40 protein-coding genes and 1 pseudogene are annotated in these 43909 nt (G+C 71.8%); 20 read left to right on the top strand and 21 right to left on the bottom strand.

Translation table 11 applies throughout. The features are described from left to right. Positions 1 to 114: 114 nt before the first annotated feature. Positions 115 to 627, bottom strand: a complete 513-nt coding sequence (locus tag ACW62_RS30645; RefSeq protein WP_053207924.1) for an acyl-CoA thioesterase — start codon at positions 625 to 627, stop codon at positions 115 to 117. Positions 628 to 826: 199 nt separating this feature from the next. Here ACW62_RS30645 and ACW62_RS30640 point away from each other — a divergent pair, with 199 nt between their 5' ends. After that, on the top strand, positions 827 to 1633 hold the full coding sequence (locus tag ACW62_RS30640; RefSeq protein ID WP_053207923.1) for an SAM hydroxide adenosyltransferase: 807 nt from the start codon (positions 827 to 829) through the stop codon (positions 1631 to 1633). 77 nt (positions 1634 to 1710) lie between these two features. Then, a complete protein-coding gene (locus ACW62_RS30635) occupies positions 1711 to 2955 on the top strand; it encodes an LCP family protein (protein WP_169792162.1) in 1245 nt (414 codons plus the stop codon). A 15-nt stretch (positions 2956 to 2970) separates the two neighbouring features. Here the strand turns inward: ACW62_RS30635 and ACW62_RS30630 are convergent, their stop codons facing one another. Further along, positions 2971 to 4287, bottom strand: coding sequence for a UDP-glucose dehydrogenase family protein (locus ACW62_RS30630; protein ID WP_053207930.1), 1317 nt, complete (start codon positions 4285 to 4287; stop codon positions 2971 to 2973). Positions 4288 to 4398: 111 nt separating this feature from the next. Here ACW62_RS30630 and ACW62_RS30625 point away from each other — a divergent pair, with 111 nt between their 5' ends. Next, entirely contained in the window at positions 4399 to 5568 is a 1170-nt protein-coding gene (locus ACW62_RS30625) for an acyl-CoA dehydrogenase family protein (RefSeq protein WP_053207922.1), read from the top strand. A gap of 26 nt (positions 5569 to 5594) precedes the next feature. On the opposite strand, the gene ACW62_RS30620 is transcribed toward ACW62_RS30625, so the two are convergent. The 3 genes from ACW62_RS30620 to ACW62_RS34490 form a co-directional block, all read right to left on the bottom strand. Further along, positions 5595 to 6131: a tyrosine-type recombinase/integrase gene (locus ACW62_RS30620; RefSeq protein WP_420843630.1), complete on the bottom strand. Its 537-nt coding sequence runs from the start codon at positions 6129 to 6131 to the stop codon at positions 5595 to 5597. 60 nt (positions 6132 to 6191) lie between these two features. Further along, positions 6192 to 7292 carry an MBL fold metallo-hydrolase gene (locus ACW62_RS36690; RefSeq protein ID WP_157575091.1) on the bottom strand — a complete coding sequence of 367 codons (1101 nt, stop codon included), beginning with the start codon at positions 7290 to 7292 and terminating at the stop codon, positions 6192 to 6194. 582 nt (positions 7293 to 7874) lie between these two features. After that, the gene (locus tag ACW62_RS34490; protein ID WP_157575090.1) at positions 7875 to 8603 is read right to left on the bottom strand and encodes a hypothetical protein; all 729 of its coding nucleotides are present in this window, start codon (positions 8601 to 8603) and stop codon (positions 7875 to 7877) included. A 542-nt stretch (positions 8604 to 9145) separates the two neighbouring features. Between ACW62_RS34490 and ACW62_RS36685 the strand changes: the two genes are divergently transcribed. Together ACW62_RS36685 and ACW62_RS34485 are read left to right on the top strand one after the other, a co-directional pair. After that, positions 9146 to 9388 (top strand): DUF2188 domain-containing protein, encoded by a 243-nt coding sequence (locus ACW62_RS36685; RefSeq protein WP_083460363.1) that lies wholly within the window; start codon positions 9146 to 9148, stop codon positions 9386 to 9388. 15 nt (positions 9389 to 9403) lie between these two features. Further along, positions 9404 to 9868, top strand: coding sequence for a hypothetical protein (locus ACW62_RS34485; protein ID WP_157575089.1), 465 nt, complete (start codon positions 9404 to 9406; stop codon positions 9866 to 9868). A gap of 403 nt (positions 9869 to 10271) precedes the next feature. Here the strand turns inward: ACW62_RS34485 and ACW62_RS30615 are convergent, their stop codons facing one another. The 4 genes from ACW62_RS30615 to ACW62_RS30600 all read right to left on the bottom strand — a co-directional run bounded on the left by ACW62_RS30615 (position 10272) and on the right by ACW62_RS30600 (position 11995). Then, complete coding sequence (locus ACW62_RS30615; protein ID WP_053207921.1) at positions 10272 to 10529, bottom strand: type II toxin-antitoxin system VapC family toxin; 258 nt, start codon at positions 10527 to 10529, stop codon at positions 10272 to 10274. 142 nt (positions 10530 to 10671) lie between these two features. Beyond that, positions 10672 to 10836, bottom strand: a complete 165-nt coding sequence (locus ACW62_RS34480) for a hypothetical protein (RefSeq protein WP_157575088.1) — start codon at positions 10834 to 10836, stop codon at positions 10672 to 10674. 168 nt (positions 10837 to 11004) lie between these two features. Further along, positions 11005 to 11283: a hypothetical protein gene (locus ACW62_RS30605; RefSeq protein WP_053207919.1), complete on the bottom strand. Its 279-nt coding sequence runs from the start codon at positions 11281 to 11283 to the stop codon at positions 11005 to 11007. Positions 11284 to 11413: 130 nt separating this feature from the next. Continuing rightward, positions 11414 to 11995, bottom strand: a complete 582-nt coding sequence (locus ACW62_RS30600) for a hypothetical protein (protein WP_053207918.1) — start codon at positions 11993 to 11995, stop codon at positions 11414 to 11416. Between the two features lie 133 nt (positions 11996 to 12128). Here ACW62_RS30600 and ACW62_RS30595 point away from each other — a divergent pair, with 133 nt between their 5' ends. Continuing rightward, positions 12129 to 12626 (top strand): flavodoxin family protein, encoded by a 498-nt coding sequence (locus ACW62_RS30595; RefSeq protein WP_053207917.1) that lies wholly within the window; start codon positions 12129 to 12131, stop codon positions 12624 to 12626. Positions 12627 to 12646: 20 nt separating this feature from the next. Here ACW62_RS30595 and ACW62_RS30590 read toward each other — a convergent pair whose 3' ends face one another. The 3 genes from ACW62_RS30590 to ACW62_RS30580 all read right to left on the bottom strand — a co-directional run bounded on the left by ACW62_RS30590 (position 12647) and on the right by ACW62_RS30580 (position 17663). After that, positions 12647 to 13906, bottom strand: a complete 1260-nt coding sequence (locus tag ACW62_RS30590; protein ID WP_053207916.1) for an NAD(P)/FAD-dependent oxidoreductase — start codon at positions 13904 to 13906, stop codon at positions 12647 to 12649. A 220-nt stretch (positions 13907 to 14126) separates the two neighbouring features. Next, a complete protein-coding gene (locus ACW62_RS30585; RefSeq protein WP_053207915.1) occupies positions 14127 to 15287 on the bottom strand; it encodes a PucR family transcriptional regulator in 1161 nt (386 codons plus the stop codon). 72 nt (positions 15288 to 15359) lie between these two features. Then, positions 15360 to 17663, bottom strand: coding sequence for a transketolase-like TK C-terminal-containing protein (locus ACW62_RS30580; protein ID WP_053207929.1), 2304 nt, complete (start codon positions 17661 to 17663; stop codon positions 15360 to 15362). 132 nt (positions 17664 to 17795) lie between these two features. Between ACW62_RS30580 and ACW62_RS30575 the strand changes: the two genes are divergently transcribed. Next, positions 17796 to 18278: an Lrp/AsnC family transcriptional regulator gene (locus ACW62_RS30575; protein ID WP_053207914.1), complete on the top strand. Its 483-nt coding sequence runs from the start codon at positions 17796 to 17798 to the stop codon at positions 18276 to 18278. A 5-nt stretch (positions 18279 to 18283) separates the two neighbouring features. Next, complete coding sequence (locus ACW62_RS36680; RefSeq protein WP_053207913.1) at positions 18284 to 18850, top strand: TetR family transcriptional regulator; 567 nt, start codon at positions 18284 to 18286, stop codon at positions 18848 to 18850. A gap of 177 nt (positions 18851 to 19027) precedes the next feature. Here the strand turns inward: ACW62_RS36680 and ACW62_RS36675 are convergent. Further along, positions 19028 to 19846 (bottom strand): annotated as a pseudogene (locus tag ACW62_RS36675) (fatty acid desaturase family protein); the annotation flags it as partial. Positions 19847 to 20130: 284 nt separating this feature from the next. Between ACW62_RS36675 and ACW62_RS30560 the strand changes: the two are divergent. Beyond that, positions 20131 to 20544, top strand: a complete 414-nt coding sequence (locus ACW62_RS30560) for an NUDIX domain-containing protein (RefSeq protein WP_053207911.1) — start codon at positions 20131 to 20133, stop codon at positions 20542 to 20544. Between the two features lie 164 nt (positions 20545 to 20708). Here ACW62_RS30560 and ACW62_RS30555 read toward each other — a convergent pair whose 3' ends face one another. Next, positions 20709 to 21134, bottom strand: a complete 426-nt coding sequence (locus ACW62_RS30555) for a MarR family winged helix-turn-helix transcriptional regulator (RefSeq protein WP_053207910.1) — start codon at positions 21132 to 21134, stop codon at positions 20709 to 20711. Between the two features lie 80 nt (positions 21135 to 21214). On the opposite strand from ACW62_RS30555, the gene ACW62_RS30550 reads away from it, so the two are divergent. After that, positions 21215 to 23101: an ABC transporter ATP-binding protein gene (locus tag ACW62_RS30550; protein WP_053207909.1), complete on the top strand. Its 1887-nt coding sequence runs from the start codon at positions 21215 to 21217 to the stop codon at positions 23099 to 23101. Here the strand turns inward: ACW62_RS30550 and ACW62_RS30545 are convergent. Continuing rightward, complete coding sequence (locus ACW62_RS30545; RefSeq protein WP_053207908.1) at positions 23050 to 24717, bottom strand: hypothetical protein; 1668 nt, start codon at positions 24715 to 24717, stop codon at positions 23050 to 23052. The genes ACW62_RS30550 and ACW62_RS30545 overlap by 52 nt on opposite strands. Before the next feature lie 129 nt (positions 24718 to 24846). Between ACW62_RS30545 and ACW62_RS30540 the strand changes: the two genes are divergently transcribed. From ACW62_RS30540 to ACW62_RS30530, 3 genes are all read left to right on the top strand, one after another. Beyond that, entirely contained in the window at positions 24847 to 25635 is a 789-nt protein-coding gene (locus tag ACW62_RS30540; protein WP_053207928.1) for a hydroxypyruvate isomerase family protein, read from the top strand. Then, positions 25632 to 26507 carry a 2-hydroxy-3-oxopropionate reductase gene (locus ACW62_RS30535; RefSeq protein WP_053207907.1) on the top strand — a complete coding sequence of 292 codons (876 nt, stop codon included), beginning with the start codon at positions 25632 to 25634 and terminating at the stop codon, positions 26505 to 26507. The genes ACW62_RS30540 and ACW62_RS30535 overlap by 4 nt, the downstream gene beginning before the upstream one ends. 111 nt (positions 26508 to 26618) lie before the next feature. Beyond that, on the top strand, positions 26619 to 27554 hold the full coding sequence (locus tag ACW62_RS30530) for a type IV toxin-antitoxin system AbiEi family antitoxin domain-containing protein (protein ID WP_083460360.1): 936 nt from the start codon (positions 26619 to 26621) through the stop codon (positions 27552 to 27554). A gap of 44 nt (positions 27555 to 27598) precedes the next feature. On the opposite strand, the gene ACW62_RS30525 is transcribed toward ACW62_RS30530, so the two are convergent. The 6 genes from ACW62_RS30525 to ACW62_RS30500 form a co-directional block, all read right to left on the bottom strand. Next, positions 27599 to 28516 carry a UbiA family prenyltransferase gene (locus ACW62_RS30525; RefSeq protein ID WP_083460359.1) on the bottom strand — a complete coding sequence of 306 codons (918 nt, stop codon included), beginning with the start codon at positions 28514 to 28516 and terminating at the stop codon, positions 27599 to 27601. Positions 28517 to 28588: 72 nt separating this feature from the next. Continuing rightward, the gene (locus ACW62_RS30520) at positions 28589 to 30064 is read right to left on the bottom strand and encodes a glycoside hydrolase family 3 protein (protein WP_053207905.1); all 1476 of its coding nucleotides are present in this window, start codon (positions 30062 to 30064) and stop codon (positions 28589 to 28591) included. A 1-nt stretch (position 30065) separates the two neighbouring features. Then, the gene (locus ACW62_RS30515) at positions 30066 to 30899 is read right to left on the bottom strand and encodes a carbohydrate ABC transporter permease (RefSeq protein ID WP_053207904.1); all 834 of its coding nucleotides are present in this window, start codon (positions 30897 to 30899) and stop codon (positions 30066 to 30068) included. Continuing rightward, entirely contained in the window at positions 30896 to 31759 is an 864-nt protein-coding gene (locus ACW62_RS30510) for a carbohydrate ABC transporter permease (RefSeq protein ID WP_205629708.1), read from the bottom strand. The genes ACW62_RS30515 and ACW62_RS30510 overlap by 4 nt, the downstream gene beginning before the upstream one ends. 145 nt (positions 31760 to 31904) lie before the next feature. Next, entirely contained in the window at positions 31905 to 33203 is a 1299-nt protein-coding gene (locus ACW62_RS30505; RefSeq protein ID WP_053207902.1) for an extracellular solute-binding protein, read from the bottom strand. 937 nt (positions 33204 to 34140) lie between these two features. Then, positions 34141 to 35343, bottom strand: coding sequence for an ROK family transcriptional regulator (locus ACW62_RS30500; RefSeq protein WP_053207901.1), 1203 nt, complete (start codon positions 35341 to 35343; stop codon positions 34141 to 34143). 77 nt (positions 35344 to 35420) lie between these two features. Here ACW62_RS30500 and ACW62_RS30495 point away from each other — a divergent pair, with 77 nt between their 5' ends. The 7 genes from ACW62_RS30495 to ACW62_RS30465 all read left to right on the top strand — a co-directional run bounded on the left by ACW62_RS30495 (position 35421) and on the right by ACW62_RS30465 (position 43101). Further along, positions 35421 to 36122, top strand: a complete 702-nt coding sequence (locus tag ACW62_RS30495) for an SDR family oxidoreductase (protein WP_053207900.1) — start codon at positions 35421 to 35423, stop codon at positions 36120 to 36122. 88 nt (positions 36123 to 36210) lie between these two features. Beyond that, a complete protein-coding gene (locus ACW62_RS30490) occupies positions 36211 to 37419 on the top strand; it encodes a hypothetical protein (RefSeq protein ID WP_053207899.1) in 1209 nt (402 codons plus the stop codon). Beyond that, entirely contained in the window at positions 37419 to 37952 is a 534-nt protein-coding gene (locus ACW62_RS30485) for a hypothetical protein (protein WP_053207926.1), read from the top strand. The genes ACW62_RS30490 and ACW62_RS30485 overlap by 1 nt, the downstream gene beginning before the upstream one ends. After that, entirely contained in the window at positions 37949 to 38608 is a 660-nt protein-coding gene (locus ACW62_RS30480; RefSeq protein ID WP_053207925.1) for a hypothetical protein, read from the top strand. The genes ACW62_RS30485 and ACW62_RS30480 overlap by 4 nt, the downstream gene beginning before the upstream one ends. Further along, positions 38605 to 41622 carry a coiled-coil domain-containing protein gene (locus ACW62_RS30475; RefSeq protein WP_053207898.1) on the top strand — a complete coding sequence of 1006 codons (3018 nt, stop codon included), beginning with the start codon at positions 38605 to 38607 and terminating at the stop codon, positions 41620 to 41622. The genes ACW62_RS30480 and ACW62_RS30475 overlap by 4 nt, the downstream gene beginning before the upstream one ends. Further along, positions 41619 to 42557, top strand: coding sequence for a prolyl aminopeptidase (gene pip / locus ACW62_RS30470; protein WP_053207897.1), 939 nt, complete (start codon positions 41619 to 41621; stop codon positions 42555 to 42557). Before ACW62_RS30475 ends, pip begins: the two co-directional genes overlap by 4 nt. 112 nt (positions 42558 to 42669) lie before the next feature. After that, positions 42670 to 43101: a CoA-binding protein gene (locus ACW62_RS30465; RefSeq protein WP_053207896.1), complete on the top strand. Its 432-nt coding sequence runs from the start codon at positions 42670 to 42672 to the stop codon at positions 43099 to 43101. The last annotated feature ends 808 nt before the right edge of the window (positions 43102 to 43909 follow it).

Here is a 43909-nt window from a genome sequence, read left to right as displayed (position 1 = left end):
GGACACCACCCCGTCGAGCAGCACCCCGGCACCCACGATCTTGACAGAGAGATCATCAACCTTCTGGGCTGCTATCGCGACATAGAAGGTTGATGATCATGGAACGGGGGCGGGTCAAGGCGTCGGCATGCGCTCCTCGCGGGAGCGCAGGATCGCCGCGCGCCGGGCCAGCCGATGGGTGCGGCGGATCTCGGCCTCGGCGAACCGGCGGCGGTCCTCGTCGGTCTCCGGCAGCACCGGCGGCACCTCACGCGGCGCGCCGTCCGGGTCGAGCGCGACGAACACGAGGTAGGCCGTGGCGACCGCGGTGGCCGGGCGGACCTCGTTCCACGGCTCCGCGACCACCCGCACGCCGACCTCCATCGACGTCCGGCCGGTCCAGTTCACCTTCGCGTGCGCGTGCACGAGGTTGCCGACGTGCACCGGCTCGAGGAACGTCATCTCGTCCATCGACGCCGTGACGGCCGGGCCACCGGCGTGCCGCTGCGCCACCGCGCCGGCGACGTCGTCGACGAGCTTCATGATGACGCCGCCGTGCACGGTGCCGAGCAGGTTGGCGTCGAGCGCGGTCATGATGCGCGACAGGCTGGTCTGCGCGGCCGAGGCGGGCCGGCCCTCTGGACTCATGCGGTCAGCGTAGGCGGCCGCCGTCGGGTACGGTCGTCGATGTGACGCACGTCCAGGCCACGATGCGAATGCTGCACCCCCGGTGCGGCCGTTCGATGCTGGCCTGACGCTCACTCCGTCAGCTCAATGGGCTCCCGCACCGCGCGGGGGCCCATTTTCTTTTCAGTGACTTGTTCATGCCCACCTCCCGAGGGGAACCATGTATCCGCCGATCACCTACCTCACCGACTGTTCCGACGCCAACGCGCAGGCCCGGCTGACCACGCGCATGGCGGCGTTGTTCGGGCGGTCGCCGGTGCTGCTGCCGCTGGACGGGCCGGCGCCGCTGGAGTCGGCCGGGCTGACCCTGCTGGACGTGCTGCTGTCGACGCGGCTGCTCGGCGAGGACGGTTTCCCGACGGTGACGCTGGTCAACGTGGCGCCACGGGACGGCGAATGGCCCAACGGGGCGCCGTTCGGCTGGTTCCGGCACGGCCGGCACACCGTGTTCACAACGTACGACCCGGTGCTGCTGGACCCGGTGCGCCGGCACCTCGGCGTGAGCTCCGTCTCGGTGACGGACGCGGCGACGGTGCTGGCGGCGGCCGAGTGGGCCTCCATCGGCGCGGCCGACGCCGCCGGGCTGGCGACGACGCAGTTCCGCAGCCTCTGGTACCTGCCGCTGCTGGCCAAGTGGGTGCTCGACGACCGGCCGGTGCCGTCCTCGTCCGTGGACCTGCCGGTGCCGGACCGGCCGGACGGCGTCCGCGTCGCGCTCGTCGACAACTTCGGCAACTGCAAACTGACCTGCACCGCCGCCGACCTCGGGGTCGTCGCGGGCGACCGGGTCGCCGTCGGCGCCACGAAGGTGCGTCATCACGAGCGGCTCTCCGACGTGCCCGTCGGCGCCGCCGCGCTGGTCACCGGCAGCTCCGGGCCGGGCTTCCTGGAGCTGGTCGTGAACGGCGGCTCGGCGGCCGCCGAGTTCGGGCTGCGCGCCGGCGACGCCGTCTCCGTCCAGGTATGACACGCGAGATCGGCAGGTTACAGAGCTGTCCGGCGACGGTATGGTCGAGCGTGATGCGACCAGACGGCGAGGCAGGCATGGCGGCATACGGGGCTGACGGCGGTGCCCGGGGGACCGAGGTCAAGGTCACCGAGTACCAAGCCGGCCACGTCCCCGGCGTCTCCTATCGCGGCGGCGTGGCCCACAGCCCGCAGGACGAGCCCGGGCCCGGCCCGGCGCCGGCCGCAGCGGTGCCGAGCGGCACCAGCGTCATGCCGGCCGACGCGTACGGCCCGGCCGACACCGACGGCGCCGGCGCGCCCCCCGCGGCGCCGCCGCCCACCCGTCGTCGCCGCGAAGGCGCCGAACCGCCCGGCCGGCCGAAGAAGAAGCGCTCCGGCTTCGTCCGCTTCCTCCGCTGGTTCCTGTCGTTCTGGCTGGTCGTCCTGATCGCGCTCGGCGCGCTGCTCTGGTACGTGTGGGGCCGCATCGAGAAGGTCGACGCCATTCCGTCCGACCACGGCTCGGCCACCTCCGAGGGCCGGGTGTTCCTGCTGGTCGGCTCGGACAGCCGCGAGGACCTCTCCGACGAGGAGCAGAGCGAGCTGGGCACCGGCAGCACCGAGGGCCAGCGCACCGACACCATCATGCTGCTGAGCGTCCCCGGCGGCGGCGAGCGCAACGCGCTGATCAGCCTCCCGCGCGACTCCGTCGTCGACATCCCCGGCCACGGCGAGAACCGCATCAACGCCGCGTTCGCATTCGGCGGCGCGCCACTGCTGGTCGAGACGATCGAGGCGGCCACCGGCGTCGCCATCGACGACTACGTGCAGATCGGCTTCGGCGGCTTCGCCGGCATCGTCGACGCGCTCGGCGGCGTCGAGATCTGTCTCGACGATCCCGTGCAGGACGAGCAGGCGCACATCGACCTCCCGGCCGGCTGCCAGACGCTGCAGGGCCCCGACGCGCTCGGCTACGCCCGCGCCCGGCACTTCGACCCGACGTCCGACATCGGCCGGGTGCAGCGGCAGCGCGAGCTGATCTCGGCCATCTCCGACAAGGCGCTCTCCCCCGGCACGCTGGTCAACCCGATCGAGCTGACGCGGACCATGCTGGCCGGCGGGGACGCCCTGGTGCTCGACGAGGACACCGGCCCGATGGACATGTTCGCGTTCGCCCGCGGCATCGGTTCGGTCTCCGGCGGCTCCGGCGACACCATCACCGTCCCGCTGGGCGAGATCGGCAACACCGTCACCTGGGACGCCGAGCTCTCCGGCGAGCTGTGGACCGCACTGCAGAACGGCGACGCCGTCCCCCAGTCCGTCCTCGACGCCCAGCCGTAACCCCGCGGGGCTGGGTCAGGGGCGGCCGAGGCCCCGGTAGGTCCAGCCGGCCGCCCGCCAGGCGTCGGCGTCGAGGCAGTTGCGGCCGTCGATGACGACCGGGGTCTCGACGATGCCGGCCAGCTCCGCGGGGTCGAGCTCGCGGAACTCCTGCCACTCGGTGAGGTGCAGGACGACGCTGGCGTCGCGGCAGGCCTCGACGGCGGAGTCGGCGTAGGGCAGCGTCGGGAAGACCTTGCGGGCGTTGGCGGTGGCCTTCGGGTCGTAGACGGACACCCGGGCACCCTGCAGGTGCAGCTGGCCGGCGATGTTCAGCGCGGGCGAGTCGCGGACGTCGTCGGAGTGCGGCTTGAACGCGGCGCCCAGCACCGCGATGCGGCGGTTGGCGACGCTGCCGCCGACGAGGTCGCGGGTGAGGTCGACGACGTACTGGCGGCGGCGCAGGTTGATGGCGTCGACCTCGGCGAGGAAGGCCAGCGAGTGCGACGCGCCCAGCTCGCCGGCCCGGGCCATGAACGCGCGGATGTCCTTCGGCAGGCAACCGCCGCCGAAGCCGATGCCGGCGTTCAGGAACTTCCGGCCGATGCGGGCGTCGTGCCCGATGGCGTCGGCCAGCTTGGTGACATCGGCGCCGGCCACCTCGGCGATCTCGGCCATGGCGTTGATGAACGAGATCTTGGTGGCCAGGAAGGCGTTCGCGGACACCTTCACCAGCTCGGCCGTGGGCAGGTCGGTGACGATGACCGGCGTGCCGTCGGCGATGGTGCGGGCGTAGACCTCGCGCAGCTTCCGCTCGGACTCGGCGGACGTGACACCGAAGACCAGGCGGTCGGGGTGCAGGGTGTCCTCGACGGCGAACCCCTCGCGCAGGAACTCCGGGTTCCACGCCAGCTCGGCGCCGGCGCCGACCGGCGCCGTCTTGGCCAGCCGGTCGGCGAGCGCCGCGGCGGTGCCCACCGGCACCGTCGACTTCCCCACCACCAGGCAGGCGCTGTCGAGGTACGGCGCGAGGGTGTCGACGGCCGCCTCGACGTAGCGCATGTCGGCGGCCAGGCCGTCGCGACGCTGCGGGGTGCCGACGCAGACGAAGTGGACTTCGGCGCCGGCGGCCGCGGCGAAGTCGGTGGTGAACGTCAGGCGTCCGGTGCCGGAGTGCTTGGCCAGCAGCTCGTCCAGCCCGGGCTCGTAGAACGGGGCCTCGCCCCGGCCCAGCGCCGCGACCTTCTCCGCGTCGACGTCGATGCCGACGACGGTGTAGCCCAGCTCGGCCATGCCGACGGCGTGGACGGCGCCCAGGTAGCCGGTGCCGATGACGGAGATGCGCATGGTCACGATCAATCCCACCCGTTCTGGCCGATTCGTCGTGTCGAATCTACAAGCCGCTGCCGGGCGTCGCCATGCCGCACTTGCGGTACCGACCCTACTGGCGAGTAGCATCGGAGGATGGATGCCGACTTCGACCTGTACCGGCTCAGCGACGAGCACGAGGCGATCCGGTCCGCGGTGCGCGAGCTGTGCACCGACAAGGTGGCGCCGCACGCCGCGGAGGCCGACGAGACCGCCACGTTCCCGCAGGCCTCGTACGACGCGCTCCGCTCGGCCGACTTCCACGCGCCGCACATCCCCGAGCAGTACGGCGGCGCCGGCGCCGATGCGCTGGCCACCTGCATCGTCATCGAGGAGATCGCCCGCGCCTGCGCGTCGTCGTCGCTCATCCCGGCGGTCAACAAGCTGGGCACCATGCCGCTGCTGCTGGCCGCGTCGCCCGCCGTCAAGGAGAAGTACCTGCCGCCCGTCGCCGCGGGCGAGGCGATGTTCTCCTACGGGCTGTCCGAGCGCGAGGCCGGCTCCGACACCGCGTCCATGACGACCCGCGCGGTCCCCGATGGAGACGGTTTCCGGCTGTCGGGCCAGAAGTCGTGGATCACCAACGCCGGGGTGTCGCAATACTACACGGTCATGGCCGTCACCGACCCCGACGCCGGGTCCCGCGGCATCACCGCCTTTGTCGTCGAGTCCACCGACGACGGCTTCTCCTACGGCGCGCCCGAGCGCAAGCTCGGCATCAAGGGCTCGCCGACCCGCGAACTGCTCTTCGACAACTGCTGGATCCCCGCCGACCGCGTCGTCGGCGACCTCGGCCAGGGCCTGAAGATCGCCCTGCGCACGCTCGACCACACCCGCGTCACCATCGGCGCCCAAGCGGTCGGCATCGCCGCCGGCGCCGTCGCGGCCGCTACGGCCTACGTCCAGGAGCGCCAGCAGTTCGGCCGTCCCATCGCCGACTTCCAGGGCGTCCAGTTCATGCTCGCCGACATGGCCATGAAGACCGAGGCCGCCCGCCAGATGGTCTACCGCGCGGCGGCGGCGTCAGAGCGCGACGAGCCCATGCTGAGCTTCCTCGGCGCCGCCGCCAAATGCTTCGCCTCCGACGTCGCCATGGCCGTGACGACCGACGCCGTCCAGCTCTTCGGCGGCTACGGCTACACCCGCGACTACCCGGTCGAGCGGATGATGCGCGACGCCAAGATCACCCAGATCTACGAAGGCACCAACCAGATCCAGCGCATGGTCATGGCAAGACAGCTGCTCAAAGGGGTTGTGAGCTTCTAGCCCAGGAGCGCGTCGAAGGCCGGTTTTCATGATCGGGCCGTCTCTGGGCCGTCACTTTCGGGCCCGAACACGGCATCGACGGCCTGTCGTGCCCGCTCGTGGCTGGACGGAACCAGGTGGGTGTAGGTCCGCAACGTGAAACCGGCGTCGGCGTGCCCCAGGTACTCGGCCAGCTCCTTGATCGACACTCCGCGGGCGAGCAACGTCGAGGCGTAGAAGTGCCTGAGTTCGTGCATGCCGTCGGTCCGAGGGCGGTACGTCAGCGCCGCCGCCTTGAACGCGTTCTGCCACACCACCTTCGTGAACAGGTCCCCGGAGTACAGACGACCGTTCTCGCCGGTCACCATCAGCCGGGCCACCACCTGCTCCCCGTCGGGGATGCGCCAGGGCAGCTTCACCTCGACCGGCGGGAACATCTCGCCGTACTCGTCCAGAACCTCCAACAGCCCACCCGACACCGGGACCGTGCGCGTCTTGCCGCCCTTCGGGAGCGCGAACATCTGGACCCCGTTGACCGTCTTGAGCTGCCGCTGGATCAGCGCCACCTGCGCCGCACGGTCGATGTCGTCGGGCGAGATGGCCAGGATCGCCGCGCCGAGGCTGACCGAACCTTGTAGGCGCGACTACGTCCCACACAGAGGGCGGGCGATGTCCGACAACTCCACACGCCAGCGAGCATCGCGCGCACCGAACCGAGCGCGCACGTGACCAGAACGACCCCAAGGCTCATGAATACGCGCGGGAAGCGTCCCAAGGGCAGCCGCCATTGTCTTAACCGCCCGCCTCGGCTTGGGCATCTCCGGCGACGCCGTGATAAATGCTCGCTCAGTTAGCCCGCAGATTCGCTGCCGATCAGCATCCGAAGGCCGGGGAGTCCGGCCAGCTCGATAAGGGGCCAGCAATGCGACCGGTGCACCATCCAGTAATGTAGCCCAAACATCATCGTGATGAGCGTTAGGCGAGCCGTGGTGCGGCACCTTGAATAGCGAAGCCGGAAAGTCTGGAACGAACTCCGCAAGCACGGCGCCCCAGCCGCAGCCAGCGGGGCCGGTTAGTAGGTCCGCCCCCAGGAGCGCGGCGCATTCTCCGACCTCAACCCAAATCGCGATAGCCAACTCATTCGGGTCGCGGGTCGGCAGCCGACGGAGATCGCCACTCGACGCAGCACCGCGTGCAAGAGTCCGCAACGCCCGCGTTACCGCCTCATCGGAGGGCGACAGAGCCGTCACCTTCGCCGCTAGCTCCGATGACGTCCGGCTGAGAAGTACTCTTTGATTGGACGCACGTATCATTGGCCTCAGCCCATTCGAGGAGCGACCCCGATCCTCGACATAACGAATGACTTTACGATATTCAGCCAAGGCACTTGCGCGCATCACCTTCTCAAGCTCTACGTCAATCTCCGTTAGAGCAAAGAACTCTTCCGATGTCACTGCCGAGGAGCACACGAATCTGGCGGCGGAACAAGCGCGGAACAATTCGGCTATTCCAGCGAAATGATCATCGTGCGCATGGGTTGCAACAACTAAGCGAACTTGCGTAGCCAGGTCCACACCAATTTGGCCCAGATAAGTTGCGACCGGATTCGAACCGTCCGCCTGATCAATGCAAGAATCAACTATGATCCACTCGTTCCTTCCGAGATGGACCGCGATTGATTCACCCTTCCCGGGACCAAAAATCGAAACCTCGAACTCGTCTTCAGCAGGCGGATCAGTCAACATACTGGCTGAACCGCGCTAGCTTGCGGCGTGCTCGCGCCCTAACCTGCTCGATATCACTCTCGGTCCAGCGTCCAAGCCGCCTCAGCCGGAGACTTGAGGTCGTAGTTCTGCGCCCCGCGCCCTCTTCGACCGTTCGAACAGTCAAATAGAAGGTGTCGCCCGATCGGACCTCAGCCTCGTCAGGCGATAACAGCTGAAGCTCAAAATCAGCGCATACAGCCGGTCCGTCGACAGGGTCGAGCGGTACCAGTTCCGCAGTAAAGATTGGCCCATCGATTTCTAGCACCCGACCCAGCCACTTCTTTAGCCCCAGGACAGGCGTAAGTTCGAAGCGCCGCGCCGGTTGCGCAGGCGCAACAGTCGCCGCTTCTCCGAGTTCTCCAGGACTGGTCAGGTCCACAGCAGTAGGCGATCTTGCAGGGTCCACACTGGAGATCGGTGTCGTATCGCTCTCGCTGGTCGCCTGCACATAGCGCCGTATTAGCTCTGCTACATCAGGGCTCCAGGCCGGCCGAGCAGCCCCGCCGACGCTCGTACTGGTTGTTCCCGCCAACTGCTGGGCACCAAGCGTGCCGGTCCGACTCATGCCGCCCCCTCCTTTTGCGCAGCAACGCGTTCCACAACCTGCCCTGCGCGCTTCATGCACTCTGCCCACTCGCCCGACAGAATCTCGACTGCAACCGAGACCTTCTCCGCCGAGAGCGTCCCCGTGCCAGCGTTTGGGCGGGTACCGAACTCATCACGCGATTGTGGCTGCGATTCAACGATCGTTAGATCATAGTGATCGTTGTAGGCGATGTAGACTCCGAACTCCACCTTTGAGGAAGGCTGAACTTGCACCTGTATTCTTCCCGCGTACTTGTCCGGCCTTACGGACCACGTGGTCACGTCTGCAAGACCTGGGAGGGTAAGCACGCCTTCCCACACATCGTTCCTAATAAGAGCGTCGCCAACTGCGTGCCATTCATGGGCGTTCTCAGTGACAAGGTGAACCTGCCGATTTATTCCGAGCTGGCTTATCGGCGTCCCAGGAAGGGCTCCTAGTGCGCCAACCGCGACGTCTCTCAGAGACTCGTAGGCATCGGTTTTATCGGTCAGCACCTGGAACATCTCGGCCTGAACGTTAACTTGTAGCCAATCGAGGCGAAAAGACGCTACGGGCGCAACGATAGCCTCGACGTCCGCCGCCTCGTATTCCGCCTTCCCAACTAGGCCATTCATCAAGAACCAGGCGGGGGAGAACATGGCAGGGTTAAACTGACCTCGGACCACAACCGATGCACCTTCGAGAGCTATCTTGGGGACGACCACCGAAACCCCTTCGCCCTTGGCACGCTCATCAGCATGGTGAGCCGTATCATGGCACGTTCAGCGACCGGGCGGAAGGTCCCCCGCACACACCCCCCGGTCGTCGACACACACTTCAGGCTACCGCGACGCGGGCCACAGGTGCTCAACAGGTCAACAGCCACGATCGTCCCGGCGAGGCCGGGCGATCCACCTCAGTGAACTGCCGGATCGACCTCTCCGAGATCAAGCGGCGCGCTGCGCGCGCCGTGCCCGCCCGGCCTCCGGGCGTGCGGCCTGGCGGCCATTCCGGGCCTGTCGGCCGGCGGGCTCCTTCACGGCCGACACCAGCTCGATCATGCGCACACAGTCACCGTCGTTGGCGTCCCCCTCATAGCTGCCATCCTTTGGCCTCCGCTCTGCGCGTCAAGCCAACGACCGGCAGCTATGAGGACGACCCCAGAATGATCCGCGCTCAGGTGTGCCTCCGACTCGTCCTCGATGCTTCTGTCCGGGGACGGATCTAGAGTGCTGTGGTCAAGCACCAACTCTGCAAGGGGGGCAACATGGCACGAAACGAACGGCAGGTCGCGCCGCACAGCGATGGAGGATGGAAGGTAGAGGCTCCAGGCGCGTCGCGCGCGAGCAGCAGACACCAAACCCAGGCCGAGGCTATTGAACGTGCGCGAGAAATACTAGAGCACAGCGGCGGTGGCGAATTGGTGATTAAGAACCGCGAAGGAAAGATCCGAGACGCCGACACCATCGCACCAGGAAACGACCCAAACCCTCCTCGCGACAAGCGATGATATCGTCGCTCGGCGATGTCGCGATCGGATGATGCGGACAAGCTCAGCCAGATTGAGATTGCGAGCATCTGGGTTGATATTGTTGCGGGCGCACTGACAGCGGTCGGCGTCGCAGCGGCGGGCATCTGGGCCTATTACAAGCTCGCAAAAGGACGCACATTCCAGCCGCGTACACTTGTGGACCTGTCGGCGAAATGGATCGAGATTGAGGGCCGCTGGTTCTTGATCGCTCGAATAGACCTGACCAACATCGGCAGTTCACACTTCTACTTGAGGCAGACAGGTACCGGTCTGCGTTTCAGCCTGCCGGACCTAGAGGACCCGAAGACCGAGCCACACCGCGTCGCATGGGAACGAAAGAAGACGTTCTCAATCTTGAAGGAACATAAGTGGATCGAGCCAGGCGAAGCGTCACTGAGAGTCTACTCCTGGACCTCGAATGCTGGGGGCCCACGACCGTGCTCTGTGAAGCTCGTTTGATGGTTCGGACCAGCGCCGGATGGGTCAATTTGTTCTTGAAGCGACCCTGGATCGACATATACACACGCCGAGTACTATCGCCAGAGGTCGCCGGTATGGCACCTGAACAGACGGGAGGAGCACGATGGGCAGAGACAGGAATGAGGATAACCAACCGACTTCGCGGCGAATTGAGACGCCTCGTGAGGACAGGACGGACCTCTCCAACAGCAAGGAAAGCCACAGGCAGCGCGTCGAAGACGTAGCGGTTACGGCGGACTGGGAAGAAGACAAGGACTAACGTTTCGACTTGTCAGCACTCCTGGGGACACGCCGGGGCTGCTTCTGCGCATTCCACGCCACAGCGCAGGACCGGCCCACCGGCGCCCGCCGGCTATTGCTCATAGGGCCGATGAGAACGCGATCACGGTGCCAGAATCAGCGCACCCAGTCCCGGCGCCTTGGCTAACTTCTGGTCGGCCGTGACGAGGGTGGCGCCGAGGTGGCGGGCAAGGGCCACGTAGAGGCCGTCGTGGATGGTGATGTTGTTCCGCATCGTCCAGGCGTCGCGCAGGAGTGGTGCGGACTGGGCAACCGACAGGGGCCAGTTGACCAGCCCGTCGATGAGCGCCGCGGCTCGGGCTTCGGTGAGGATGCCGCGGAGCACGTCACGGTGGATCACCTTGGCGACCTCGACGTAGAAGTGATCGACGGTCCATTCCTCGGCACGGGCCGGAACGTGTGGGTGGTCAGGGCCATGCCAGAAGGCGTGCGGTTGAGGATCTCGACGCCGGCGGAGGCATCGAGGACGTAACGCTGCGGCACTAGTCTTCGTCGCGGATCTCGGCGAGCACCTCAGCCGCGGGCCGGTCCCGCTCGACCGCGGGCAGAGTCGACCACCACGCCCGCCACTCCGCACGTTCCCGCTCGGGGTCGGCAGGCGTCGCGGTGACCACAATGGCCGGATCGCTGAACGCCGGGACCGTCATGGCCCCTATAGTAGCGGAGACCTGCGTCTGTGCCTTCTACCTGCATGTTTACTCCTTCTCGATCGTGGGCCGGCCCCAACTCGTCCAACTGGTGTCCGAGCTGGAGACTGGCCCCGTCCAGCGGGCTGGACTTCGGCGCTTGGTCGTTCAGATGCCGTAACGGCCGACTCACGGCTCGATGCGCTCTACGGCGTCGGTGATCGCCTCGCGGAGCAATCCGGCTGCACGGGTCCCGAGGCGCACAACGGTGCTGTGGCCATGACGCGGCGCGGTGGTCAGTTCGACTCCGGTGCCGGAGCCGTGGGGCCGAAACACGTTGACGCAGAGCATCCAACGGCCGGACTCGGCCGGGATCGACGCAAGGTAGAGCCGGTGAACCGTATGCGTGCCGGTTTCGTCGCACCTCTTCACCGAGCACACCACATTGCGGCCCTCGGCGCCGGTCATGGCTGGCGCTCCTGCTCCGCGACGTACAGCTGCCGCACGTCCTCCAGCGACGAGCGCAGCCCAGCCAGCCGGTCCGCCAGCTGCTCAAGGGTACGGTGAGCTTCTGACCAGGTCAGACGGGGCTACCGCGTCATGACACCTGGACGGCGCCGGCCAATGCCCGATCCTGGTAAGAGTTCGGCTCGCTGACGGCGACCGCCTCGATCGGCCACGCCACCCGGAGTGACACGCCGAGCCTCGAGCTCAGGGCCGAGTGCACCCCCAGCTCGTCGGCGGAATCGCCGACCATCGCAACGTAGACCCAGGTCCCGGTTCCGGGGTCGCCCGTCGAACTGCGCCACGTGCGATGCAGGCTGTGTACCCGATGCCTGTCGGCCTCGGCGGCCAGGATGTCGTCAGCGCGAGCCGGATCCGGCGCGGTCGGCGGCCCCGCCGGTTGGAAGTCGTGGACCGGGATGACCGGCTCATCCACGACGCGCAGATCCTCGAACTCGGCCGCGTTCGGATCGGCGACCACGGCACGGATCAGATCCCGTTCCGCCGGCGTGATCTGGACGTCCTCCATCGCCAGGCTGACCAGCAACGAGGCATCGGCGAGGTCGCCCTCACCGACGAAGTAGTAGACCCGGACGGCCTCGAGAACCACGTCAGAAAGCCTGCCCGCCAGCCGGCGACACAGGACCGTGGCGTTCGCGTACGTCGTGACGTCCATCGCTTGCCATTCCTCCCCACCCACACGTTACCGGGCCGTAGGTCCCCAGGTCAGAGGCCGAACGGGGGTGGTTCAGTGGCGTCGTCCAGGCGCAGGGTGGACCCAGGAGAAGGGTACGGAAGGAAGTGTCATCATGCGCGCACTCGTCGTCTTCGAGTCCATGTTTGGCAACACCCAGAAGATCGCCGAGGCGATCGCGGACGGACTGTCCGTCACCATGACGGTCGACACGCTCGAGGTCGGCTCCGCGGGCAGCTCACTCGACGGCGTCGACCTGCTGGTGGTCGGCGGCCCGACTCATGCCTTCGGCCTGAGCCGCCGGTCGACCCGGGCGAACGCGGCCGAGAAGGCCCCGGGCGGAGTCGTCTCCAAGGCGACGGGGCTGCGCGAATGGCTGGCCGAGGTGCACGCCGACGGCGCCATGGTCGCGACCTTCGACACCAAGGCCGACAAGCCGCGGCTGCCCGGATCAGCGGCGCACGCCGCCCGCCGGCTGCTGCGTCGCCGCGGCTACCGTCCGGTGGCCGCCGCCGCGAGCTTCTTCGTGACAGGCACGACCGGTCCGCTGGCCGACGGCGAGGAGGAACGCGCCCGCCGCTGGGGCGAGCAGCTCGGCCTCGCGGTGACCTGACGCGGGCCGGGAGTTCTGACTCAGCGCAGCGGGTCGAAGGCCGCGATCTGGCCGGACCGCCGGCCGGTCACCAGGGTGGCGGCCACCTCGCGACCCGTGAGCGGCCCGAGCGCCACGCCCCACATGCCGTGGCCGCCTGCGACGTGGACGCGGGGCGACCGGGTGGGTCCGACCAGGGGCAGGCCGTCGCTCGTGCACGGGCGCGATCCCACCCACTCGTCGGTGCGCTCGTCCCAGCGCACGCCGGCCAGGCGGGTGCGGGCGGACTCGATGATGGCCGCGATGCGCCGGGGGTCCCGGGGCGCGTTCGGCGGGCGGAACTCCATGGTGCCGGCCACCCGCAGCCGGCCCCGCAGCGGTGTGCAGGCCACCCGGACATCGGGGAAGTAGACGGGTCCGGCGGGGACGTGGTCGAGCGGCACGCTGAAGCTGTAGCCGCGGCCGGCCTGGACCGGCCGGCGCACGCCGAATGGCCGGGCCAGCTCGCCCAGCCGGGCGCCGGTCGCGAGCACGACGGCGTCGGCGCGCAGTTCGCCGGAGCCGGAATCCACGACGACCTCAGTGCCCAGGTCGCGAACGCCGTCGACGGCGACGCCCTCCAACAGCTTGCCGCCACGAGCGACGACGGCGTCGGCGAGCGCGTGCACGAAGACGGCCGGGTCGATGAAGCGCTGCCCGCGCAGCCGCACCGCCGCCGCCACCCCCGGGCCGAGGGCGGGCTCCAGCTCGCGCGCCTCGGCGCCGCCGAGCACGTCCGCCGCGACCTCCACGCCGGCCTCCTCGACGTGCCGCAGCTCGGCGGTGAAGGCGCGCAACGCCGCGTCGGACCCGAGGCCGACGAGGAACGGATCGGCGTCGCGCACCTCGGCGGCGACGCCGCTGGCGGCCAGCGTCTCGTAGGCGGCCAGGCCGTCGCGCCCGAGCCCGGCGAAGACCGCCATCGACCGCCGCCACCGCCGCGGCGTCGAGTTGCGGGCGAAGCCGGCCAGGAAGCGGATCAGGCCGGCGTCGAACCGCAGCGGCACGTATACCGGCGACGACGGGCTCAGCACGGCCTTGAGCCCGTAGGCCAGGACGGCCGGCTCCGGCAGCGGCGTGGTGAGTGCCGGCGCGAGCCAACCGGCGTTACCCCACGACGAGCCGCCCGCGACGCCCACGCGGTCGACCACGGTGACCTCCACGCCACGCTCCTGCAGGAACCACGCGGTGGACAGGCCGACGATGCCGGCGCCGGCGACGACGACATGACGCGGGGCGCGGCCGGACGACTGGGCGGACATGGACGAAACCTCCTGGTGAGATGGCTGGGGGTGGCTGACGGATATTGGTGGATGCGGGCGGCGTCCAGTCGTCGGTCCAGCAAGGCGGAGGAGAAGGTCGATGCGGAGCCATCGACCGACGACGACAACGCCGCTGGTCGGCGGCTGGGCGTCGATCCGCGCCGCCGAAGATCCGTCAGCCACCCCCTAGTCACCATCGTCACCGGGCGGAGGTGCCGGGTCATTGGCGGGGCGGCCAGCGTTCCCCGCGACGCGCGGTGCGATCGGCCAGCGCCGCCGCCTTCAGCTGCAGCATCAACGCCAGTCTGGTATCGGCGTCGTCGAAGTCGACGCCCACGGCCTCCAGTGCCTTGCGCAGCCGGTTGCGCAGCGTGTTGGGGTGCACGGTGAGATCCGCGGCGGCGGCGCTGACGTCGCCGCCCCGGGCCAGGTAGGCGCGCGCGGTCTTCACCAGCTCCGTGCCCCGCTCGGCGTCGAACCGCTCCAGCGCGGCCAGGGGGCCGTAGCCGCCGAGGTCCTCGGCCTCGATGACGTCGGCGACCCGGGCCGTGACGACGTCGACGAAGGCGTCCTGGATCGGCAGCGCCACGCCGGCCGAGCCCCGGCCGGCCAGCATGCGGACGATGTTGTCGGCGTCGGACCTGGACCGGTGGGCGTGCGCGGGGCCGGGCACCGTCCGCCCGATTCCGGCGACGAGCTGGCCGCCGTCGCCGCCGCGCCGCAGGAAGTCCGCCACGATCCGGTGCACCGCGTCGGCCTCGGCGGTCACCACGACGTACAGCACGCCGTCGAGCACGGCCGAGACCGGCCGTGTGGCCGAGGCGGCCAGCCGCAGGGTCAGGGCGCCGGCCGTGCGGTCCACCCTGGCCGCGTCGGTCGTCGTCGCGACGGCCAGCACGGTGAGCCGGCCGGCGAGACCGAGCCGGGCGGCCGCGGCCTCCGCGTCGGCGCCGCCCTCGAGGAGGGCGGCGACCTGCTCGCCGGCCCGATCGTCGCGGGCCCGGTTCCGGAGCAGAGCGTCAGCGACGATCGGGACCGCCTCGAGGAGGTCCTTCTCCTGCGCCGCGGACAGCTCTGCGGGGACGAGCGCCCAGATCGACCCGAGCAGCTCGTCGCCGGCGCGGATCCCGACCACGGCGCGCGGCTTCATCCCGGCGTCGGCGAGGTCGGCATAGACGACGCCGTCCTGGGTGGAGATGCGGCGGTACACGCCCGCGGCGCGCAACGCCTCCCGGTACTCGGGCGGGACCTGACGGCCGAGGATCGTCGCGGTCCGCGCCTGGTCGGCCGACATCTGACCGTCCGAGTACGCCAGGACCCTCGCGTCGTGGTCCTCGATCGTGACCGGGGCGCCCAGCAGGTTCGCGAGAGCTCCCGCCATCGCGAAGAGGTCAGGTGCCTCCGAGAGACTGCGCAACTCGGTTCCTCAGGTCGGTCCTGCGCCAGGGGCGCTTCATTCGAGGAGCGTACAGTCGAGCGCGGCGCTGATGATGCTGTCCGTGTCGATGCCGTGGTGGCGGTAGACGTCCTCCAGCGAGCCGGACTGGCCGAACCCGGCGACGCCGAGGGCGACGTGCCGGACTCGGTGGACGGTGGCGAGGAACGCCAGCGTGTGCGGGTGCCCGTCGAGGACGGTGACGAGCGGGGCGGCCCGGCCAGCGGGCAGCAGCTGGTCGAGGATCCAGGACGGGGCATCGTCGCGGCCGCCGCGGGCCTGGACGGCGCGGAACAGCAGGTCCGGGCTGGTGACACAGACGACGTCGGCGGCGACCCCGCTCTCGGCCAGCCGGTCGGCCGCGGCCAGCGCTTCGGGGACGACGGCGCCCATGGCCGCGATGGTCACGTCCGGCCGGGTGGTCCGGCACAGCGGGTAGCCGCCCGCCACGACCTGGCGGCGGCGCCGGTCCCGGGCGGCCGGGTCGGCGGGCACGGCGGCGAGCGTCTGGTCGACGGGGCGGGTGGACAGCCGCAGGTACGCCGACGAGCCGTCCGGACGGCCGAGCCGGGCCAGCGCGGCGAGCAGCGTCCATTCCAGGTCGATGGCGAAGGCCGGCTCGTAGCTGACGCAGCCGGGCTGTTCCAGCCCGATGGACGGCGTGATGATCGACTGGTGCGCGCCGCCCTCGGGGGCCAGCGTGACGCCGGACGGGGTGCCGACCAGGATCGACTGGCCACCGGCGTAGATGCCGAACGACCACGGCTCCAGGGCCCGCGCGACGAACGGGTCGTAGAGGACGCCGATGGGGAGCAGCGGCTCGCCCCACCGGCTCCACGTCGCGCCGAGTTCGCCGAGCAGGCCGACCAGGTTGGTCTCGGCGATGCCCAGCTCGATGTGCTGGCCGGTCGGCCGCTCGCGCCAGTGCAGGATGGTCTCGGCGTCGTCGGCGAACCAGTCCACCCGTTCGCGCGGCGACCAGACACCCACCTTGTTCACCCAGCCGCCCAGGTTGGTCGACGACGAGACGTCCGGGCTGACGGTCACGACGCGGCGGGCCGTGTCGGGTGCCTGCCGGGTCAGGTCGACCAGGGCCCGGCCGAGCGCGGCCTGGGTGGTCGCCGTCCCCTGGGGCGTCCGGCCGAGGTCCACCGGCAACTCCGGCCCCGCTGCCGGGCGAACGGCCGGCCGGGCCAGCCGGTCCGCCGTCGCCGCGCACAGCCGGGCGGCGTCGGTGCCGTCGGCGAACCGTTCCCACGGCCGGTCCGGGTCGATGCCCATGGTGGCGGCGAGGTCGTGCAGCTGTGCGTCGGTGAGCAGGGCGGAGTGGTTCTGCGGGTGCCCCTCGGTGGGCAGGCCGTGGCCCTTGATGGTGTAGGCGAAGATCACGGTCGGCCGGGTGTCGTCGACGGCGCCCAGCGCGGCGTCCAGCGCGGGCAGGTCGTGGCCGCCGAGGTTGCGCACCGCGGCCAGCAGGGTGTCGTCGCCGACGTCGGCGAGCAGGTCCGCGACGGCGGCGGCGCCGTCCGGCAGCCGGTCGCGCAGCTCGGCGGCGGTGCAGCGCAGCAGCCGCTGGTACTCGGGGTTGGACATCCGGTCCAGCCGCTCCCGCAGCGCCGCGCCGCCCGGCCGGGCGAACAGGTCGTCCAGCAGCCGGCCGTACTTCACCGTCAGCACCTGCCAGCCGGCGGCGGCGAACATGCCCTCCAGCCGCGGGATCGCGATGCCGGGCACGACGCGGTCCAGCGACTGCCGGTTCACGTCGACGATCCAGACGATCTCGCCCAGCTCGGCGACGTGCGGGTCGAGGATCGCCTCCCAGACCGCGCCCTCGTCCAGCTCGGCGTCGCCGACCAGCGAGTACTGCCGGCCGGCGCCGGCTGCGCCCACGTACCGGCCGGCCAGCGCGCCCCAGATCGGCGCCGTCGCCCCGATGCCGACCGAGCCGGTGGAGTAGTCGACCGGGTCCGGGTCCTTCGCCCGGCTCGGGTAGCTCTGCAGGCCGCCGTACTCCCGCAGCGTCGTCAGCTTCGCCGCGTCCAGCTCGCCGAGCAGGTAGTTGACGGCGTGCAGGACCGGCGAGGCATGCGGCTTCACCGACACCCGGTCCTCGGCGCGCAGGTGCCGGAACCACAGCGACGTCATGAGCGTCGCCATCGACGCGCACGAGGCCTGGTGGCCGCCCACCTTCACGCCGGACGGGTTCGGCCGCACCCGGTTCGCGTGGTGGACCATCGCCGTCGACAACCACAGCACCCGGCGCTCGATCTCGCGCAGGGTCTCGAACCGGTCCGCCTCCGGCGCCGCCGCGACCATCGTCATCCCGACCTCCATCATGCTCGGACAGAATGCGCTCGATCACAGCATGAGCAGCCCAGGTTGCACCATCTCCAGATCCAGGATTCAGCAGTATGCTCACGCCGACCAGACAGACCGGGGACGGGAGCGAGCACAATGCCCACGCACGACAGGCTCGACGCCACCGACGCCCGCCTCGTGGCCGCGCTCACCGAGAGCCCGCGAGCCACCGTCCTCGCCCTCGCCGACCGGCTCGGGCTCTCCCGCAACACCGTCCAGGCCCGCCTGGCCCGGCTGGAGGGGGCGGGCGTCCTCGACTCGTTCGAGCGCCGGGTCGTCCCGCGCACGCTCGGCTACCCGCTGACGGCCTTCGTCACCACCCAGGTCACCCAGCGCTTCCTCGACGAGGTCGGCGCCGCGCTCGCCGACATCCCCGAGGTGCTGCAGGTCCACGGCATCAGCGGCCCCACCGACCTGCTCGTCCACATCGTCGCCACCGACGACACCGACCTCTACCGCATCGCCGGCCAGATCCTGGCCATCCCCGGCGTGGAGCGCACCAACACCGCGCTGGTCATGCGCGAACTCGTCCCCTACCGCATCACCCCGCTCCTCGCGCGCCTCACCTCCGTACGCTGACGACCATGTCTCAGCGCGAAGCCCTCATCGCCGGGGCGAAGAAGTGTCTGCTCGAGAAGGGCTACAGCGGCACGACGGCCCGCGACATCGCCGGCGCCGCGGCGGCCAACCTGGGGTCGATCAGCTACTACTTCGGCTCGAAGGACCGGCTGATGAACCTCGCCGCGATCGAGCTGAGCAGCGAATGGGGCGACACCCTCGAGGCGGCCGCGCGGGCGGCGGGCGGCGCAACCCGGGCGGAGCGCCTCGGCGCGCTGCTGACCACGCTGCTGGAGATGATCCCGGACTCCGGCGACACACAGGCGGCCGGCCTGCTGGCGCTCACCCAGTCGAAGTTCGACGACGAGCTGCGGGCCGAGATCGCGGCCGGCCACGCCCGCGGACGCGCAGCGCTGGCCGCGATCGTGCTCGGCCGGCCGTCCGTCGACGAGGACTCGGCGGCCGCGCAGGGCCTCGGCACGCTGGTCTACGCGCTGGTGACGGGCCTGGTCGCGCAGGCGCTCGTCGACCCCGAGTCGCTGCCCGACGCGGCGGCGCTGGCCGGGGCGCTCGGGGACCTCGTCGACGAGTGACGGGTCAGGCGGGCGCGCGCAACCGGGCGGCCATGGGGCACTCGAACGGGTCGACGTTCGTGCTGCCGACCGGTTCAGGTGCTCGACCACGATCCGCCACGACTCCAGCACGCCCGCCTCGGTGTAGGGCACGCCGCGCTCGGCGCAGAACTGCCGCACGATCGGACGGACCGCCCGCAGTCTGGAGCTGGGCATGCTCGGGAACAGGTGGTGCTCGATCTGGAAGTTCAGCCCGCCCATCGCGACGTCCACGAACCGGCCGCCGCGCACGTTGCGGCTGGTCAGCACCTGCCGGCGCAGGTAGTCGAGGCTCAGGTCCTTGGGGATCATCGGCATGCCCTTGTGGTTGGGCGCGAACGTGGCGCCCATCGACACCCCGAACACCGCCAGCTGGACGGCCAGGAAGGCGGCCGCGAGGCCCGGCGAGAGGACGGTGAACAGCGCGACGGGGTACAGGACGAGCCGGGCGAGCAACAGCGGGATCTCCACGGCCCGGAACCTGACGCGGCCGCGCCCGAACACCGTCCGCAGGCCGCTGACGTGCATGTTCAGCCCGGCCAGCAGCAGGAGCGGAAAGAACACCGTCCCCTGATGACGCACCCACCAGCCGCCGAACCCCTTGCGCACCCGCCGCTCGGCCGCCACGTCGCTGGTGAACACCAGCACCGACGCCTCGACGTCGGGGTCGACGTCCACCTTGTTCGGATTGGCGTGGTGCCGACTGTGCTTGGACATCCACCAGCCGTGGCTCAGCCCGACGACGACATTGCCCAGCAGCAGAGCGGTCAGCTCGTTGCGCCGGCCCGACCCGAAGATCTGCCGGTGCGCCGCGTCGTGGCCGAGGTAGGCCACCTGGGTCAGCAGCAGGCCGAGCCCGGCCGCCAGCAGCAACTGCCACCACGAGTCGCCCAGGGCGAGGAACGCCGCCACGCCCCCGGCGAACACCACCGCCAGCAGGGCGGCCCGGATCGCGTAGTAGACCGGACGGCGCCGCATGAGGCCGGCGGCGCGGACCCGCTGGGAGAGCTCCGCATAGTCGGTGACGAATCGCTGCCGCGGACGATCCTGAACGGCATCGGTGCTGGTCATGGCGTCGAGAGCTGTCATGATCGAAATCATACGTACGTGTGATCAGCAGCGCGGGCCGGTTGCCACCCGAGCCTGCGGTGGGGCTACCCCCACCCCGGCGGCGCGCGACCGGGCCGTCCGCGACGCGCCGGACGACGCGATCCTGGCGATACGGCCGCATTCGGCCACGTCATGCGTCACACTTGTCCGCCATGACCGACCCGACCAGCGAGGCGCTCGAGAACGGCCCGGCCGTCGCCACGATCGTCGTGACCAGCCGGGGGCCGAAGGGGCCGCACGTGCTGCTCCTGCACCCGGCCGACATCGAGTCCCTCGACGGCGAGTGGGCCTGGGTGCCGCCCGGCGGCGTCAGGCAGCCGGGCGAGAAGATCGCCGATTGCGCCGCCCGCGAGCTGCGCGAAGAGACCGGCATCGTCGCCACACCCGAACCCGTCCGCGACGACGACCCCGAGGTCGCCGTGTACCGCATCGAGCTGCCGTGGGGCACGCCCGTCGAGCTCAGCGCCGAGTACACCGCGTCCGAGTGGGTGCCGGTCGACCAGGTGGCGAAGCGCTGCCAGCCGTCCGACCTGCTCGACACCGTCCGGATCGGCCTCGACGGCTGACCCGGCCGGCCCGCCGCGACGCCCGGTGGACGCGATCTTGACACGGCCGCCGGAGCTGATCATGATCCAAAGCGCGGGCCGATCCAGCTGTCGGTCCGCACCAGACGTGTGACCGGCGGGCGCCGTGGTGGCCGCCCCGCCGGTTCGCGCCGCCCCGCCGGCGCTCAGTCGTCGGCGGTGAGGACGGTGAGCAGCCGGGCCAACTCGGCCTGCTCCTCCGGCGAGAGCCGGTCGACCAGCTGCGCCACCCCGGCGGCGCGGCTCGCGCGCAACGCCCGCAGCAGGTCGGTGGCCGCCGGGGTCGGCGCGACCAGGATGGCCCGCCGGTCGCCGGGGTCGGGCTGCCGCGAGACGAGGCCGCGCTCTTCGAGCAGGTCGACCACCGAGGTGGCGGAGCGGGGGATGACGTCGAGCTGCCGGGCCAGTTCGCTGACCCGCAGCGGCTCGCCGGCCGCATGGAGCAGCCGCAGCACCCGCAGCTGGCTGGGCGTGATGCCGGCACGCTCCAGCTCGGCCCTGGACGCCCGGCGCAGGCGCCGGTTCGCGCTGGTCAGCAGGTCGGCGATGGGCCCGGCGAGCTCCTTGTCCACAGGTCCACCCTACCATCGATTTGCGATCTCACCTCTTTACGAGGTAACCTCTGCATTACACAGACTTTCGGGAGGTCGCCATGGATGACTCCACTCGCGGCGGCCGGACTCGCTCCTTCACCAAGGACCGCTCCGTCACCGCCCACAAGCTCGCGCCCGGCACCGTCCGGCGCATCCTCACCTTCGCCCGCCCCTACAAGAAGCAGCTCGCCGTCTTCCTGAGCCTGATCCTGGTCGACGCGCTGCTCGGGGCCGCCCAGCCGCTGCTGTTCAAGCTGATCATCGACGAGGGCGTCCTGAAGGGCGACCAGGGCCTGGTCATCGGCCTGGCCATCGCGGTCGCCGGGCTCGCCGTCGTCACGGCGGTCGTCGGGCTCACGCAGCGCTACGTGTCCGCGCGCATCGGCCAGGGGCTGGTGCACGACCTGCGCAGCCAGGTCTTCGCGCACGTCCAGCGCATGCCCATCGCGTTCTTCAGCCGCACCCAGACCGGCGCGCTGGTCAGCCGGCTCAACGGCGACGTGCAGGGCGCCCAGCAGGCGTTCACGTCCACGCTGTCGACGGTGGTCGGCAACGTCGCGACGACGGCGGCGGTGCTGGCCGCGATGTTCGTGCTGTCGTGGCAGATCACCGTCGCGGCGCTGGTCCTGGTGCCGCTGTTCGTCCTGCCCGCCAAGCTGGTCGGCCGCAAGCTGGCCGACCTCACCCGCGAGCGCTACGACCTCACCGCCGACATGGGCCAGACCATGACCGAGCGGTTCAATGTCGCCGGCGCGCTGCTGGTCAAGGTCTTCGGCCGGCCCGAGGCCGAGTCCGCCGAGTTCGACGAGCGGGCCGCGCGAGTGCGCGACATCGGCGTCACCACCGCGGTCTACTCGCGGGTGCTCATGACGTCGCTCGGCCTGCTCGCCGCGCTGGCGACGGCGTTCGTGTACGGCATGGGCGGCGTGCTCGCCATCGCCGGCACGCTGAGCGTCGGCACCATCGTCGCGCTGACGGCGTACCTCGGCCGCCTGTACGGGCCCATCACGTCGCTGTCGAACCTGCAGGTCGACATCATGACCACGCTGGTCAGCTTCGAGCGGGTGCTCGAGGTGCTCGACCTCGAGCCGATGGTCGGCGACGCGCCCGACGCGACGCCGCTGCCGGCCGACGCGGCGTCGGTCGAGTTCGACCACGTCGACTTCGGCTACCCGGCCGCGTCCGAGGTCTCACTCGCGTCGCTGGAGTCGGTGGCCGGGCTGGCGAGCACGCCGGGCGGCCAGGTGCTGCACGACGTCACCTTCACGGCGCGGCCGGGCGAGATGATCGCCCTGGTCGGGCCGTCCGGCGCCGGCAAGTCCACCGTCACCCACCTGGTCTCGCGGCTGTACGACGCCACCGGCGGCACGGTGCGGGTCGGCGGCCACGACGTCCGCGACGTCACCCAGCAGTCGCTACGCGACGCGATCGGCGTCGTCACCCAGGACGCCCACCTGTTCCACACCACGCTGCGGGCCAACCTGAGCTACGCCCGGCCGGGCGCCACCGACGACGAGGTCTGGGCGGCGCTCGACGCGGCGCAGATCGCCCCGCTGGTCCGGTCGCTGCCCGACGGCCTCGACACCGTCGTCGGCGAGCGCGGCTACCGGCTGTCCGGCGGCGAGAAGCAGCGGCTGGCGCTGGCCCGGCTGCTGCTCAAGGCGCCGCGCATCGTCGTGCTCGACGAAGCCACCGCGCACCTCGACTCCCAGTCCGAGGCCGCCGTGCAGCGAGCCCTGGAGACGGCCCTGGCCGGGCGGACGTCCATCGTCATCGCGCACCGGCTGTCCACGGTCCGCGACGCCGACCAGATCCTGGTGGTCGACGACGGCCGCATCGTCGAGCGCGGCACCCACGACGAACTGCTGGCCGCCGGCGGCGCGTACGCCGACCTCTACCGGACGCAGTTCCGGTCGCAGGAGGCTCCCGTGGCGGCCGCCGCCTGACCGAGCACGATGTTCTGCACGGTGACGCGGTCGTACAGCCGGCCGTCGACGTAGCGGCGGAACACCGCGTCGAACGGCACGCCGACCGGCAGGTCCCGGGTCGGCACCAGCTGCCACCGCCACCCGCCCTGGTCGGTGCGGCCGTACTCCTCGCCGCCGACGGTGAGCGTGACGAGCCCGGCGCCGGCGCTGCCGCTGAACGTAGGCCGCGCCTTGACGCGTTCGGCCGCGGACAGCGGGAACACCGTCATCGACTCGGTCCGGCTCACGGTCGTGCTGCACGGGTTCGGCCGGTACCGCGGCGCGAGTCCCGCCGCGATGACGCCGCCGGCTTCGACACCGCTGAAGAACTTCCGCTGGGTGGCGTCCTCGGTGGTGTCCCAGGTCCAGTACAGCCAGCCGGAGATCCCGTAGTCGCAGCTGCCGACCTGGTGCGCCACCAGCGCGTCGCGGGCCGGGGCGATGCCGGCGAACCACTTGCGCTCGGTGCCGAACTCGCCGTTGATCACCGGACCGACCACCTTCGGCCACTCCATCGAGCCCAGCGACGCCGCCAGCGTGCGGCCCGCGGCGAGGTAGGTGTGGATGTCGAAGAAGTCGAGGCCGGACTCGCGGGTGACGGCGGAGACGCGGACCGGGTAGCGAGGATCGGTGCACGCCACGCCGCCGGCGCAGCGGCCGGACAGCCCGTCGAAGGTCCGGCCGTTGACCGCCAGGTTGGTGAAGGCGCCCATGGTGACCATGAGCTCCGGGTCGACGGCCTTGACGGCGGCTACCCCGCGGTCGGCGTAGGCGATGAACGCGTTGTCGGCGGCCGCCTGCCGCTGCGCCGCGACGGCCATGTCGTAGCTGCGGCCCGCCACCGTCACCGTCCCGGAGAACTGGTGGAACGGCGCCTCGGTGAACTTGAGGTAGGCCTCGTTGTCCAGCTGGAGTGCGAGGAACGTGCTCATCAGGTCGCCGAGGCGGGCCTTCATCTCCTTGGTGAAGACGCGGAGGTACTCCTCCTTCGCCCGGATGTACCCCTCGTACATGTAGGACCGGTTCCGGCCCTCGACGTTCACCGGCCGCGGACTGTTCCCGATGAGGTCGCGGTAGTAGCCGTTCTGCGGGAACACGTCCATCGACGGCAGCACGTAGACGCCGTAGCTCGCGGCGCGCCGGACGAAGTCGGCCAGGTTGTCGAGGTAGGCGGCGTTGGCCGGGCTCTTGTCCGCGTCGCCTCGGCCCAGTCCGTGCGGCTTGCCGATCAGGTTGTCCTGGCCGTCGCCGGGATCGACGAACACCCGGACCGTGTCGTAGCCCTTCATCGTGAGCTCGGCCAGCGCGGCGTCCGCACGGGCGGGGTCGTACCGGCCCGGCTCGAACGTCGAGTGGTACGGCGACGCCGGATTCGACGGCATCGGCGTCAGCCGGACGTAGTTGAAGCCGCGGGGGCGGAATTGCTCGCCCGTCCGGGTGTTCACCAGCGTCCGGTCCGGCCCGGCGGCGATCCGCGGCAACGGCTCGACGGCGGCCGGCGTGGCCGGATCAGCCGAAGCGGGTGGGCCGGACAGCGTCACGGAGACGACGGAGGCGACGACGGCCAGCATGGCCAGCCGGGCGATGCGGTTCACGAACGGGCTCCCCTGAATGTCGACGACGGCCGGAGCCTACGGGCCACCCGCCACCAGCGGCGATCCGTCCGGTGCCCCGGGCCCGGACTTGGCCTGCCCGGCCCTGGGGCGGCGGCTACAGTGGGGCCGGTGCCCGACCCCCGATTCGCCGTCAACTGTTCGATCCTGCTGACCCACCTGCCGCTGCGCGAGCGGCTCGACGCCGTCCGCGCGGCAGGGTTCGAGGCGGCCGAGTTCTGGTGGCCGTTCGCCACCGCGACGCCCGGCGATGCCGAGGTCGAGGCGTTCGTCGACGCCGTCCGGGGGTCCGGGCTGGCGCTGGCCGGGCTGAACCTGTTCGCCGGCGACCTGCCGGCCGGCGAACGCGGCATCGTGTCGTGGCCCGGCCGCGAGAGCGAGCTGCTGGCCGGCGTTCAGGTGGCAGCGTACGTCGGCGCCGAGCTGGGCTGCCGGAATTTCAACGCCCTGTACGGCAACCGGCTGCCGGACCACGACCCCGCCGAGCAGGACGCCGTCGCCGATCGCAACCTCGCGGCCGCGGCCGCCGGGCTGGCCGGCGCGACGGTGTTGCTCGAGCCGGTCAGTGGCATCGACGCGTACCCGCTGCGCACGGCGGCGCAGGCGGTGGCCGCCGCCGACCGGGTCGGCGCGGCCAACGTCGGGCTGCTGCTCGACGTCTACCACCTGGCCGTCAACGGCGACGACGTCCCGGCCGCGATCAAGCGGTTCCGCGACCGCATCGCGCACGTCCAACTGGCCGACGCGCCAGGGCGGGGCGCGCCGGGCACCGGGACGCTGCCGCTGCGGGCCTGGGCCGACGACCTCCTCGCCGGCGGGTACGCCGGATGGATGGCACTGGAACACGTGAGCGGCGACGCGGACCCGTTCGCGTGGCGCGCGGAAGGGAGCTGGCGATGACGGCCATCGGCTTCATCGGACTGGGCGTCATGGGCGGGCCGATGGCGGCGCACCTGGTGCGGGCCGGGTTCGACGTGACCGGGTTCAACCGCAGCCCGGCGAAGGTCCAGCGGCTCGTCGCCGCGGGTGGGCGAGGTGCGGCGTCGGCGGCCGCGGCGGCCGAGGGCGCGGACGTCGTCGTCACGATGCTGCCCGACTCCCCCGATGTCGAGGCCGTGCTGCTGGGCGCCGGCGGGGTGCTCGACGTGCTCGCGCCCGGCACCGTCGTCGTCGACATGAGCACGATCCGCCCGGACGTCGCCCGGTCGCTGGCCGATGCCGGGGCGGCGCTGGGTGTCGGCGTGCTGGACGCCCCGGTCAGCGGCGGCGAGCAGGGCGCCGTCGACGCCACGCTGTCGATCATGGTGGGCGGCGACGCCGCCGCGTTCGAGGCGGCCCGGCCGGTGTTCGACGCGCTCGGGCGCACCGTCGTCCACGTCGGCCCGCCCGGCGCCGGCCAGACCGTCAAGGCGGCCAACCAGTTGATCGTCGCCGGGACGCTGCAGCTGGTCGCCGAGGCCCTGGTCTTCCTCGACGCCCACGGCGTCGACCGGTCCCGGGCGCTCGAAGTGCTGGCCGGCGGGCTGGCCGGCAGCGCCGTCCTCGACCGGAAGGCGGCGGCCATGGTGGCGCACGACTTCACCCCCGGCTTCCGGGTCGACCTGCACCACAAGGACCTCGGCATCGTCACCGCCGCCGCCCGCGACGCCGGGGTCGCGATCCCGGCCGGCTCCCTCGCGGCGACGCTGATGGCCGCCCTGCGCGCCCAAGGCCACGGCGACCTCGACCACGGCGCTCTGCTCCTGCTGGTGGAGCAGCTCTCCTCCCCATGATCATCAACCTTTTGAGCTGTCCTGACGACGCAAAAGGTTGATGATCACCGGTATCCACAGATCGGGGATTCGGGCTAGCGGGACGCGCCCGGGTCGCGCAGGCTGGCAGGCGTGGAGCTCGACGATGTTCTGGAGCGGCAGCGGGGTGTGATCAGCGGTGCGCAGGCGCTGGCCGCGGGGCTGACGGTCGCACGGCTGCGATGGCTCGTGGCGTCGGGCCGCTGGCAGCGTGTGCATGCGCACACCTTCGCCACGTTCACCGGGCCACTCCCGTTCGAGGCGCAGGTGTGGGCGGCGATCCTGCGCGCCGGCCGGGGCGCGGTGGCCAGCCACCGCACCGCCGCCTACCTCGACGGCCTGTGTGACGACGCCGGTCCGGTCATCCACGTCACCGCGCCCGCCGAACGGCACGTCCGCACCAAGATCGACGGCGTCCGCGTCCACTACGCGCACCGCCTGCCGCACACCCGGCACCCGGCCGCGAACCCGCCACGCACCCGGCTCGACGAGACCGTGCTGGACCTGGTCGACGTCGCGCCGCATCCGCGTGAGGCCGAGACCTGGGTGACGGCCGCCTGCCAACGCCGTCTGTCCACCCCGGAACGACTGGCCGACGCGCTCGGGCGGCGCAAGAAGATCCGCTGGCGACCCATGACCGAAGCCATGCTCGCCGACGTCACCGAGGGAGCCCAGTCGCCGCTGGAACTACGCCACCTGCACCGGGTCGAACGCGCCCACGGCCTGCCCACCGGCTGCCGCCAACAACGCGTCACCGGCAGCCGCGTGATCTGGATCGACGTCGACTACGCCGAGTACCAGGTCCGGGTGGAACTCGACGGACGCCTCGGCCACACCGGCGAGGGCCGGTTCCGTGACCACCACCGCGACAACCACGCCACCGTCGACGGCCACGCCACGCTGCGCTACGGCCACGCCGACATCTACGCCAACCCCTGCGCCGTCGCCGCCGAACACGCCCGCGTCCTCGAGTCGCGTGGCTGGACCGGCCGCCCACGCTCCTGCCGGCCCGGCTGCCCCGCCCCATGATCATCAACCTTTTGCGTCGTCAGGACAGCTCAAAAGGTTGATGATCATGGGAGGGTGCGGGTGTAGGTGAGGACGAAGGTCAGGCTCGGCACCAGGAACAGCACGGCGACGGCGACGATGCCGCGGAAGGTCCGCTCGGCCCGCACCAGCCGCCGGTACGCGATCACCAGCAGCGGCACCAGCACGATCTCCATCGGCAGCATCGACCGCGGGATCACCACGTCCGCCGCCGACATCGCCAGCGACAGGAGGCCGGCCGCCAGCCACAGCCCGAGCCCCAGCAGGTACGCCCGCCGCGGGCCGAGCCGCACGGCCACCGTCGTGTAGCCGCTCGTCCGGTCCGCTTCCAGGTCGGCCAGGGTCGTCGGGACGTACAGGGCGGCGCCGACCAGCGTCCCGAGCACGGCCATCGGCCACGGGAATTCCGCCAGCGGCCGCAGCAGCGACCAACCGGCCAGCTGCCCGGCGGCGCCGATGGCCAGCGCGTTGACGGCGACGTCGAAGCCGGGGCGGGCCTTGAGCCGCAGCGGCGGCGCGCTGTACGCCCAGCCGACCAGCAGCACGATCGCCGTCCCCAGCGCGAACAACGGTCCCGCGAACAGCGCCGCGGCCACCGCCAGCACCCCGGCCAGCAGCGCGATCAGCTGCGCCGCCGCCGGCGTCAACCGGCCGACGACCAGCGGCGACCCGGCCTTACGCGCGTTCAGGCGGTCGCCGCGCAGGTCGTGCGCGTCGTTGACGGCCAGCACCGAGATCCACACCAGCGGCCCGATCACCAGGGCGCCGAGCGCCAGCAGCGGCCAGTCGCCCACCGGCGGCACGATGCGGCCCGTGGCCAGCACCACGCCCAGGTAGTACGGCAGCAGCGAGACGAACCAGAACCACGGCCGGCCGATCGCGAGGACGTCGCCGGCCAGCTGACGAGGCCGGACCGGCCCGGACCGGGTGCGCAGTGTCGTCATACCGACGATGCTTCCGGTCCGGGTCCGGCCCGGCCTCCCCCGTAGGAGGGGTCGAGTGGGCCGCCGCTACCCCTACGGGGTGAGCGCGGCCGCGAGCCGTTCCGCCGCGGCCTCCGCCGTGACGCGGGCGGCGCCGTGCGTGAGCAGGTAGTGCTCGCCGAGGACCTCCGGCAGCGGGTTGACGTCGTGGTCGACGACGATGAGGTCGGGCCGGGCGGCCCGGGCCGCCTCCACCGCAGCGACCTGCCACGGACGCCGCCGCACCCCGCGCACGCCGATCACCAGCCGCCGCGACGGCAACGCGGCGAGCACGGCGGAGAGGTCCGCCGTCGACGCCGTGACCCGGGCCAGGACGGTGCCCGGCAGGCGGTCGACCAGGTGCCGGCCGACGCCCCACGGGATCGGGCCCGCGGCGATGGACGGGTCGTCGTCCAGCTCGACCACCAGCGGCGGCGCGGTGAGCGTGATGTTGCCGTGGACGGTGACGGCGCGCCGCGCGGCGTCGGCCGCCGACCCGTACAGCACCGGCGACGACGCCGCGCCGGCCACCCAGCCGCGCAGCGCCCCGACCCGTCCGGCCGCCTCGGCCAGCCGCTCCTCCGGCAGCCGCCCGGTGCGCACGGCGTCGATCAGCGCGGCCACCATCGCCTCGACCGTCTCGGGGCCGACGGTCTCGCCGCCGACGCACAGCGCGTCGACGCCGGCCAGCAGCGCCAGCACCGCGCCCTCGGCGTGCCCGACCGTCTCGCTGATGGCGTGCATGTCCATGCCGTCGGTCATCACCAGGCCGTCGTAGCCCAATTCGTCGCGGAGCATGCCGGTGATGACCGGCCGCGACAGGGTGGCCGGACGGTCGCCGTCGATCGCGGGATACCGGATGTGCGCCGTCATGACGATCTTGACGTCCGCCTTCACCGCCGCCCGGAACGGCGGCAGGTCGCGGGTCTGGATGACGTCCAGCGGGTCGTCGATGGACGGCACCGTGACGTGGCTGTCCTCGCTGGTGCCGCCGTGGCCCGGGAAGTGCTTGGCCGCGGCGGCGACGCCCTGCGCCTGCTGCCCGGTGACGTACGCGGCGACGTGCCGCGCGACGTGGTCGGGGTCGAAGCCGAACGAGCGCACCCCGATGACCGGGTTCAACGGGTTGGAGTCGACGTCGGCGACCGGCGCGAGGTTGAGGTCGATACCGCAGGCACGCAGCCGGGCGGCCACCTCGGCCGCCACCCGCTCCGTCGCCTCCGGGTCGTCCAGCGCGCCGAGCGCGGCGTTGCCGGGCAGCATCGACCCGGCCGCGACGTCGAGCCGGGTGACGTCGCCGCCCTCCTCGTCGATGGCGACCATGAGGCCGGGGTTGATCGCGTGCAACGCGCCGGTCAGCGCGGCCACGCCGGCGTCGCCGCGGTCGGGGTCGACGTTGCGGCCGAACAGCACGACGCCGCCGAGCCCCTCGGCCGCCATCGCGGCCAGCCACGGCGGCACGTCGTGGGCGCCGAGGAAGCCGGGGAACAGCGTGGCGAGGGCGAGGCCTCGCAGGTCACTCGCGTTCATGTCAGCCCTTCACCGCCCCGGACACCAGACCCGAGGTCATACGGTGCTGGACGAGCAGGAAGAAGATCATCACCGGCACCGCCACCAGGACGGCTCCGGCCATGATACCGGCCCAGTCACTGACGCGATTCGCCTCGGTGAACGTGCGCAGCCACAGTGGAAGAGTCATGTTCTCCGGCCTTGTCATGATCACTAGGGAGAGGGTGAACTCGTTCCAGGCCTGCAGGAACGCGAACACCCCACTGGCCACCAGACCCGGCGCCAGTAGTGGGAGCGTGATGCGGAAGAAGGCCTGCAGGCGGCTGCAGCCGTCCACCTGCGCCGCCTCCTCCAACTCGCGCGGCACGCCGTTGACGAACCCGCGCAGCATCCAGATCGTGAACGGCACCACCGCCGCGGTGTACAGCAGCGACAGCCCGATGACGTTGTTCAGCAGCTGCCAGCCCTCCAGCAGCTTGAACTGCGAGATGAACAGCCCTTCCGCCGGGATCATCTGGATGATCAGCACCGCCAGGATGAAGCTGCGCCGGCCCCTGAACCGGAACCGCGACAGCGCCAGTGCCGCCAGGAACGCGAACAGCAGCGCCGCCACGACGGTGAGCCCGGTGACCATCGCACTGGTCCGCAACGTGTCGAAGAAGTTGCTGTCGAACACGCGGCTGTACGCCGACAGCGTCCCGTTCAGCGGCACGAACGACGGCTCGGAGGCGCGGATGCGGTTGTACGGCAGGAAGGAGCTGTTCAGCATCCAGTAGACGGGGAACATCCACAGCAGCGCGATGACGACGGCCAACAGGCCGAGCGACCGCTGCCGGGTGCGGATGCGGGTGCTCACAGTTCCTCCTCACGGACCAGGACCCGGACGTAGTACAGGCTCAGCACGACGGTCAGCAGCAGCACGAACCACGATGCGGCCGCCGCCAGCCCGAACTCGCCCTCGCCCAGCCCGAGCCGGTAGATGTACGTGCCGATCAGGTTCGTCTGCGACGTGATGCCGCCGGCGTCCTGCAGCACGAAGATCTGGGTGAACACCTTCAGGTCCCAGATGATCTGCAGCAGCGCGACGATCAGCAGCACCGGCTTCACCAGCGGGACGGTGACGGTGCGGAACCGGGCCCACGCCGACGCGCCGTCGATCTCGGCCGCCTCGTACAGCTCGTCCGGCACCTGCGTCAGGCCCGCGTAGACGGCGAACGCGACGAACGGCACGCTCATCCAGACGACGATCACTGTCGCGACGACGAAGAACGACAACTGGTCGATCAGCCAGGAGCGCCCGGCGAACCCGTCGAACCCGAGGTTCACCAGCACCCAGTTGATGACGCCGTACTGGGCATCGAACAGCCACTGCCACACCGTCAGCGACGCCAGGTGCGGCATCGCCCACGCCAGCAGCAGGCCGATCTGCAACGTCAGCCGCGGACCCCGCCCGACCAGCGTCATCAGGACCGCCAGAGCGGTACCGATCACCATCGTGATGGCGGCGTTCGCGAAGCAGAACAGGATCGACCGGGCGATCACCGTCCACAGGTACGAGTCGGTGACCAGCGTGACGTAGTTGTCCAGGCCGACCCACTCGGGCGGCTGCCCGAACTGCTGCGCGAGGCCGTAGTCCTGGAACGACATCACCGCCTGGCGGTACAGCGGGTAGCCGAGCGCGGCGACCAGGATCGCCAGCGCCGGCAGCAGCAGCACGTAGGGCAGTGTCGAGCGTCGGGGCCGTCGGGGCCGGCGGGGTGTCACGTCACCCGCCGGCCCCCGGCCGGTCAGTGGGTCCTGCGGCGGCACCGGGGGGACGGACCGGCCGGGTCCCTGGTCCCGGCCGGTCCGTCCAGCTCTGCTAGTCGAGCTGGGTGGCGATGTCGGCATCGGCTTCCTCAGCCAGTTGCTGCACGTCGCCGCCGTTGGCGATGTTGACGAACAGGTCCTCGAGCACCCGCGAACCCTCGACGCTGGCCCAGTTGGCGGCCGCCGGGGTCAGCTTGGCGTTCGTGACCGCCTCGATCGTGGCGGCGGCGAACTCGTCCGTCCCCAGGCCGTCGGCCAGCGACACCTTCGCCGGGGTGAGGCCGTTCTCGGCGTACTGGCTCTGGAACTCGTCGCTGAGGATCAGCTCGAGCAGGTTCGCGGACAGCTCCTGGTTCTGCGACTGGGCCGAGATGGCGATGTTCGAGCCGCCGAGCAGGACGGGGGCCGGCTCACCGTCGGTGCCGGGCAGGGCGAAGACGCCGACGTTGGCGATCATGTCCGGGCAACCGATCGCGGGGTCCTCGATCTGGCCGCGCAGCCAGCCCGGACGCAGCATCATGCCGATCTCGCCGGCGCAGAACGGGATGTGGCCGTCGGCCTCGTTGGCGTCCTTCGGCGCGCCGGAGGCCTCGTTGAACAGCCGCTGCACCAGCTCCAGGCCCTCCTGCGACTCCGGCGTCGACAGCGCGCCGCTCCATTCGCCGCCATCCTCGACGGCGAAGTCGCCGCCCGCGTCCCACAGGAACGCGGCGCCGTCACGCCAGTCCTGGCCGGGCAGCCAGAAGCCGGAGAAGTTCGGCACGGACGCGTTGTCCTGCTTCAGCTTCACGGCCGCGTCGACGAACTCCTGCATGTTCGTCGGCACCTCGATGCCCGACGCCGCGAACAGGTCCTTGCGGTAGAAGACGTAGGACGACCCGGCGTACAGCGGGACGGCGTAGGTCTTGCCGTCCCAGCTCCCCGCGTCGACGAACCCCTGCAGCAGGTCGTCGCCGCCGAGGTCCGGCACCTGGTCGGTGATGTCGCTGAACGCCCCGACGGTGGTGAACGTCGGCGCCTGGGTGTTGCCGACCTCCACCACGTCCGGCGTCTCGGACTCGCTGCCCAGCGACGTCGTCAGACGGTCGACCAGGCCCTCCCACTCCTGCTCCTCGATGACCAGAGTCGAGCCAGGGTTCTGCTCCGCGAACTCCGCGACCAGCCAGTCGCGCATCGGCTGGGGCGTGTCCGGGCCGTTGAGCCACAGCCGCAGTTCGGCGGGCTCCGGCGCCTCGGCAGTCTCGCCCTCGGCGGCGGGTTCGGTGGTGTCGTCGTCGCCGTCACCGCCGCAAGCGGAAAGGGCGAGCGCCGCGGCGGCGAGGCCGGCGGTGAGACGAAGTGCTCTGTTCACGGCGGTTCCTCCGGTTCGGCCCGAGCAGGGCACGTGACGGTGAACTGGAAGCTAACCTTCCAGTAACTGTGCCCACTGTAAGGTTTCTTGCCAGTGTTGGGGATCACGTTTCCGTAACGTCCCGCTACCGAATGAGCAGCCACCGGGGATGGCCCGGAACAAGGAGGGGCCTGCGACCCGCCACGTTGGATGACGACGTGGCCGTCCATTGTGGTGACGACCGAGTCACCGACGCCGCGGCCGGTCCCCTCGTCGGCGACGTCACGGTGCCGACGCGATGGTGATCCGGTCGGGAGACGTGACGTGGGTCCAGGACGTGAAGGGCAGGCCTGGACGTTGACGCCCGGGATTCGGCCTGACGCCCCGGAGACCGGCGCTTGCGACCGCGCAACGGGTCCTGTCCGCCGGTTTGCGGGGCGTGCGCCGGTTTGCGGGGCGTCAGCGAACGGCCGGTAGGCCGGCAGCTCGTACGGGGGCACCTGATCGTCCCGGCACCGTGACGACGATGCCGCCACCGCGCCGGCCCACGCCCGGCCCGGCCGGAGTGCCCCCATCGGCACGCTCGGCGACGCCCACATCGTCATCTCCGACGGCGGCTGACAACAGCGCCCGGGGCCGCGGAGCCGCGGTTCAAGCGGTCACAGCCAGCCCCGGCGCAACGTTCACCGACCCCGATCCCCAGCCGGTGCTACGGCGGGTGAAGTGGCCGCCAGGCGAACGGTGCACGGGCGGGCTGTGCCCGCACTTCCCCCGTCCCCCTGATAGCTGCCAGTTCTTAGGCCGCGGGGCCGCGGGTCAAGCGGTGCCGCGTTCGCGCGAAGCGCCGTTCGGCTCCGCTTGAGGCGCGGTGCCGCGGCCAAGAGAATGGGCAGCAGGAGGACGGCCCACCGCCGCCAAGCGGCGAACGTGCGCCGCGAGCAGCCCGTACCCGTGGCCGCTACTCCGTCGAGGCGAACAACGTCTGCCGGGCGTGGTCGACCGCGGTGAGGACGGCGCCTCGCAGCACCGGGGCGCCGGGGACGGTGGTCGGGACGACGCTGGGGTTGACGGGGGCGATGCGGCGGACGTCGTCGCCGACGAGGTCGCACAGGCGGTCCCCACCCGCCGCCCCCACCTCACCGGCCACGACCACGAGCGCGGGATCGACCACCGTGCACACCGACGCCACACCGAGCGCCAGCCGATGCGAGAACGCCAGCAGGAAACCGTCCGCCGCCGCGCCGCCACCGGCCAGCGCCGCCCGCACCGCGGCGGCCGCGCCGTCGGCGACGATGCCGTACTCGGCCGCCAGCTCGTCCACCGCGCCGGCGCCGACGAGTGCCTGGAACGCGCCGCTCGCCGGCCGCTCGACGCTGGCCGGTGACGGCACGCCGGGCAGCGGGAGGTAGCCGATCTCGCCCGCCGCGCCGGTGGCGCCGCGATGCAGGTGGCCGCTGAGCACGACCGCCAGACCCACACCGCGCCCGATCCACAGCAGCACCATGTCGTCGACGTCGCGGCCGGCGCCCTCGGAGCGTTCGGCGACGGCGGCGAGGTTGACGTCGTTCTCGAACGAGACGGCGCAGCCGAGGTCGGCCGCCAGCAGCTTGCGCATGCCGCGATGCCAGCCGGGGAGGTCGAAGGACAGCTCGATGTCACCGGTCGACGGGTCGACGACGCCGGGCAGGCCCACGACGACGTCGTCGATGTCGGCGAGGGCGAGGCCGGCGTCGGCCGCCGCGGAGAGCGCCAGGTCGTGCACCAGCCGGCGCGAGTCGGCGCCACCGCCGGCCGTGATCTCGGCCGCGACCGGCGCCGTCACGGAACCGATCACCGCGCCGGTGACGTCGGCGACCGCCGCCTCGGCGACCTCGGGGTTCAGTTCGATGCCGATGGAATAGGAGCAGCCGGGACGGACGGCGTACAGCTCGGCGTTGGGGCCGCGGCCGGCCGACCGGGTGCCGACGACCTCGACGAGGTCGCGCCCCTGCAGCCGCGCGAGCAACTGCGACGCCGTCACCTTGGACAGGCCGGTCATGCGGCCGAGGTCGACGCGGGTCAGCGGGCCGGCGGTGAGCAGCAGCTCGAGCGCGCTGCGGTCGTTCATCGCCCGCAGCAGGCTCGGGGTGCCAGGTCGTTGCGACACGTCTGCTCGCTCCATCCGGAAAGTGGCCTTCCGGTGAAAAGTATTACCGATCCGGACCCGGCCCGCGCGATCCGACGCCCTAAGGTCGCGTCATGACAGACCCGGTCTTCATGATCACCGGTGCGTCCCGCGGCATCGGCGCGGCCGTCGCCCGGCGGGCCGCGGCCGCCGGGTACCGCCTCATTCTGACCGGCCGGTCACCCGGCCCGCTCGCGGCCCTGGCCGACGAGCTCGGCGGGCCGTCCCGCGCCCTGGCCCGCGCCGCCGACGTCACCGACTGGACGGCGCTGACCGGCGTCGTCACGGAGGCGGAGGAACGGTTCGGCCGGCTGGACGTCGTGCTCGCCAACGCCGGCACGAGCGTCGTCACGTCCTTCCTCGGCGACGGCGGCGCCCCGCCGGAGGAGTGGCGCGACCTCGTCCTGACGAACGTCTACGGCCCGGCGCTGACCGCCCGCGCGACGCTGCCCGCGCTGCGCGCGACGCGGGGCCACCTGCTGCTCACCGGCTCGGCGGCCGGACGCGGCGTCCGTCCCGGCAACCTGTACTCGGCGACGAAGTGGGCGGTCACCGGGCTGGCCCAGGCCATCCGCGCGGAATGCGTCGGCACCGGCATCCGGGTGACGCTGCTGCAGCCGGGCCTCGTCGACACCGGGTCGATCCCGCCGGGACGGGCGGACGACCCCAAGCTCGACCCCGGCGACGTCGCCGCGGCGGTCCTCTACGCGGTCGGTCAGCCGCCGCACGTCGACGTCAACGAGATCATCGTCCGGCCGATCGGCCAGCAGCACTGAATTCTCGACCGACTGCGTCAGACCTCGCGGTCGGCGGCAACCCCTTACAGCTGGACAGCCGCCCCACCCCGGATGGCATGCTGTCCCGATGACCGCCGGGCCCGAGCTGACCATCGATCAGCTCGCCGGCGACGCCGCCGTCGAACGGCTGTACCGGCAGGTCTTCGCGGTCCTCGCGCGCGAGTCCGGCGCGATGATCAGCGACCTCGAACTGCTCGACGTCGACGAGGCCATCCTCGACGCGTTCGCCGACGCCGGGCGCGACGGCCTCACCGTCGACCAGGCGGCCGCCGCGTGCCGTCCGATCGATCCGGGCCTGATCCACCGCCGGTTCGAGGTGTTGCGCGAGTACGGCGCCATCAGCAAGGTCGTCGAGCGCCCGAACGAGCGGTTCCACCGGGCGGCGTTCGCGCCGTACGTCATGCTGCTGTTCCTGCGCCGGCTGGCCGAGCAGGGCGGCCAGGCCGAGTTGCACCAACTGCTGACGCTCGAGCACGTCAGCGTCACCGCGCGCGACGCCGAGCCCGCGACCGGCCAGACCACGATCAGCCGCCTGACCAGGATCTTCCGCCACCTCGGCAACGAGCTGGCCATCCTCGCCGCAGGCAGCACCGCCGAGCAGCTGGGCGACCACGCGCAGCTGCTCTGGGGCAACAAGGGCCTGATCAGCCAGGCCGAAGAGGTGCACACCGTCGTCCTGACCCGCTGGCCGCAGCTGGACCGCGAGTGCACGGCGCTGCGGGTCGCGCTGGCCGCCTACGGCGACGCCGTCGAGAAGGCGGCCGGGCGGCTGATCGAGCGGGCCGGGACGACGCGCGCGCTCGGCCTGCTGTCCGTCGAGACGTGGCTGAGCTACGCCCGCACGGCCGACGAGGACGACCTCGCCGGCGTGCTCGACACCTTCGTCTTCGACGCGCCGGCGCCGTGGTTCTCGCCGAACCTGCTCACCGAGGCGGTCGAGACCGGCCGCGGCGCGAACACCGTCCGCCAGCCGCCGCCCCGGCCCGAGGGACCCGGCCAGCCGCCGCCCGACGACATCCGCCCGGCCGATGACGCCGCGAGCCTGCGCGAGACCGCGGAGCGGCTGCTCGGCGACGCCGCCACGGTGGCGGTGGCGGACGTGCTCGACGGCGCCGGCGACTGGCTCGCCGGGCGCCGGGTGCTGGCCGACCTCACCGCCATCCACCACCACCCCGACCTCGCCTACGAGCTGACGTGGGCCGGCGGCCTGCGGGTCGACCCCGCCGGCAGCCCGTCGTGGGTGTCGGAGGGGACGTTCCGGCGGGCCGCGAGCTGATGACCGTCGACGACACCGCCCTCTGGTGGGCGCGGCACCGCGCGGCCGGGCCGCAGCGCATCCCACCGGCCAGCGCCCACCCCACCGGCATGACCCGCCTGGTCGAGCCCGACGCGAGCGCCGTCTGGCTGCTGCCCGAGCTGCCCGACAACGCCCGCCCGGACGTGCTCGACGAGCTCGGTTTGCCGGGCGTCGCCGTCGACCAGCCGAACGACACCGCACGCGTGCTGGCCGCCTGCCTGCGCTGCTGCTGGACCGAGCCCAGCGGCCCGGTCTGGCCCGCCGTCCCGGCGCCGTTCGACCACGTCATCGGCGTGTTCCGGGGCATCACCGGCAGCCGTGACGAGCGCGCGCTGCACGCCGCCGCGATGGGCGCGGTCCGCCGGCTGGCCGGCTCCGGCTGGGTGCTGTTCGACGAGGACACCCGCGTCGTCCGGCTCGGCCCGCGGGTCGCGTCGTGGAGCGCGGCGGAGCTGAGCACGCTGCGCGAGCTGTGGCGCTCGCTGCCCGCGCCGCCGGCGGGCGGCGCATGAGCACCGTCTTCGACAGCGCCCTCACCGAGCTGAACGAACGGCACCGCGACGAGGTGCTGGCCGCGTTCGCCGCGCTGGAGCACGGCCGCGAGCCGGTCGCCGAGGCGCAGTTGCTGGCGCTGCGCGACGCGACCGTCCGCCGCGACCTCCAGCGGCTGCTGTTCCGCCTCGGCCGCACGCTGGTCCGGGTCGGCAGCACGCACTGGACCTCGGGCTTCCGCGACGACGTCACCGAACAGCTGACCGCCGAGGGCACCACGGCGCAGTCGCGCGTCGACCGCGCCGTGCTGGTGCTGGTGCTGGTGCACTCGGTCGCGATCCCACGCAGCCAGGGACTGGTCGGCGGCGACTCGTGGACGTCGGCGCACCCGACGTCGGTCGACGAGCTGACCCGCTACACCCAGCTGCCGCGCGGCGAGATCCGGCCGGCGCTGCAACGTCTGCGCGCCGCCGGGCTGGTGCAGATCGCGCCGCCGCGCGGCCGGTCCGCCGCCGTCGACGGGCCCGCCTACCTGCCCGGACCCGCGCTGCACCGGCTCACCAAGGCCGCCCGCGAGCGGCTGGAGCACGAGCTGATCCTGGCCGCCGCGCCGGACAGCCCGCTGGCCGCGGCCATCCGCGCGCGCCGTCCCACCGAGAGGAACAGGGGAACGTGAACGCTGCCTTCGACGTCGTCGGCGAGCGGGTGCTCGTCGGCGTCCAGGTCGTCGACATCTCCCGGTTGTCCACGCACCCGGTCCCGATGATCGGGCAGGGGCTGGTCACCGTCGCCGGGCAGGGGCCGAAGGACTCCAACGGCGCCGGGAAGTCGTCGTTCATCGCCGCGCTGAGCCTGCTGCACGCCGACGAGCAGTGGAAGCTGGCCAGCGGCGCCGCCGGTGCGGCCGAACTGCTGTTCACTGCGGAACTGGCCGCACAGGAGGGCCGCTGGTCCAACGTCGACCGCGGCTACGTCATCGGCGTCTTCGCCTCGCCCGGCAGCGCGCCGCAGGACGACGCCGTCACCATCTGGCTGCGGATCAACCGCAAGGCGCCCTACCTCGACCTGCGCTGGACCGGCGGGCTGCACGTCCCGTACGGCGCGACGGAGTCCGAGCGGGCCGCGCGGGTCGACGAGCTGTGGGCGCAACTGCCGCGCAGCAACGGCCGCACCGACTTCCACGCCGGGCAGCTGTCGCGGGTGCTGTTCGGGCAGAACGCGCGCTGCGTGTCGTTCCTGTCGACGTCGGTGCGCTCCAGCCAGGCGGCGAACCTGCTGGCCCAGCCGTTGAACGACCTCCCGCCGCACCGCATCTTCGACGCCATCGCGACGCTCACCGGGCTGGACCGCGAGCTGGAGCACGAGCAGGTGCTGCGCTCGGCCGAGCACCGGCACCGCAGCGAGGTCGAGGAGACCGAGCGGCAGATCGCCGGCTGGGAGAGCGAGGTCGCCGTCATCGAGGCCGGCATCGCCCGCCGGCTCGCCGCCCGCGAGCTGCTCGGCGACGCGCGGACGGCGTGGCGGTCGCGGTGCGCGCGGCACCTGCTGGACGGCGTCGAGCGGGCCGCGGAGCTGCGGCAGGCGCTGGCCGAGCTGGACGACACCGAGGCGGCGCTGCGGCAGGAGCTGGACGCCGTCGAGGACCGGCTGGCGGCGCTGACCGACGACGACGAGTCCGCGCGCCGGTTCGAGGCGGCGCAGCGCAAGCGCAACGAGCTGATCGCCCGCGACCGCGAGCTGGAGGCCGCCCAGCTGGCCGCCACCCAGCACCTGGACCGCCTGACCACGACGCAGCGCCAGCTCGTCGACGACGCCCGCGCCGCCGACGGCCGCTCCCCGGAGACCGCCGCGGCCGAGGTCGCGCAGGCCCGGACGGCGCTGGAGGAGGCCATCGCCGCGCATGCCGTCGCCCGGGCCGCGGCCACCGCGGCGGCCCGCCGGGTCACGGCCGCTGAGTCCGGCGACGACGTCGCCGCCGAGCAGGTGGAACGGCTCCGCGCGGCCGGCCTCGACGCGGCCGCGCTGGTCGACGTCGTCACCGTCGAACCCGCCGAACGGGACGTGTGGGAGCCGCGGCTGTCGCCGTACCGCGAGGCCGTCGTGGTCGGCCGGAAGGACGCGACGAAGGCGGCGAAGGCGCTGGCCGGGCTGCCCGGCTCGCTGCTGGTGCTGGCCGACGCCGAGCACGACCTCACGACGTTCCTCGACGCCGTCGCCGCGCGGGCCGGCAAGGGCGCCGTCGTCGACGACGCGGCCGGGGTGCTGGCCATCGGCGGGTTCGCCGAGCCGATCACCGGCCAGCCGGCCCGCGTCGCCGCCGCTCAGGAGGCGCACCGCGAGCTGACCGAGGCGCTCGACGCCGCTGCCGCCGTCGTCGAGCAGGCCCGCGCCACGCTGGCCCGGGCCGAGACGCGCGCGAAGGCCGCCGACGCCGCCGAGCGGGCCGACGGGCTGCAGGACGAGATCGGCGACCTGCGCACGGCCAACGCCGAGCGCCAGGAACACCGCGACGCGCTCGCCCCCGAGTTGACCGCCGCCGAGGCCGCCTACGCCCACGAGCTGGGCGTGCACAACTCGCGCGAAGAGCGCATCACCAGCCTGCGCGACACCCGCAAGCGGCTCGCCGTCACGGCGAAGGAGAAGGAGGCCGAGCGGTACGCGCTGACCGAGGAGCGCGACGGCCTCGCCCTGCTCGACCGCGAGAAGGCCTGGGGCGACTCCCCCGACGCCGCCCGCCGGCACCTCGTCGAGCTGCCGTCGGAGCTGCAGGCGCGCACCACCGCCGCGTGGGACGACGACGCCACCCGCCTGACCGACGAGGTCGCCGTCCGCTGCTTCCCGCCCGGCACCCCGCCGGAGGAGCTGACCGCGGAGCTGCGCGAGCTGCTGGTCACGCCGAACTGGTCCGGCGCGGCGCTGGAGACCCGCGTCTCGCTGGTGGCGGCGCTGCTGCGGGCGCTCGACACCCACCTGCGCGACCACGAGGACCACGACCGGCACCAGCTCAAGCAGATCGCCGAGCAGCGGGCCCGGCGCACCGCCGACCTCGAGGCCGCGCGGCTCGGGTACGGCGAGGCCGAGCAGACCGTCCGGGCCCACCGCACGTCGCTGGCGGCCGGCATCAAGACGATGCTGAAGAAGGTCGCGTCCGAGTTCGACCGCCTCGACCAGGAGTATGGCGGCTACGGCGCCGGCCTCGACTACCCCGAGCCGGAGCCGCCGTCCGAGCCGGACAAGCCGTGGCGGTGGACGGTCAGCCCGAAGTGGCGGCGCGCCGAGGGCCAGCGGATGTCCGCGTACACGCTGCGCAGCAACACCGCCCAGATGGACGAGAAGGCCGTCAAACTGGTCTGCGCCGCCGCCCTGGCCCGCGGCGGCGACCGGCCGCTGCTGCTGATCCTCGACGAGCTCGGCCGCAACCTCGGCAAGCAGCACCGCCGCGAGGCCGTCGCGCTGTTCGAGCGCATCGGCAACGACCACAACATCACCGTCGTCGGAGCCCTGCAGGACGACATGGAGCGCTACGCCATCGAGGCGGCCGGACTCTACGTCAAGCTACGCCGCCGCTCGGACACCATGGCCTACAACGAGGAGCCGGTCGTCGTCGGCAACGACGCCAACACCGGCCGGGTCGAACTGCTGCGCACCTGGATGTCCTCCTACCGGCCTGGCACCCTCGACGTCGCGTGACCGAGCCGTACGCGCACGGCCTCCTCGACGTCGGCGACGGGCACCGCGTCTACTGGGAGGAATGCGGCAACCCCGCGGGCCGGCCCGCGGTCGTACTGCACGGTGGCCCTGGCAGCGGCTGCACGGCGGCGCACCGCGAGCTGTTCGACCCGGTGCTGTACCGGATCGTGCTGCTCGACCAGCGCGGCTGCGGGCGCAGCACGCCGCGCGTCCTGGACCACCACGCCGACCTGTCCGCCAACCACACGTCGGCGCTCGTCGGCGACCTCGAACGGCTGCGTGAGGACCGCGGCATCGGCCGCTGGCTGGTGCTCGGCGGATCGTGGGGCAGCACGCTGGGGCTGGCGTACGCGCAGGCGCACCCGGACCGCGTCACGGCGATGGTGCTGACCAGCGTCGCGCTGCTGCGTCCGGCCGACGACGACTGGCTCTACGGCGGCGGCGCCGGGCGGTTCTTCCCCGAGGCGTGGGCCGAGTTCAGCGCCCCGGCGCCCGCGGCGACGGGTGCCGCCGAGGTGTTCGACGCCTACCACCGGCTGCTGCACGACCCCGACCCCGCCGTCCGCGACGCCGCCGTGGCGGCGTGGTGCTCCTGGGAGGCGGCGACGCTGAGTCTGCACCCGGACCCGCACGCGGACGATGCCTTCGCGGACCCGCGGTTCGCGGCGACGCTCGTGCGGCTGTCCCTGCACTACTTCCGCCACGGCGGCTGGCTCGCGGACGACCAGCTGCTGCGCGACGCCGGCCGGCTGCACGGCATCCCGGGCGTCCTGGTGGCCGGCCGCGGCGACGTGCAGACACCCGTCCGCGCAGCGTGGGAACTGGCCCGGGCCTGGCCCGACGCCCGCCTCGTCGTCGTCGACGGCGGCCACGCCTCCACCGAGGGCTCCGTCGCCGCCGCCCTCCGCCACGCCACCACCACCTTCGCCGGCTGACGCGGCATCGCGCCAGCGCGGGAGCGAGATGTCCTTGATCATCAACCGTTGGCGACACGATGGCGTCGCCAACGGTTGATGATCAAGGAACGCGCCGACATACGCTCGAAGGGTGAGCCCCCACGCGAACGACCCTGACACCGTCCGCCGCCTGCTGACGACGCCCGCGACCTGGGCTGTCGTCGGGTTGTCGCAGAACCGCGAGCGGGCCGCGTACGGGGTGGCGCGGTTCCTGCGCGACCGCCTCGGCATGACCATCGTGCCGGTGAACCCGCGCGGCGAGGACACCCTCGACGCGCACGGGTACAAGACGCTCGCCGACGTGCCGGGGCCGGTCGAGGTCGTCGACTGCTTCGTGAACAGCCGGCGGGTCGGCGAGGTGGTCGACGACGCCATCGCGGAGCGGGAGCGGCTCGGCATCAGGGCCGTCTGGCTGCAGCTGGACGTCATCGACGAGGAGGCGGCCGAGCGGGCGAAGGCGGCCGGGCTGGAGGTCGTCATGGACGCCTGCCCCGCCATCGAGGCGCCCCGAGCGGGCCTCTAGCTCCGCTGGGTCTCCGAAGCTCCGACACTCGAACCGAGTTTTGAGCGGGCGTCGTGTGGCGGCGCGCCACTGGGTGAGATCACTGTGCGTGCCGAGGATAGGGTGCGTCTCCTGGTCCGCTCCGTCGGGTCGGGCTTCGCCTCGGCTGGCCGGGCTTCGCGTTGGCTGGCCGACCGTGCGCCCGGGTCTGCCGCGTTCGCCGTGGTCCGCAGGTTGTCCGTCCCCCTGGCGCCCATTCTCTCAGCCGCGGGACCGCGCCTCAAGCGGACCCGATCGGCGCTTCGCGCGTTGGGTGTCCGCTTGACCCGCGGTCCCGCGGCCAAGAACGGGCACTTATCAGGGGGACGGGGGCAGTCTGGGCACACCTCGATGACCGGAGCCGTGGACACCAAACGGTGCACCGGGCGGGCTCTGCCCGCACTTCCCCGTCCCCCTGATAGCTGCCAGTTCTTAGACCGCACGCGGGCGGGTCAAGTCCAAGCCCCCAAGCCCAGCGAACGCCGACCACAGCGGCGCGGACTTGAGGCGCACGGGCGCGGCTGAGAAAATGGGCAGCAGGGGGACGGCCCACTACCGCAAAGCGGCGAACTGCGGGACAACGGCGAATCGTGACGCGATCCCCAACGCCACTGTGTGAGATCGCTGCGCCGGGTGGGGTGCATCACTGTTCCCCTGGCAACAGCGACGCCACCCAGCAAACACAGTGATCCCACCCAGCGGCGCGCCACCACGCGACGCCCGCTCAAACTCGGTTCGAGTGTCGGCATGTCGGAGACCAAGCGAAGCTGATATAGGTCGGTAGTCCTTC

This window comes from Jiangella muralis (assembly GCF_001270745.1).
GTDB classification, from domain to species: domain Bacteria; phylum Actinomycetota; class Actinomycetes; order Jiangellales; family Jiangellaceae; genus Jiangella; species Jiangella muralis.
Note: the sequence above shows the minus strand (reverse complement) of the source record. Positions and strands in the feature narration are given on the sequence as shown.

What these genes read in the sequence shown, in the direction of transcription:
- ACW62_RS30635 (WP_169792162.1), top strand. Translation starts at nt 1,711, where the DNA reads ATGGCGGCATACGGGGCTGACGGCGGTGCCCGGGGGACCGAGGTCAAG.
- ACW62_RS30485 (WP_053207926.1), top strand. Translation starts at nt 37,419, where the DNA reads ATGACCGTCGACGACACCGCCCTCTGGTGGGCGCGGCACCGCGCGGCC.
- ACW62_RS30500 (WP_053207901.1), bottom strand. Translation starts at nt 35,343, where the DNA reads ATGGAGCGAGCAGACGTGTCGCAACGACCTGGCACCCCGAGCCTGCTG.
- ACW62_RS30560 (WP_053207911.1), top strand. Translation starts at nt 20,131, where the DNA reads ATGACCGACCCGACCAGCGAGGCGCTCGAGAACGGCCCGGCCGTCGCC.
- ACW62_RS30480 (WP_053207925.1), top strand. Translation starts at nt 37,949, where the DNA reads ATGAGCACCGTCTTCGACAGCGCCCTCACCGAGCTGAACGAACGGCAC.
- ACW62_RS30575 (WP_053207914.1), top strand. Translation starts at nt 17,796, where the DNA reads ATGCCCACGCACGACAGGCTCGACGCCACCGACGCCCGCCTCGTGGCC.
- ACW62_RS30550 (WP_053207909.1), top strand. Translation starts at nt 21,215, where the DNA reads ATGGATGACTCCACTCGCGGCGGCCGGACTCGCTCCTTCACCAAGGAC.
- ACW62_RS34485 (WP_157575089.1), top strand. Translation starts at nt 9,404, where the DNA reads ATGTCGCGATCGGATGATGCGGACAAGCTCAGCCAGATTGAGATTGCG.
- ACW62_RS36680 (WP_053207913.1), top strand. Translation starts at nt 18,284, where the DNA reads ATGTCTCAGCGCGAAGCCCTCATCGCCGGGGCGAAGAAGTGTCTGCTC.
- ACW62_RS30580 (WP_053207929.1), bottom strand. Translation starts at nt 17,663, where the DNA reads ATGACGATGGTCGCGGCGGCGCCGGAGGCGGACCGGTTCGAGACCCTG.
- ACW62_RS30605 (WP_053207919.1), bottom strand. Translation starts at nt 11,283, where the DNA reads ATGACCGGCGCCGAGGGCCGCAATGTGGTGTGCTCGGTGAAGAGGTGC.
- ACW62_RS30600 (WP_053207918.1), bottom strand. Translation starts at nt 11,995, where the DNA reads ATGGACGTCACGACGTACGCGAACGCCACGGTCCTGTGTCGCCGGCTG.
- ACW62_RS30585 (WP_053207915.1), bottom strand. Translation starts at nt 15,287, where the DNA reads ATGGCGGGAGCTCTCGCGAACCTGCTGGGCGCCCCGGTCACGATCGAG.
- ACW62_RS36690 (WP_157575091.1), bottom strand. Translation starts at nt 7,292, where the DNA reads ATGTTGACTGATCCGCCTGCTGAAGACGAGTTCGAGGTTTCGATTTTT.
- ACW62_RS30495 (WP_053207900.1), top strand. Translation starts at nt 35,421, where the DNA reads ATGACAGACCCGGTCTTCATGATCACCGGTGCGTCCCGCGGCATCGGC.
- ACW62_RS30520 (WP_053207905.1), bottom strand. Translation starts at nt 30,064, where the DNA reads ATGAACGCGAGTGACCTGCGAGGCCTCGCCCTCGCCACGCTGTTCCCC.
- ACW62_RS30595 (WP_053207917.1), top strand. Translation starts at nt 12,129, where the DNA reads ATGCGCGCACTCGTCGTCTTCGAGTCCATGTTTGGCAACACCCAGAAG.
- ACW62_RS30525 (WP_083460359.1), bottom strand. Translation starts at nt 28,516, where the DNA reads ATGACGACACTGCGCACCCGGTCCGGGCCGGTCCGGCCTCGTCAGCTG.
- ACW62_RS30535 (WP_053207907.1), top strand. Translation starts at nt 25,632, where the DNA reads ATGACGGCCATCGGCTTCATCGGACTGGGCGTCATGGGCGGGCCGATG.
- ACW62_RS30625 (WP_053207922.1), top strand. Translation starts at nt 4,399, where the DNA reads ATGGATGCCGACTTCGACCTGTACCGGCTCAGCGACGAGCACGAGGCG.
- ACW62_RS30640 (WP_053207923.1), top strand. Translation starts at nt 827, where the DNA reads ATGTATCCGCCGATCACCTACCTCACCGACTGTTCCGACGCCAACGCG.
- ACW62_RS30645 (WP_053207924.1), bottom strand. Translation starts at nt 627, where the DNA reads ATGAGTCCAGAGGGCCGGCCCGCCTCGGCCGCGCAGACCAGCCTGTCG.
- ACW62_RS34480 (WP_157575088.1), bottom strand. Translation starts at nt 10,836, where the DNA reads ATGACGGTCCCGGCGTTCAGCGATCCGGCCATTGTGGTCACCGCGACG.
- ACW62_RS36685 (WP_083460363.1), top strand. Translation starts at nt 9,146, where the DNA reads ATGGCACGAAACGAACGGCAGGTCGCGCCGCACAGCGATGGAGGATGG.
- ACW62_RS30490 (WP_053207899.1), top strand. Translation starts at nt 36,211, where the DNA reads ATGACCGCCGGGCCCGAGCTGACCATCGATCAGCTCGCCGGCGACGCC.
- ACW62_RS30590 (WP_053207916.1), bottom strand. Translation starts at nt 13,906, where the DNA reads ATGTCCGCCCAGTCGTCCGGCCGCGCCCCGCGTCATGTCGTCGTCGCC.